Raw genomic sequence first — 53,393 nt, 5'->3', positions numbered from 1 at the left:
AGATGGCGGCGGTGGCCAACCATGTCAGGCAGCAGGCGATGCCGACGGGCCATGCCAGTGCCAGCAACAGGCCGAGGAAGGTGGCGACGCCCTTGCCGCCCTTGAACCGGAGCCAGATCGGGTAGCAGTGGCCGACAAAGGCCATGAGACCGGCGATCTGGGCGGCATCTTCGGAGGCGAGCGCGCGGGCGATCAGTACGGCGATGGCGCCTTTACCGCCGTCGAGGATCAGGGTGGCGGCGGCGGCGGGTTTGGAACCGGTGCGCAGCACGTTGGTGGCGCCGATGTTGCCCGATCCGATTTCGCGCAGGTTGCCGAGCCCGAGGAGTTTGGTGATGACCATGCCAAAGGGGATCGACCCCAGCAGATAGCCAAGCGCCGCCCAGACAAGAAGGGCGGTGGGGCTGAGGATGATCTCGGGCATCAGTCTCTCCGGTACACAGATTTGCCAGCAACGTAGGTCGCGAGCACCTTACCCTGCATGCGCTGGCCGTCAAACGGCGTGTTCTTGGACTTTGACTGCAGTGCGAAACGGTCCATCACGAAGGGCGCGTCGGGGTCGAACAGGACGAGGTCTGCGGGCGCGCCTTCGTCAAGGCGACCACCGGGCAAGCCAAGGCGCTGGGCCGGGTTGAGGGCCATGGCGCGGAACAGTTCGGGCAGGGTGAGCTGTTCGGCGTGATAGAGGCGCAGGGCGGCGGGCAGCAGGGTTTCCAGCGCCACGGCACCGGAGGCGGCCTCTTCGAAGGGCAGGCGTTTGGATTCTTCGTCCTGCGGGGTGTGCATCGAGGAAATGATGTCGATCAGGCCGGTTTTTACCGCTTCGATCACGGCGAGGCGGTCGTCTTCCGAGCGCAGCGGCGGCTTGATCTTGAAGAAGGTGCGGTAGTCGGCCACGTCGAGTTCGTTGAGGGTCAGGTGGTGGACCGAGGTGCCGGCGGTGATGTCGAGGCCGTTGTTCTTGGCGCGTTGCAGGGCGGGCAGGGCGCGGGCGGTGGTGATCTGGTCGGCGTGATATTTCACGCCGGTCATCTCGACCAGGGCGATGTCGCGATCAAGGCCCATGCGTTCGGCCATGGGCGAGACGGCGGGCAGGCCGCGCAGCGAGGCGAATTTGCCGGAGGTGGCGGCAGCGCCTTTGGACAGGCCCGGCTCTTGCGGGTGGGCGATGACCAGCGCGCCAAGGCTGCGGGCGTAGGTCAGGGCGCGCGAGAAGACCTTGGTGTTGGTGACCACGTGGTCACAATCGGTGAAAGCCACGGCACCGGCGTCGAGCAGGAAGCCGAACTCGGTCATTTCGCGGCCTTCGCGGCCCTTGGTTAGCGCCGCCATCGGCACCACGTTGACCGGCGCGGCCTCGTTGGCGCGGCGGGTGACGAACTCGAGGGTTTCGGGGCTGTCGATGGCCGGGGTGGTGTCGGGGCGGGTGACCATGGTGGTGACACCGCCCGCCGCCGCGGCAAGGCCCGCGGTCTTGTAGCTTTCCTTGTGGCGTTCGCCGGGTTCGCAGACCTTCACGCCGATGTCGACGATGCCGGGGGCAAGGCATTTGCCGCCACAGTCGATGACCTCCGCGTCTTCGGGAACGGCGACTTCGGCGCCGAGTGCCGCGATCGTCCCGTTCTGCACCAGCAGGCTGCCGAGGGTGTCTTCGCCGGTGGCGGGATTGATCAGGCGAGCGTTGGTGAAGAGCGTGGTCATGCGAGGGATCTTTCTATGGCGGTACGGAAGGCGCGTGCGTTCTGCATATTCCCTATTGTCATGCCGTCCGCAAGCTTTTGCCCTTCGAGAATGGTGGCAGAGAAACGGGTGCGGACTGAGGAAATCCGGGAGAGGGGCATGCTATGGCCGTCGGGGGCGATGACGCGGTGGGTTGTGAGTAATGCGGGGCGTGCTTTTTTGGGGGTGGGTCGTGTGCTTTGAAACAGGCGATTGAGAAAGCCCATGGCGGATATGCCCAAGAGAAAGAGGAGCAGCGCTATCTGCAGTTTACTGTCTGGTTCGAGCGCGGCCATAAATGGCCATTTGTCCAACAATCGCCAAAGAGTCGGAGCCATAATGAAGACCACTGCCCCCAAAATGGCGACTTCCCTCACTGGTTCTGGCGACGTAGGTCCGACAAAGACCACCTTTTCACCTGCTTCCAGATCGTGACCATAGAGATCGTCGTTCATTGTACCTGCTCGTGCTGTGCTTTCTGGATGTCGCGGATCAGGCGATAGACCTCGCGACCGTCGGGGATGCGTTCAAAGCCGATGGGGGAGAGGCGTTTCTTGCCGCCGCGATAGCGCATGCCTTCGGCGAAATGGATGTTCGACAGCCCGCCTTCTTCAAAGGAAATCCGTGTGTCCCTGGTGATCGGGTAGCTGTCGAGAGTCTTGCCCTTGATCGGCACGTCGGTGGCGACGAAGGCGCGTCGGTCGGTGAGGGTGTACCAGGTATGGCGTCGGATGAAGGCGCCGCCGACAATCGGGCCAAAGGCGATGCCGATGCCGACCGAGAAGTGCAGCAGGCCGAACATCCAGAAGACGCCACCCGCCTGCGAGGCCATGATCATCCAGAACAGGGCGAAGCCTGCGAAGAAAAGGCCAAAGGCACCGCTGGCGATATTTGCGACACTGATGACGATGCCGCCGTCGGGGCGGCCTTGCCAGAGGATGCGCTCTTCCGGATCGAGGATGCCCTCCCAGCCGTCTGTCACAAGCTGCCACCGAGTTTGGCCGCGTTGATCTGGCGGATGGTTTCGTTCGGGTCGGCCTGATACTTGACCAGATGCTTGTCGCCGGTGGTGGTGACGACCTGCACGACATTGCCGAGCTTGTTCAACTCTTTCACCTCGCCAAGGCGGATGGTGCGGGTCATCGGGCCAAGCAGGCGCTGGTTGGTGAGATCCCAGCGCACCGACATTTCTTCGCTCATCAGGTAGAAGGCGCGGATCGCCACCGCGAGCAGGCCACCGACGGCCCCTGTCCAGACGTGGGGATTTTCAAGGAACCAGAGGATCGCCATGCCGGCCGCCATCGCGATCACCGCCATCCACGTGTTGGTGCGGATATAGGTGGCGCGGTCGGCGCGGAAGGAGGTCAGAACCTCTTCGCCGTCACCGAGAGGTGTTGTCGGTGTCATCTCGGGCATCGGAGGGGTCCTTTGCGTCTTCTTCGGGTGTCAGGGGCGGCTCGTCGCGATCATCGTCCAGCGGGCGTGCCTCGGGGGCGGCGGGGCCGCGTTTTTCAGACAGGGTGTCGACGGCGGCGCTGGCGGTGCGCAGGAACGACGGCACGATGTCTTCCTCGGCGGCGGGTGTCGGGGTGGCCGTGGGTTCGATACGCTCGGGCGGGGTTTCCGGGGCTGTCTGCGTGTCTGGCGTTTCGCCGGCCTGCACCTGTTTCAGCAGGTCGAGAACCTCTTCACCGTCGGCAATGGCCCAGAACTGGAAGTAACGGTCGCCCGCCTTGCGCTTGGCAAATTGCAGGCCGGGGCGGCGCTGGGCGATCAGGATGTTGGAGCGTTTGCGGCCGATGCGGGCGCGGATGTGGGTTTGCGGCCCGATCTCTTCAAAGCGGGAATAGCGCCAGAGGCCGTTGCCGCCGGAATAGCGGATGAAGGCGCGTTGGCTGGTGACAGCGTAATAGGTGCGGCGGCGTTGCAGCATGATGAGCGCGGCCATGACCGCGACGATCACGGCGGGGATCGCCAGAAGGCCGATATGAAAGGCCGCATCCAGCCCGGTTTTGGGCGTCAGGAACAGGCCGATGCTGCCAAGGAGCACGAAACCGGGGATCAGCAGGAACATGACCGGAAAGACCAGCCATTCCATGGGACGGTTGGGCAGAAGCCCCTGTCGCGGGTGTCCTTCCCAGAGGATTTCCTCGTCCTTGCGCAGACGGCGTTTCAATGCTCGGCGTGACATGGCCTTCGCCCCGGTGGGCGCCCTTGTTTCACCGGACCCGCGTGTCCGGCCCGAAGATCAATGAGGGGTCGCGGCCAAAGTGGCAAGTCGCGCGGTGCGCGCCGCGTCAATTTTATCGCGCACTGTGGCGGAATTGGGAAGGAACAGCATGACGGTGGCGGTGCGGTTGGCAAACTGCAGTTTCACGCCCCACCACATCCAGCGGGTGACGCGGGTGATCTCTTCAAGCGGGGCGATGCCGGGATCGTCGGGCGCGTCACCGCGACAGAAGATCAGGCGCTGGTCGGTCAGGACCCATGTGTCCCCGCGCCGGTCCTGCCATTCGGCATAGTCGTCCAGCACGAGGATATAGACCAGCGACCCTAGGAGTGACGCGGCCAGCCATGCGATCACGCCGAAGAACACGATGACCGGCAACAGTGCGATTGTGGTGAGGGCGGCAACGAAGAGCAGCTTGCGCAGGAAGATGCGGAAGGCGGGGCGCCATGTCTCAAGCCGGGTTTCGTGGTCGAAGATCAGGTCGTCCTGCATCTGTCGCCCCTATGTCAGCAAGAGGAACAGGATAACGCCGATCAGCAGCGCGGCGACGGGCAGGGCGAGGATGGCCCACAACAGGGTAAGATGCGGGTTGGATTTGGCGGAGCCGGGCGTTTCGACCACACCCCTGGCGGCATCCGAGGGCAGCGGCGCAAAGGTGACGGGGGCGGTTTCTTCCTTGTAGGTCCCGATCCAGCGAAGCGGCGCGCGGGGGGCAAGGGTCTGGGCGAACCCGTCAAAGGCGTTCGACAGGATCACCAGCACCCAGCCATCAATCGCGTCGAGCCGCAGGGTGTCTTCAGTCACATCCGCCTCGGCGATGCCAAGGCCCTGCACCATGTAGCCGCGCAGGCCCAGCTCTTCGAGGTCCCTGACGGGGAAGAGTTCGATGAAGTCTTCGTCGAGATAGGAGGCGCCAAGTGCTGCCTTGAGAGGCCAGGCAACAAGATCGCCGTCTTCGTTGGTGTCGGGGGTGCGGAAGGTCTCGATCTCTTCGGCAGGAAGGTCCACCGCGAACAGGCGCACGAGGCCGCGTTCGGTGGCAGAGACCTCCATCCGGCTCACCCGCCGATCCAGACGATCAGACCAACCATCGCGAACATGACGATCAGGGCGACGGTGGCCACGCGGCCGCTCATTTTCGGGTCTTTGGGGTCTTCCATCGATCAGGCCTCGACCGGTTGTGCGGCGCGGCTGGCGCGCAGGTTGCGGGCCAGAAGGTCCATGGCGGCCATGCGTACGGCGACGCCCATTTCGACCTGCTCCTGGATCACCGAGCGGTTGATGTCATCGGCGATTTCGCCGTCGATCTCGACGCCGCGGTTCATCGGGCCGGGATGCATGACGATGGCGTCGTCCTTGGCATTCGCGAGTTTCGCGGCATCAAGGCCATAGCGGTGGTAGTATTCACGTTCGGACGGAATGAAGCCGCCGTCCATGCGTTCGCGTTGCAGGCGCAGCATCATCACCACGTCAACGTCTTTCAGGCCCTCGTTCATGTCCTCGTAGACCTCGACGCCGAACTCGCCGATCTGGCTCGGCATCAGGGTGGGCGGGCCGATCAGGCGGACACGGTTTTCCATCTTGCCCAGCAGGATCAGGTTCGAGCGCGCCACGCGGCTGTGGGCGATGTCGCCGCAGATCGCGATGTTGAGGCGATGCAGGCGGCCCTTGGCGCGGCGGATGGTCAGCGCATCCAGAAGCGCCTGCGTGGGGTGTTCGTGCTTGCCGTCACCGGCGTTCAGCACGGCGCAGTTCACCTTTTGCGCCAGCAGATCGACCGCGCCGGAATGCGGGTGTCGCACCACCAGAAGATCGGGGTGCATGGCATTGAGCGTCAGCGCGGTGTCGATCAGGGTTTCGCCCTTCTTGATCGACGAGGCCTGCATCGCCATGTTCATCACATCCGCCCCAAGGCGTTTGCCGGCCAGTTCGAAAGAGGCCTGCGTGCGGGTCGAGTTCTCGAAGAACATGTTGATCTGCGTGAGGCCGGTCAGCGCATCGGAATGCTTCATCTCGCGGCGGTTCAGATCGACATACTGATCGGCCAGATCAAGGATCGCGGTGATCTCTTCGGGACGCAGATGCTCGATCCCCAACAGGTGTTTTTGATGGAACCCCATGGCCCGCTCCTTATCCGGATGTTTGACTGCTTATAGAAAGGCCGCAGGTGCGGGGCAAGAAGACCCATGGGCTTCAATGCACCAAAAATACCTCCGGGGTGAATTGCCCCGGATGGGGCAAGAGGGGCAGCGCCCCTTTGTGCCCTTCCGGCCCCGTGACCAACGCGATAGGGTGGCGGCATGGAATCGGCCCTCGACTATTACACGGCGCGTGCCCTGCTGGAGTGGCAGGTAGACCTTGGGGTGACCGAGGCGATGCTGGATGCGCCGCTGAACCGTTACGAGGCGCCGAAGAAACAGCCCAAGCCGGTCAAGACACCCGAGGCGGAAGCGCCGATTGTGGCGGCCCCGAAGATCGATCCCGTGGTCGAGGCAAAGGCCGCGGTGGAGCGGGTCAAGACGTTGGACGAGCTGAAGGCGGCAATGGCGGCGTTTGATCACTGCGAGCTGAAGAAAGGCGCGCGCAACCTTGTGTTCTCGGACGGCAATCCGGCGGCGCGGGTGATGATCATCGGCGAGGCGCCGGGGCGGGACGAAGATCGTCAGGGCAAGCCGTTTGTCGGCCGTGCGGGGCAGTTGCTGGACCGGATGTTCGAGGCGATCGAGATGGGACGCGAGGCGCCCCTGTCGGCGCAGTCGATCTATATCACCAACGTCTTGCCGTGGCGGCCACCACAGAATCGCGATCCGCTGCCCGAGGAAATCGCCATGCTGGGGCCGTTCCTGCAACGGCATGTCGAGATCGTCGCGCCGGATGTGATTGTTCTGATGGGCAATATTTCCTGTCAGGCGGTGCTTGGTCGGCGCGGGATCACCCGTTTGCGCGGCAACTGGCAGGAGGCCTTTGGCAAGCCGGTGATGCCGATGTTCCATCCGGCCTATCTCTTGCGGCAGCCGGGGGCGAAACGCGAGGCCTGGGCGGATTTGCTGAGCTTGCAGGCCAAGTTGCGAGAGCTTGCATGAAGGTTCTGGCCTTTTCCGATCTGCATCTGGGGGCCGCCCATGCGGCGCGGCTGGTGGAGGCGAGCGGCGAGGTGGATCTGGTGCTGGCGGCGGGGGATTTCTGCAATGCGCGGCACGGGCTAAACAGCGCGATGGAGATGCTGGCGGATCTGAAGGCGCCGGTGGTTGCCGTGCCGGGAAACTGCGAGAGTTTTGAGGAACTGCAAAGTGCCGCGCCGGAAGGGTGGTATGTGCTGCATGGGTCGGGTGTCGAGATCGATGGGATTTCGGTGTTCGGGTTGGGCTATGGCGTGCCGGTGACTCCCTTTGGTAGCTGGTCCTGCGATCTGGACGAGGCGCAGGCGGCCGCGCTGCTGGATGGCTGCGCACAGGCCGATGTGGTGATGACCCATTCACCGCCCAAGGGGATCGCGGACCGGACCTCGACTGGGCTTTCGGTGGGCTCAACCGCCATTCGCGACGCCATTGCCCGGGTGCAGCCGCAGCTGGCGGTCTGTGGCCATGTACATGATTGCTGGGGCGAAGAGGGGCGGATCGGCGCGAGCCGCGTTGTGAACCTTGGCCCGGCTGGACGTGTGTTCGAGGTTGCCCCGGCTGGGGCGGCCTTGTGATTTCGTGGTCGGGGCAAGCCCGGCCTGCCTATTGACTGTCCCCGTCCTGTGGCGGGGTTATCTGGAGCAAGGTGATGCCCCGTTTCGATGAAAACAAAGAGTTTATCCCCGTGCGTATCGCGGTTCTGACCGTGTCGGACACGCGGGGGCTTGATCAGGACAAGTCTGGCGACACGCTGGTGGGGCGGATCGAAGGGGCGGGGCACCTGCTGGCGGATCGCAAGATCATCCGTGACGAACGTGACGAGATCGCGGCCCAGCTTTGGGAGTGGTGTGCCAATCCGGATGTGGATGTGATCATCTCGACCGGCGGCACGGGCCTGACCGGGCGCGATGTGACCGTCGAGGCGCACCGCGACGTCTATGAGAAGGAAATCGAGGCGTTCGGTACGGTCTTTACCATGGTGTCGATGCAGAAGATCGGCACCAGCGCGGTGCAGTCGCGGGCGACGGGCGGGGTGGCGAACGGCACCTATCTTTTCGCGCTGCCGGGATCTACCGGGGCCTGCAAGGACGCCTGGGACGAGATTTTGCAGTACCAGCTGGATTACCGGCATCTGCCCTGCAACTTCGTGGAAATATTTCCGCGTCTTGACGAACATTTGCGACGGAAGTGATCCGTTCCTACGTAAAGACACGTAATACTTGGCAAAACCGCCTGTAAGGCGGATGATGTCGTGCGACTGACGCCAGCGATGAAAGGCCAGCATGCGTTTCTTGAGACAAAGCCTTGTGGGGATGTTCCTTTTGGCCGTGACCATCGGCCTTCTCGTCTATGCCGGGCAGATGGTCTGGGGCGCGGTGTCCGAGCGGATGGCGCGGGAAAACCGGCCGCCGCAGGCGCGCGAGCGGCTGTTTGCGGTGAACGTGGTCGAGGCGCGCGCTGACCGGATTGCGCCGGAACTGGTGGCCTTTGGCGAGATCGAGAGCCGCCGCAGTCTTGAATTGCGGGCCAAGGCTTCGGGGACGATCGTGCGGCTGGATGATGCGGTGATCGAAGGCGGACAGGTTGCGCAGGGGCAGTTGCTTTTGCAGATCGACCCGACGGTTGCGCAGTTTGCGCTGGATCGGGTGAACAGCGACCTGCTGGATGCCGAGGCCGAGGGGCGTGAGGCCGCGCGTGCGCTGGAGCTGGCGCAGGCAGAACTTTTGGCGGCGCAGGAGCAGGCCCGCTTGCGCACGCAGGCGCTTGGCCGGCAACAGGATTTGCAGGCGCGTGACGTGGGCACGGCCGCGGCGGTCGAGGCGGCGGAACTGTCGCTTGCATCGGCCAATCAGGCGGTTGTGGCCCGGCGGCAGGCGGTGGCGCAGGCCGAAGCGCGCATTGATCAGGCGGCGACCCGTCTGGAACGCACCCGGATTGCGCAGGCCGAGGCCAAGCGGGTGTTGGCGGAAACAAGCCTGTTCGCGGAATTCAGCGGCACGCTATCGGATGTGTCGGTGGTGAAGGGTGGCTTGGTGACGCCCAACGAGCGGCTGGCGACATTGATTGATGCGACGGCGCTTGAGGTGTCGTTCCGGGTGTCGACGCCGCAGTACGTGCGGCTTTTGGATGAACGTGGTGCCCTGCATCCGGCGAAAGTGCGGGTGATGTTGGACGTGATGGGCGAAGACCTGACGGCGACCGGGGTGATCTCGCGCGAGGGGGCGATCGTGGGCGATGGCCAGACCGGCCGCCAGATCTTTGCCCGGCTGGATGCGCCGCGTGGCCTCAAACCGGGTGATTTCGTGACTGTGCGTGTGCGCGAGGCGGAAATTGACGGGATCATCGAACTGCCGGCAAGTGCGCTGGATGCGCGGGGCCGCGTGATGGTGGTGGGTGACCAGGATCGCCTTGAGGCGGTCGAGGTGGACCTGCTGCGCCGTCAGGCCGACATCATCCTGGTGCGCAACAGCGGGCTTGAGGGCAAGATGGTGGTGGCGCGTCTGACGCCGCTGCTTGGGCCGGGTATCCGGGTGAAGCCGCTTGTGGATGGGTTGCCTGTCGCCGAGGCTAAGCCGGATGTCGTGTCCCTAAGTGATGCGCGGCGGGCCGAGTTGATTGCCTTTGTCGAGGGCAACAAGCGCATACCTGCCGAGATGAAAGAGCGTTTGCTGGGCGCCTTGGCGCAGCCGCAGGTGCCGGCGCAGGTGATTGAACGGCTTGAAAGCCGGATGGGAGGCTAAGCTGATGCGCCGCCTGTCCCAGCCCACCAGCGGATTGCTGTCGTATTTCACACGCCACGGGACGGCGGCGAACCTGTTGCTTGTGGTGCTCGTGGTGGCCGGCCTGATGGCTTTTCCGAAGATGCGGGCGCAGTTCTTTCCCGATGTGGTTGTTGACTATGTACGCGTGAGTGTCGACTGGGAAGGAGCCGGGGCCTCGGACGTGGACAACGCCATCGTGCAGGTCATGGAGCCCGCGCTTTTGGCGGTGGAAGGCGTGGAAAGCACCGAGTCCCGCTCGGTTGAAGGCAACGCGCGGATCACGCTGAACTTTGAGCCGGGCTGGGACATGGCGCGGGCCGAGGATTCGGTTGAGGCGGTGGTGGATTCCATCGACACCCTGCCGGAAGAGGCCGAAGAGCCGACAGTGCGGCGCGGGGTCTGGCGGGATCGGGTGACGGATGTGGTGATCACCGGACCCTTGGACCCGGAGCAGCTTGGCCAGTACACCGATGAATTCGTGGCGCGGCTGTTTGCCGAAGGGGTGACGCGCACAACGATCCGTGGTTTCGCCTCGCCCGAGACGCTGATCGAAGTGTCGATGGTCGACCTGATGACTCATGATCTGAGCATTGCCCAGATCGCGGCGGCGATTGCGCAAGAGGTGAATGCCGATCCGGCGGGGGCGGTGGATGGAGCCAATGCGCGGGTACGTACGGGGATCGAGAAACGTGCACCGGACCAGATCGCGGAGATTGTGCTGCGCTCGAATTCGGATGGCAGCAAGTTGACGATTGGCGATGTGGCCACGGTGAGGGTCGAGGCGGCGACGCGCAAGCGGGCCTATTTCGTGGGCAATGATCCCGCGATCTCGATCCGGATCGACCGCAGCGACAAGGGCGATGCCATCGGCATTCAGGAGACCGTGGAAGAGGTGGCTGCCGAGATGCAGGCAACCCTGCCGCAGGGTACGACGATCGAGTTGATCCGCACCCGTGCCGAGGCGATCACGGGGCGTTTGAATATCCTGCTGGACAACGGGGCTATGGGGCTGGTGCTGGTATTGTGCCTGCTGTTCCTGTTCCTGAACGCGCGTATCGCCTTTTGGGTGGCAGCGGGTATTCCGACAGCGATGCTGGCCACTGTGGCGATGATGTTTGCCTTCGGGTTCACCATCAACATGATCTCGCTGTTTGCGCTGATCATCACGCTGGGCATCGTGGTGGATGATGCCATCGTGGTGGGCGAACATGCAGATGCGCGGGCGCGACGGTTGGGCGAGGCGCCCTTTGTCGCCGCCGAGAACGCGGCGCGGCGTATGGCGATGCCGGTGTTTTCATCGACCCTGACAACGGTGATCGCCTTCTTTGGCCTGACGGTGATCAGCGGGCGTTTCGGCGAGTTGATCGCGGATGTGCCCTTCACGGTGATCGTGGTTCTGCTGGCGTCGCTGGTGGAATGCTTCCTGATCCTGCCGAACCACATGGCGCATGCGTTGAAACATACGGTGAAGGACCATTGGTACGACTGGCCGTCGCGCAAGGTGAACCAGGGATTCCGTTGGGTTCGCGAAGTGTTGTTCCGCCCCTTCATCCGTTTCGTGATTTGGGCACGCTACCCCGTGCTTGGGTTGGCGATTGTGGCGCTGGCGTCACAGCTGGCGTTGTTCATCCAGGGGGACGTGAAGTGGCGGTTCTTCAACGCGCCGGAGCGGTCTTCGGTGACGGGCAACTTCATCATGCTGCCCAGTGCGACGCGTCAGGACGCCGAGGAAATGCGCCGCGAGATGCAGCGGGCGACCGAGGCGCTGGCCAGGGAATACGAAGAGAAATACGGCACCAACCCGCTTGATTACGTGCTGACCCAGCTGGGGGGCACGGCGGGCTATGTGGTTGGCGGCTCGGATACGCTGGACCCCGACCTGTTGGGCGGGATCGCGATCGAGCTGATTGATCCCGACCTGCGGCCCTATTCGAGTTTCAAGTTCGTGGCCGACCTGCAGGGGGCCGTGGTCAAGCATCCGCTGGTTGATACGCTGAGTTTCCGGGGCTTCCGCTCGGGGCCGGGCGGGGATTCACTGGACGTGCAGTTTTATGGCGCGGATGCCCAGACGCTCAAGCAGGCGTCGGAAACCCTCAAGACGGCGCTTCTGGAATACCCCGAGGTTTCGGCGGTGGAGGACAATCTTGCCTATGACAAGGAAGAGCTGATCCTTGAGCTGACGCCGCAGGGGCGGGCTCTGGGCTTTGCGATTGACGATCTGGGGCGGGTGTTGCGGCATCGGCTCAATGGGCGGGAGGCTGCGACCTATCCGGACGGGCCGCGCAGTGCGGCGATCCGGGTGGAACTGCCTGCGGGCGAGCTGACTGCCAACTTTATCGAAGCGACGCGGATGCGCACGCCAGGCGGTGAATACGTGCCGCTGGCTGATCTTGTGACGGTGGAGCGGCAGACCGGGTTTTCGACGGTGCGGCGTGAGAACGGCATTCGCCTGATTAACGTGACGGGCGACATCTCGCAGGATGATCCGGCGCGCGCGGTCGAGATCGAGCGGGTTCTGGAAGAGGTGATCCTGCCGGGCATTGCCTCGGAGCTTCAGGTCGACTGGGATCTGGCGGGTCTGTCCGAGCAGGAAGACACTTTTCTTCAGGATGCGCGGTTTGGCCTGATCATCTGTCTGATGGGGATCTACCTCGTGCTGGCCTGGGTGTTCTCGAGCTGGGTGCGGCCCGTGGTCGTGATGGCGATCATTCCCTTTGGCCTCGTCGGGACGATCTATGGCCACTATTACCACGAGGTGCCGCTGTCGATGTTCACGGTGGTGGGGCTGTTGGGGATGACGGGGATCATCATCAACGATTCCATCGTTCTGGTGTCGACGATTGACGAATATGCCGAGGAACGGGGGCTATTCCCCTCGATCATTGATGGCGCGGCAGACCGGTTGCGGCCGGTGTTCCTGACAACGGCGACGACGGTTCTTGGGCTGGCACCGCTGCTGAGTGAAAAGTCGCAGCAGGCGCAGTTCCTCAAGCCAACGGTGATCACGCTGGTTTACGGGCTTGGGTTCGGGATGGTGCTGGTGCTGCTGGTGGTACCGTCGCTCTTGGCGGTTCAGGCGGATATCCAGCGGCAGGTGACGGCCCTGCGCCGGGCGGCTGTCTCGAAGGCGCTGGGCGGTGGACTCTGGGCGCTGGGTGCGCTGTTGCTGGCCTGGGCCGGGGTGACCGTGGGTGCGCAGGCCGTGACCGGCGCGCCGTTGCCGTTTGTAAGCCAGCTTCTCCCGATGCTGGTCGGGGCGGAGGCTGTCGTGGTGCTTGGGGTCTTTATCCTTGGCGCGGCGCTAGCCTGTGTGCTGGCCTATTTCCTTGCGCGGATCACCTTTGAGCTGCGCCAGAGGATGAACGCGGGCTGAGAGAGGATCAGCCCGGTTTGCAGCCGGAAATGTCGACCGCGTGTTTTTGGCCCAAAACCGTGAAGCGCAGGGCGGAGCGATCCACCATGAAGGGCTCTGCGTTGCCGTGCAGCACTTCAGTCTGGGTGACCAGCGTGTTGCCTTCGCGGTGGGTCTTGCCCTCGGCCACCCAGAGACGCGGGTTGCCGGTTTCCATCACGGCGATTTCGGGCGCACCGGCGCTTGGCATCTTGATACGCGCAGTCACGCGCAGCCCGTCTTCGATGGGAGAAATGCGGCAGGTGACGTCCTTGACGCCGGCCTCCTCCGCCGAGAAGGGGCGATTGGCGATGGCGGCGGTGATCTTGGGATCGCGCTTGACGAGATCCGGTGTCAGCTTGGCCGAGACGCGCAGGCGCTGTGGCACGCAGATGTCGCGGCAGACACCGATGTCGAGCGTGGCCTTGAGGCGCACGGCCTTGCCATCGCGGCGCGGATCGATGCGCACCGGCAGGACCAGTTCTTCGGTATAGCCGATCGAGCGCATGCCGTTCTGCGAGAAGACCTCGGGGGTGGGCCATGTCACCTCGGCGCTTTCGAGGTTGCCTGACCCGCTCCAGTCCAGAAGCGGGGGGATGCCCGCATCGCCCGGCGCGCGCCAGTAGGTTTTCCACCCCGGATTGAGGGTGATGCGCAGGGCGGCCATGTGGTCTCCGCTTTCGGTGCGCCAGCCGGGCAGCACTTCGGCCTGCACGACGCGGTCGAAGGATTGCGCCTGAGCGGTGACGGCAGCAAGGGAGGTTCCCAGAGCGAGGAAAAGGGCAGGTAGTTTCATGACTCTTTACTTGGGGGATGACGGGGCGGTTGCCAACTCACATTCGGGCGAGGAAATACGTGATCTCTGTAACATCCGGGTGGATTTTATGCACGCGGGGCTTGCAGAGACGGGGGGAGAGGCGCATCTTGGAAGGGAAAGGGAGAGGCGCACCTTGAGCGAAAAACCTGAAGCACAGATGGACCTTACGGGAAAAATCCTGATCGCCATGCCGGGCATGGGAGATCCGCGTTTCATGAATTCTGTGGTTTTGTTATGCGCCTACAGTTCGGATGGGGCGATGGGCCTGATCGTCAACAAACCGCTGGCGCAGATGGGTCTCAAGGACCTGATGGAGCAGCTTTCGATCAAGATGGCGGCGGATGACGGGGATGCTGGGCTGTATTTTGGCGGTCCGGTCGAGACGGGCCGGGGATTCGTGCTGCATACACCGGACTATAATTCCGAGATTTCGACCTTGAAGGTGAATGACGCCTTTTCGATGACGGCCACGCTGGACGTGCTGGAGGATATTGCCAGCGGGGATGGTCCCGAAGCGGCGCTGGTGGCGCTGGGCTATAGCGGCTGGGGGCCGGGGCAGCTTGAGGGGGAGATCGCGGCCAATGGCTGGCTGATTGGTAATCCCTCGCAGCAGTTGATTTTCGGGGCCGCCGATGGCGAGATCTGGAGCGATGCGATGAAGGATCTCGGGATCGACCCGATGCTGTTGTCGGATACGGCGGGACACGCCTGAGATGGGCTTGGGGGGCGTTGCCCCCTCTCGGGCCTGCGGCCCGTTCACCCCCAGAGTATTTTTCGTGCGATGAAGATCAGGGACGTGGCGCAGCGGCGCGGCGCAGGCGATCGTTGATGGCGCGGCCGAGGCCGTGATCCGGGATTGGCGAGACGGCGATGGTCTCAGGGCCAAGCGCATCCATGGCATGCAGATGGTGGAACAGGTTGGCGGCGGCTTCGGTCAGGTCGCCCGCCGGGGAGAGGTTCATGGTGGCCTCGACTGGTTCGACTGGGCCGAAGCCGAGCAGCATTTCGCCTGCGTTCAACGTGGTGGCATTGAGACGTATCGAGGCGCCGGGCGCATAGTGCGAGGTCATCTGGCCGGGTGCGGTGAGGGGATCGCCGGACTGGTGGATCGCAAGCTCTGCGCCAAGGGCCTGTTCCAGGGCTTCGACCGGCAGGCCGCCGGGGCGCAGCAGGGCTGGGGTGCCGGCAAGGCCGAGGATGGTGGATTCGAGGCCAACGCCGCAGGCACCGCCATCAAGGATGGCGTCGATCCGGCCGGAGAGGCCCTTGTCGACATGTTCGGCCGTGGTCGGGCTGATCTTGCCGGAAGGGTTGGCCGACGGGGCGGCGACGGGGCCGTCGAATTCCGCGAGAAGGGCGCGGGCGACCGGGTGTTCGGGCACGCGGATGGCCAGCGTGGGCAATTCGGCGGTGACCAGCGGGGACAGGCCGGTGTCGTGGCGGATCGGCAGCACCATGGTGAGCGGGCCGGGCCAGAAGGCCGAGGCCACGCGATCGGCGGTTTCGCTCCATTCGACATAGCGTTTGGCGGTCTCCACCGAGTCGACATGTACGATTAGCGGGTTGAAACGGGGGCGTCCCTTGGCCTCGAAGATACGGGCGACGGCCATGTCGTTGCGGGCATCGCCGCCGAGGCCATAGACCGTCTCGGTCGGGAAGGCGACGAGGCCGCCCTCGGCGAGGATGGCGCTGGCGCGGATGTATCCGCCTGCATCGGGCAAGAGTTTTGCTGTTTCCAAGGCGGCCATCCCGTGACGCTGCGTTCTTCTTTGATAGGACAATTGGTACCCTGTACCGTAGGGCGCAAACCTGCATACAAGCGCCGAAACTTAAAGCCAAGCCGCAACTTTTGGAGAGTGCCATGCCCTATCGCGCCCCCGTCCCGGACTATCAATTCCTGTTCGAGCATGTCGTCGACCTTGGTCAGGTGACAGCCACCGAGCGTTTTGCCGAAGCTGACAGTGACGTGGTTGATGCGATCCTGATCGAAGCCGGGCGCATGTGTGAAGAGGTCATGCATCCGGTGCAGCGCAGCGGCGACGAACAGGGCGCGGTTCTGGAAAACGGTGTCGTGCGCACCTCGCCGGGCTTTGCTGAAGCCTATGGCCAGATCGCCGAAGGGGGCTGGATCTCGACCAGCGCGGACCCCGAGTACGGTGGCATGGGGCTGCCGCACACGATCACCACGGCGGTCAACGAGATGATGTCGGCGGCCTGCCTGTCGCTGCAGTTGAACCCGCTGATGACGCAGGGCCAGATCGAGGCGCTGGAGCACCATGCAAGCGACGAGATCAAGGCGATCTACCTGCCCAAGCTGGTGTCGGGGGAATGGTCGGGGACGATGAACCTGACCGAGCCGTCGGCCGGGTCTGACGTGGGGGCGTTGCGCTCGAAAGCCGAGCCGAATGGCGATGGCTCTTACGCGGTGACGGGTCAGAAGATTTTCATCTCCTGGGGCGACAACGACTTTACTGGCAATGTCTGCCACCTGGTTCTGGCGCGCCTGCCGGACGGGGTGCCGGGCACCAAGGGCATCAGCCTGTTCATCGTGCCGAAGTATATTCCGGACGAGAACGGTGAACCCGGTGTGGCCAACACTCTCAAGGTGGTGAGCCTCGAGGAGAAGATGGGCCTGCATGGTTCGCCGACTGCCGTGATGCAGTTCGACGGGGCGCAGGGCTGGTTGATTGGTGAGGCGCATGACGGGATGCGCGCCATGTTCACCATGATGAACAACGCGCGCCTTGGCGTTGGCTGTCAGGGCATCGGGGCCGCGGAAGGGGCGTTCCAGCACGCCTTGGCCTACGCCCAGGAGCGCAAGCAGGGCCGGTCGCCGATTGCTGATGGCACCGGCACGATCATGGATCATGCCGACGTGCGCCGGATGCTGACCACGATGAAAGCGGATATCTTCGCGGCGCGGGCGATTGCGCTGTCCTGTGCGGTTGCGATCGACATGGGTACGGCGACCGGTGACAAGGACTGGAAGGCGCGCGCGGCGTTCCTGACACCGATCACCAAGGCCTTTGGCACCGACACGGGCATTTCGGTTTCGGAGATGGGTGTTCAGGTGCATGGTGGCATGGGGTTCATCGAGGAAACCGGTGCGGCGCAGTATTCCAAGGACGTGCGCGTGACCGCGATCTACGAGGGCACCAACGGCATTCAGGCGATGGACCTTGTGGCGCGCAAGCTGATGGATGGCGGCGAAGCGGCCTATGCGATCCTCGAAGAGATCGAGGCCAATGCGGAAGCGGCGCGGTCGACATTGCCGGAGCTGGCCGAGCCGGTCTGGGAAGCCACTGAAACGCTGCGCGAGACCACCGAGTGGCTGGTTGCGCAGGAGAACCTGAATGACCGTTTTGCCGGTGCGGTGCCGTTCCTCAAGGGGTTTGCCCGCGTGCTGGGCGCACATTTCCATCTGAAGGCGGCCATGGGTGAGGGCGCATACGGCGCGCGCACCAAGCTGGCGCGGTTCTATATCACCCGCCTGCTGCCGGAACATGCGGGTCTGCTGGCACATGCTGTGCGTGGGGCGGAAGACCTTTATGCGCTGAGCGCTGACGAGCTGGTGGCGTGAAGGACGCCGTGGTGAACGGTATCCGCTATCCGTGGGAGACGCCCCCGGCAGAAGGTGAGGCCATCGAGGTGGCCGAGGGGGTGCTGTGGATGCGCCTCCCGCTGCCGCTGGCGCTGGATCATGTGAACATCTATGCGCTGGATGACGGCGATGGCTGGACCATCGTCGACACCGGTTTTGCCTCGAAACGCAGCAAGGCGATCTGGGGCAAGCTGTTGGCGGGGCCTTTGGCTGGCAAGCCGGTGACGCGGGTGATCGTGACGCATCACCACCCGGATCATGTGGGCCTTGCCGGGTGGTTCCAGACCGAACACGGCGCGTCGCTTTGGACATCGCGCACCGCGTGGCTGTTTGCGCGGATGTTGCAGTTGGACGAACAGGCGGTGCCGACGCAGGAAACCATGGCCTTTTACAGGGCCTGTGGCATGGACGAGGACTATTACCGGGAGCGTGCCAGCGAGCGGCCCTTTAACTTTGCGGATGTTGTCGACCCCATGCCGGTGGGGTTCAAGCGTCTCAAGGAAGGGGACGTTGTGCGAATCGGTGGCCGTGACTGGGACGTGCATGTCGGCAACGGCCATGCGCCCGAGCATCTCACGTTCTGGAGCCGGGATGACAATCTCGTGATGGCGGGTGATCAGATCCTGCCTTCGATCAGCTCGAATATCGGGGTTTATGCCACGGAACCGGATGCCGATCCGGTCGGCGACTGGATGGAATCCTGTGAGCGCCTCTCGCAATACGCGCGGAACGACCATCTTGTTCTGGGCGGTCACAAAGTACCTTTTACAGGGCTGCCGATGCGGATGCGCCAGTTGATCGAGAACCACCACGGTGCGCTGGACCGGCTGCGGGATCATCTTGAGACGCCGAAGACCGGGGGCGAGTGTTTCCTGCCGATCTTCAAGCGCAACATCGAGGGCGCGGCCTATGGGCTGGCGCTTGTCGAAGCGATTGCCCACCTTAATCATCTGTATCATGTTGGGGAGGTAACGCGCACCAAACGCGAAGACGGTGCGTGGCTCTGGCAACGAAAAGGGTGAGTGACCATGGGTGACGAGATCGAAACGTCGGCAGAAGCGGCCGAAGCTGCTGCGCTGCCGCGCCGCCATGAGGTACATGCAGATCCGAATGTGGAGCCCTGCAAGGATGTTCCCGAGGCGGTGGCCAAGACACCGGTGGCCCAGAAGAGCCCGGCGGAATGGGCCTATGAACGCCTGATCCTCTACATCCAGAACTTCGAAGAACAGCTCGACAACGAGCACGAGGTCGCGATGGGGTTCACCGGCGGGGATGCCGGTGTTCTGCGGATCGAGGGCATGGGCTTTTTCGATCCGGACATGGTGACGTTTTACGGCACTGATTCCTCGGGCATCAAAACCCAGCTGGTGCAGCACGTCAGCCAGCTTTCGGTGATGCTGCGCGCCCTGCCGAAACAGGTGGAACGGGACCAGCCGAACCGCATCGGGTTCCGTCTGGCGGCCGATTTGGGCAAGGTCGGGAACTAGGCCTTTCTGGCACAGGGGGGCGGGCGCCGCCCTGTGCTGCCTCGCGTTTCAAGGGGACAACAGCAATGGAAGAAGCAGCGATTGCGCGGGCCCTGCATGTTCTGGGTGTGGTGCTCTGGATCGGTGGTGTGGGATTCGTGACGACGGTTCTCTTGCCTTCGGTGCGGCGCATGAAAGATCCGGCTGAACGGGTGGCGTTCTTTGAGGCGATTGAGGGGCGGTTTGCCTGGCAGGCGCGGGGGACGACCCTGCTTGTGGGGCTTTCGGGGCTTTTCCTTGTGCATCACTGGGGGCTTTGGTACCGGTTCATTGATCTGGAGTATTTCTGGATGCACCTGATGGTGCTGGTCTGGCTGGTGTTTTCGGTGATGCTGTTCGTGGCCGAGCCCCTGTTCCTGCATCGCTGGTTTCACGAACGGTCCAAGTCCGATCCGGAAGGCACGTTCCGCATCATCCAGCGCATGCATTGGGTGCTTTTGACCCTGAGCCTCGTCACCGTGCTGGTTGCGACGGCAGGAAGTCACGGTGGGTTGGCGTTCTGACAGCCTGCGCCGCATTGACGTGGTGACAGGGCGGATCGAATCCGCTATCCAGCTAAAAAACACGATTTGCTGAGGAAACGCGAAATGGCTGATCACAAACACGGCTCGATGAACATCGACGTTCAGGAAAAAACCTTTGCCGGCTTCATCAAGGCTTCGACCTGGGTGGCAGGCGTGTCGATCGGGATCCTGATCTTCATGGCGCTGGTCAACGGCTGATCTGATCCGTTTTTTCCCTTTCCGGGGGTATCTCATGTTTCGAGTGGTTCGCCTTTGTATGGCGTTGGCGGCGGTCGGGTTTCTGGCCGCCTGCGCAGTTAACGAAGACTCCGGCGTGGATCTGAACGTGGCCGACGTGGCCTATGTACACGATGGCCCCACGCGCCTGACCCTTTACACCATGGTGTCGAATGACACCGGGGCGGGCGCACATACTTCTCTTCTCATCAACGCATCGCAGCGTGTTGCCTGGGACCCCGCGGGGAGCTTTCGGGCCGATACCATCGTGTCGCGCGGGGATGTGGTTTATGGCATGACGCCCGCGATGGTGGACGTCTACACGCGCTTTCATGCGCGAGAGACCTATCACGTGATCATTCAGGAACTGGATGTATCGCCCGAGGTGGCCGAGATCGCATTGCGCCGGGCGCAGGCGATGGGTGCGCAGCCGCAGGCGACCTGCGCCCTGAGCACGGCCGAGTTGTTGCGCGGCGTGCCGGGGTTCGAGGATATGCCTTCGTCCTACTATCCCCGCAAACTTGAGGAAGCCTTTGCCCGCAAGGGGCCGGTGACGCGCGAGTTGTTTGAATACGACGGCGACGACAAGTCGAAGGTGCTTGAGGCTTATAATGCGCAGCGCGTGGCCGAGACCCGCGCGCGTCGCAAGGCAGAGGCCGAAGCGGCCGAGTAATCAGCCCAGCAGGTAGAGCAGTCCGTAAAGCGTTGCCGCGCCGCCGGTGATGCTGAGGATGACGTTCTTTGTGAAGTATCCCAGACCCAGCGTGACAAAGGCCGCGGCCATGCGGGCGGGATCGGTTTCGCCGCCGGTGGCCGCGGGCCACATGACGGCGGGCGCCACAAGACCGGGCAGGACCGCGACTGCGGTATAGCGCAGGTGGCGCAGGATCCACGGCGGCATATCCCTGTCGCCGATGATGCCGGTAAAGACAAAGCGCAGCCCGAAGCTGCCGAGGCCAAGGCCGATGATCACGATCCAGAGGGTTGTGGAGTCGATCATTTCGCGGCCCTCCGTTCCGTCCAGAGTTCAACCTGTGCACCGGTGATCATGCCGCCGATGCCCGCGACCATGAGGCCGAGGTTGTAGGGCACCCATGCAAAGGCGATGGACAGGGCGACCGAAACAAAGGCAGCCGCGATATGGGCCGGTGTGCGCAGCATCGGGCCGATCATCGCGAGGAAGGTGATCGGGACCGCAAAGTCGATGGCGAATTCCGGCGGGATCGACTGGCCGACAAGGGCGCCGATCAGCGTGAAGAGATACCAGTTCGGGCAGATCGCCGTGACCACGCCAAAGAAGTAGGCGAGGCGGTCGGGCACTGTCATCTCGGGGCGGGTTTCATATTGGACGATCGACAGGGCGTAGGACTGATCGACGGTGAAATAGGCGGCGAAGGCGCGTTTCCAGAGAGGCGCGGCCCCGATGTAGGGCGTTAGAGACGCCGAATACATCGCCATGCGCAGGTTCACCGCCAGCGCCGAGGCGAGCACGATGATGGTGGGTGCGTTCTCGGACATCAGTTGCAAGGCGGTGAACTGGGCCGCGCCGGCGATCACCACGATCGAGAAGGCCATTGTCTCGTAGACATTTAGTCCCGCTTCGGTGGCGATCACCCCGAAAAGCAGGGCAAAAGGACCGACCACGATGGTGAACGGCAGCCCGTCGCGAAAACCTTTCCAATAGGCGGATTTGGTGCTGGAGGATGCCATCTCGGGACCATAGATTGATGAAGTGCGTCCGAACCGACGTAATACGATGGGAGCGGAGTTTCAATTGGCCACGCGTGATGATGTTTCCGACTATGTGATTGCCCCCGACCCAGAGCGGGCGGGGCTGACGCGCGCCGTTGAGGGCGTGGACCAGAACGGCGAGGCGATGGGCATCGCCGTGGTCGAGGAGCGGCCCCTGACGATCTACCTTAACAGTCAGGAGATCGTGACGGCGATGACCATCGGGGATTTCCCCGAGTACCTAGCGCTCGGGTTCCTGCGCAATCAGGGCATGTTGAGCGAGACCGACGTTGTGACTCGCGTGGATTTCGACGAAGAGCTGGAGACCGTCGTGGTGCGCACCGAGGTCGAGACCAGCCACGAAGAAAAGCTGAAGAAGAAGACGCGGACCTCGGGCTGTGCCGTGGGGACGGTGTTCGGCGACATGATGGAGGGGCTTGAGGGGGTGATCCTGCCGCAGACGCAGGTGAAGACCTCGGACCTTTACGCGCTGGCGCACCGGATCAACCGCACGCCGTCGCTTTATCTCGAGGCGGGTGCCATTCATGGCTCGGTCCTGTGCGAGGGGGCGCGGCCCCTGGTCTACATGGAGGACGTGGGCCGCCATAACGCGGTGGACAAGATCGCGGGCTGGATGTTCGACGAAGGTGTATCGGGCGTGGACAAGGTGCTTTACACCACCGGGCGGCTGACCTCGGAGATGGTGATCAAGACGGCACTGATGGGCATTCCGGTGCTGGCGTCCCGTTCGGGGTTTACCGCCTGGGGCGTAGACATCGCGCGGCAGGTGGGTCTGACCTGCATCGGCCGGATGCGCGGGCAGCGGTTTGTCTGCCTGTCGGGGAATGAGCGGCTGGTGCGGGATGTGGACCCGTCGACGGTTCCGGACGAGGGCAAGAAGCATCGCCGGAAGAGTGCTGAATGATCTGTTCAGGGCAGGGGACGTCCGCGGGCGGAAGCGAAGCGCCCGCCCATGGGGGCGGACGGGCGCTGCCCGGTCTGGCGACCGGGCTTGGTAAATTTGATGGAGACCTCACATGACTGACCCTCTTGGCGTTATCCTTGCGGGTGGTCTCTCGTCCCGGATGGGCGGGGGCGACAAGGGGCTGCTTGATCTGGACGGGCGGTCGATCCTTGGTCATGTGGTGGACCGGCTCGCGCCGCAGTGTGGGGCGATGGCGCTGAATGCCAATGGCGATCCGGCGCGGTTTGCGGAACTGGACCTGCCTGTATTGCCGGATAGTATTGATGGCTTTGTTGGGCCGTTGGCAGGCGTGCTGGCGGGTCTCGACTGGGCCGCGGGTGAAGGGGCCGAGATGATCGTGACCGCAGCCGCGGACACGCCGTTTTTCCCCGAGACGCTGGTGGCGGACTTGATGCAGGCCGCGGACGGGATGGCGGCACCGCTGGCGCTGGCGGCAACGCGGGACCCCGAAAGTGGCAAGTTGTGGCGGCAGCCGACCTTTGGCCTGTGGCCGGTGGCCTTGCGCGATGATCTGCGTGCCGCGCTTGAGGGGGGATTGCGCAAGGTGGTGATCTGGACCGACCAGCACGGGGCGAGGACCGTGGAATTCCCGATGGAACAGGTTGATCCCTTCTTCAACGTGAACACGCCGGAAGACCTCGACACGGCCCGGCAACTTGCCCAAGGTTGAGCGATGAAGATTTACGGAGTGACCGGCTGGAAGAACGCCGGAAAGACCGGGTTGATGGAACGTCTGGTGAGCGAGATCACCGGGCGCGGGTTCACCGTGTCGACGCTGAAGCACGCCCATCACGCCACCGACGCGGACCAGAAAGGCACCGACAGCTATCGCCACCGCGATGCCGGGGCGCAGGAGGTTCTTTTGGCTTCGGGCAAACGCTGGGCGCTGATGCACGAGTTGCGCGGTGCCGAGGAGCCTTCGCTGGAGGCGCTGTTGGCGCGGATGTCGCCGGTTGATCTTGTGCTGATCGAGGGGTTCAAGCGCGAACCGCATCCCAAGGTCGAAGCTTACCGCGAGGCCGCCGGAAACCCGTTGATCGCGCGTGAGAACGATACGGTGCGCGCCATTGCTACCGATACGCCGCTCGATATCGATCGGGTGCAGTTCGATCTGGATGACACCAGCGCAGTGGCCGATTTCATTTTGCAGGAGGTTGGCCTGTGACCCTGACACCCCCGCCACTCAAGAACGATTGTTTTGCCCTGCCGCCGGGCACACACTGGACGCCGGTGGATGAGGCGCTGGCAGAGTTGAAGGCGCGGTTGCATGCGGTGACGGGGGTGGAAACCGTGGCTCTGGATGCGGCGCTGGATCGGGTGCTGGCCGAAGATGTGGTGGCCGCGCGGTCGAACCCGCCGCAGCCAAACACGGCGGTGGATGGCTATGGGATGCGCCATGCCGATATCGTCGAGGGGCCGCAGGTGCTGCCGCTGGTCGACGGGCGGTCGGCGGCGGGTGCGCCGTTTGAGGGTGTCCTGCCCGAGGGCCATGCGGTGCGCGTGTTGACGGGGGCGACCCTGCCAGAGGGCGTGGATACGGTGATCCTTCAGGAGGATGTGACGACCAACGGGGCCGAGATTGCCTTTCACGGGCCGCTGAAGGCAGGCGCGAACACCCGCAAGGCGGGTGAGGATGTGGCGGCGGGGGATGTGATCCTGTCGGCAGGGCGGGTCCTGACACCGGCCGATCTGGCGCTTTTGTCGGCCACGGGCACGGCCGAGGTGCAGGTGCGCAGGCGGTTGCGGGTGGCGGTTGTCTCGACGGGCGATGAGCTGGCCGAGCCGGGCAGCGTGGCACGGGCGGACCAGATTTACGATGCCAACCGTCCAATGCTTTGTGCAATGATCCGGCGGTTCGGATTCGAGGCCGTGGACATGGGCCGCGCGCCGGATGATCGCGCGAAACTGTCGGCGTTTCTGGACGGGGCGGCGGCGCGGGCTGATGTGATCCTGACGTCGGGCGGCGCTTCGGCAGGGGACGAGGATCATCTCTCGGCGCTGCTGAACGAGACCGGATCAATGACCCTGTGGCGGATCGCGATCAAGCCGGGGCGGCCGCTGGCGCTTGGCCTCTGGCAGGGAACGCCGGTTTTCGGATTGCCGGGCAACCCCGTAGCGGCGATGGTCTGCACCTTGGTTTTTGCACGACCCGCAATGGGCCTTTTGGCGGGGCAGGGCTGGCAAGAGCCGATGCGTCTTTCGCTGCCGGCGGCGTTCTCGAAGAACAAGAAACCGGGGCGGCGCGAGTATCTGCGCGCACGTCTGGTGGATGGGGCGGTCGAGGTGTTCCAGTCGGAAGGGTCTGGCCGGATTTCGGGGCTGTCCTGGGCGACGGGATTGGTGGAATTGCCGGATGAGGCCGCGGTGATTGCGCCGGGCACGCCGGTCACGTTCATTCCCTACGAGGGGTTTGGTCTCTAGTCGAAAATCCCCGCGACCCGGCCCAGCAGCATGAAGGCGCGGGCGGTGCGGGTGTCGGAAAGGGCGACGATTTCGGCGTCCGAGGCGGCCTCTTCGAATTCCACGAAGGTCTTGTCGAAGCGGCGCATGAAGTGGTGCGCGGCGTCGCGGAAAATCGGGTCCTGTTTCATGCGGCCTGCGGTCAGGGCAAGGGACGAGCGATCCCGCACACCGCCCAGTTGGGCGATGATGCGACCGCGTTCGCCGCTGGCAAAGCGCCGCCAGATTTCCGGTCGGGCCGGATCGGGGCGCAGATCGTCCATGTAGATGCCATCCTGACTGAGGAGGGTCAGCACGTCCTGGCTTGCCTGGATCAGCTGCGAGGCCTGACGATCCTTGAGGGCGCGGCGCAGGGCGGCAAAGCCGTCCTTGTCCTCGGCGTTTTCGGGGAAGTTCAGGGCGCGGATGAAATCCTCGCGTTCCAGTGGAGGGGTCAGGTCTTCGGCGGGGGTGCCAAGGGCGAGAAGCCCCTGATCTTCGGCGATCTGCTCCACCACGGGCGTTTCCACCGGCTTGCGGATGCCGCGATCGCGGTCGTTGCTGCGCGAGGTGGTGAAGGTGGCCAGTGCGGTTTCGGTTTTGCGCTGCGCGGCGGCGATCTCGTCAAGCTTGCGCTGAACGGTGGGTTCGTGCGCCTGCGAGAACCCCTGTTGCTGGCTCACGTAGGTGCGGCGCATCCCGTCGATGGCGGCCTGAAGGCGCTGGCTTTCCTCGCGCATGACACGGCTTGAGCGGGCGGCGGTGGCCGCCACCCAGATCATCGCGACCGGCATGAAGATCGCAACCATGGTCATGACAAAACGCAGGGCATCGGGTTCTGCCGTGCCCGAGCCAAGGGTCAGAAAGAAGGCGGCGGACCCGCCAAGCCAGACAAGGCTGAGCACCAGCGCGATCACCTCGACACCGGTGACCGACTTGGGGGCCGGCTGCCGGTTGATGTCGAGATGTGTCTCGGTCTGTTTGCCGGTGCTGTCGCTCATGCCGGTTTCTGTCACCTCGCTTGTGCCGATCCCCTATTTATAGGCGATCTCAAGCACCTCGTAGCTTTTTTCTCCGCCGGGGGTACGGACCTCGACGCTGTCGCCTTCTTCCTTGCCAATCAGCGCGCGCGCGATGGGCGACTTGATGTTGAGGAGGCCCTTTTCAACGTTGGCTTCCATCTCGCCGACGATCTGCCATGTTTTTTCCTCGTCGGTGTCTTCGTCGACAAGGGTGACGGTGGCGCCGAACTTGATCGAGCCGGAGAGCGTGGTCGGGTCGATGACATCGGCCAGCGAAATCGCGCCTTCGAGTTCCTTGATGCGGCCCTCGATAAAGCCCTGCTTTTCGCGGGCAGAGTGATACTCGGCGTTTTCCTTGAGGTCGCCAAGTTCACGCGCCGAGGCGATGGCCTCGATGATGGCGGGGCGTTCGACCGACTTCAGATGTTTCAGTTCCGCTTCCAGCGCCGTGAAACCGGCGCGCGTCATCGGGAGTTTTTCCATGAGTTGCTATCACACTTTCTTGTTCTTGCGTCCGTGGCGCGCAGACCTCGGAATTCAGCGGTGCAAATACCTGACCCAAACGCGAATGTGAATGCAAGTAAAAGCGGACTTTCTGCGTCGCGGCATCCGGGTTTCGATGCGGGGCTGCTCAAAAGGCGGGAGACCGTAAAAATACGGTGATTCACGCAATTTGGGGCATTTTCACCTGCAGCAGGACCATCCCTGAGCCGGACGGAGGAAAAAACTGTCGAATTCCCCAGCGTTCTGTCCGTTAAACGGCACTTTCCTGTCGCGTTCCGATTGACGTTTTGTTCCCAGACGCGCTAGCAACTGCGAAACAATATTTCTCCAGCCACTCGAGGAAGGAAGCCGGATGTCCGAGATCGAACGCGAAGCAATGGAATATGACGTTGTCATCGTCGGTGCAGGCCCTGCGGGTCTGTCGGCGGCGATCCGTCTGAAGCAACTGGATGCCGACCTGAACGTCGTGGTCCTTGAAAAGGGCTCGGAAGTGGGCGCGCACATCCTGTCGGGTGCGGTTCTCGACACCTGCGGTCTCGACAAGCTGATTCCGGACTGGAAGGACAAGGGTGCCCCGATCACGGTGCCGGTGAAAGAAGACAACTTCTACATGCTGGGTGAAGCTGGCGAAGTGCGCATCCCGAACTTCCCGATGCCGCCGCTGATGAACAACCACGGCAACTATATCGTGTCGATGGGCAACGTCTGCCGCTGGATGGCAGAGCAGGCGGAAGAGCTGGGCGTGGAAATCTTCCCCGGCATGGCGTGTTCGGAACTGGTCTACGGTGACAACGGTGAAGTCAAAGGCGTTGTTGCCGGTGTCTTCGGTTTGGAAGAAGACGGCTCGATCGGCCCGAACACCGAACCGGGCATGGAGCTGCACGGCAAGTACGTGTTCATCTCGGAAGGTGTGCGCGGGTCGCTGGCCAAGGAAATCATCGGCAAATACGACCTTCAGGCGGGTAAAGAGCCGCAGAAGTTCGGCGTTGGCATGAAAGAGATCTGGGAGATCGACCCGGCCAAGCACAAGGAAGGCACCGTTACCCACACCATGGGCTGGCCGCTGGGTTCGAATGCTGGTGGTGGCTCGTTCATCTACCACCTCGACAACAACCAGGTTTACATCGGTTTCGTGGTTCACCTGAACTACAAGAACCCGCACCTCTTCCCCTACATGGAATTCCAGCGCCTCAAGCATCACCCGATGATTGCCGAGCTGCTGGAAGGCGGCAAGCGCGTGGCCTATGGCGCGCGTGCGATCTCGGAAGGTGGCTATCAGTCGATGCCGAAGATGGTGGCTCCGGGTGCGGCTCTGCTGGGCTGTTCGGTGGGCATGGTCAACGTGCCGCGCATCAAGGGCAACCACAACGCGATGCTGTCTGGTATCGCGGCGGCGGAAGCGGCTGTTGAAGCGATCAAGGCTGACCGTTCGGGTGATGAGCTGACCGCCTACGAAGAAGAAGTTCGTACCGGCGCCATCGGCAAAGACCTCAAGAAAGTGCGCAACGTGAAGCCGATCTGGTCGAAGTGGGGCCTGATGGCATCGCTGACGCTGGGTGGTCTGGACATGTGGACCAACACGCTTGGTTTCTCGCTGTTCGGCACGTTGGGTCACGGCAAGAACGACGCGGATTCGACCGAAGCCGCCGACAAGCACAAGCCGATCGATTATCCCAAGCCCGATGGCAAGCTGTCGTTTGACCGCCTGACCAACGTGTCCTTCGCGATGACCAACCACGAGGAAAGCCAGCCGTGCCACCTGCGCCTGGCGGATGCCTCGGTGCCGATCAACGTGAACCTTGCGAAATTCGACGAACCGGCGCAGCGCTATTGCCCGGCGGGCGTTTACGAGGTCGTCGAGAAAGACGGCCAGCCCGAGTTCGTGGTGAACTTCCAGAACTGTGTTCACTGCAAGACCTGTGACATCAAGGACCCGAGCCAGAACATCACCTGGGTCACCCCGCAGGGTGGCGACGGCCCGAACTATCCGAACATGTGATCCGATTTGGATCTTGGGGGAAGGGCTGCTTTTGGGCGGCCCTTTTTCTTTGCCCTGATGGCGGTGACATTCTGCTTGCGTCGACTCGGGGCGCGGGGCAACGCTTTGGCCGATGAACATGCGTGCCTTTCTTTTCGAGAATGCCCCCTATCTGACGGTCGGGGTGCTTCTGACCTTCCTGTCGAGTTTCGGGCAGACCTTCTTCATTTCGATCTTCGCCGGTGAAATCCGTGAGGCCTTTGATCTGAGCCACGGGGAGTGGGGTGGTCTTTACATGATCGGGACGTCGCTCTCGGCGCTGGTCATGGTCTGGGCCGGTAGCCTGACCGATGTGTTCCGGGTGCGCGGCCTTGGGCCGGTGATCCTTGTCGGGCTTGCGCTGGCCTGTGTGGCGATGGCCGTGAACCCCTATGCGGCGCTGTTGCCGGCGGTGATCTTTGCCCTGCGGTTCTTTGGGCAGGGCATGAGCAGCCATATCGCGGTGGTGGCGATGGCGCGCTGGTTCGTGGCGCAGAGGGGGCGGGCGCTGTCGATTGCCACCCTGGGGTTCTCGGTGGGTGAGGCGCTGTTGCCGCTGATCTTCGTGGCGCTGATGGTGTTGTTTGACTGGCGTCTTCTGTGGCTGATCGGGGCGGTGCTGTGCCTGATGGGCGGGCCGATCCTGTTCTGGCTTCTGGGTAAGGAACGCACGCCGCAGATGCTTGCCAACGGGGACAGCAATACCGGCATGGAGGGGCGGCATTGGCGGCGGCGTGAGGCGTTGCGCCATCCCCTGTTCTGGACCCTTGTGCCTTCGGTTCTCGGACCATCGGCCTTTGTTACGGCGTTCTTCTTTCACCAGGTGCATTTTGCCGAGATCAAGGGCTGGAGCCACGTGCAGCTGGTGGCCTTCTTTCCGCTTTATACGCTGGTGTCGATTGCGGCGATGATTGCCTCGGGCTGGGCGCTGGACAAGGTGGGGACGGGGCGGCTGATGCCGTATTTCCAACTGCCGATGGTCGCGGCCTTCCTCGTGTTTTCCGTGGCCTATGGGCCGGGTGCAATGGCGGTTGGGTTTGTTCTGTTCGCGATGACCACGGGCGCGAATGCCACATTGCCCGCGGCCTTCTGGGCCGAGTTCTATGGCACGGCGCATATCGGGGCGATCAAGGCGCTTGCGGCGGCTGTGATGGTGCTTGGGTCGGCCATCGGGCCGGGGCTGACGGGGTGGTTGATCGACATTGGCGTGGGGCTTGAGGTGCAGTTTTTCGGTGTCGCCGGGTATTTCCTTCTGGCCTCGGGGGTGATGGCCATGGGCATTGCCAGGGCGCGCATATCCCTGGGGTGAGCGTGGATGTGCCGAAACTGGCATCGCAAGAGGTGAAACCCGCGTGATCTGCAGCTTTGTGCCATTGCACAGCCTTGGTCGGGTGAGTACCTTTTGCGGGACGTGCCTTTGAAGGAGCCGCCCGTGTCCAGTTCCCTGATCCGCAAACTTACCCTTTCCCTGCTGTTGGCCACCACGGCCGTTCCGGTGGCTGCCGACGGGTTGTCGGGCAGTTACCTTGCAGCGCGGCAAGCGGCCTTTGCGAGCGACTACGAGGCGGCGGCGCGCTACTATGCGCGGGCTCTGGCGCGCGATCCGTCGAACCCGAAAATCCTTGAGAGTGCGGTTCTGGCGTACCTGTCGCTTGGGCGGCTGGACGGGGCGATGCCGATTGCGCGCAAGCTTGTGGCCGAAGAGCAGGAAAGCCAGTTGGCCAATCTTGTTCTGGCAACGGGGCAGGCACAGCGGGGCGAGTTTTCGAACCTTCTGGCGGACATCGAGGATGGCAAGAGCATCGGTCCGCTGGCGGATGGGTTGATCAAGGCCTGGGCGCATCTTGGGGACGGCGATGTTTCCAAGGCGCTGGCCGAGTTCGATCAGGTTGGTGAAGAGCCGGGTCTTGCGGGGTTCGCGGCCTACCAGAAGGCCCTCGCGCTGGCATCCGTCGGGGACTACGAGGGCGCGAACGAGATTTTTTCGAACGAAGGGCAGGGGGCGGTTCAATTGACGCGCCGCGCGGTGATGGCGATGGCGGAAGTCTTGAGCCAGCTTGACCGGAATGCCGACGCGATCCAATTGCTTGACGACATGTTCGGCGGCGATCTGGATCCGAGCCTGCGGGCGACACATGATGCGTTGACGTCGGGCAAGATGATCCCCTTTACCTATATCCGCAGTGCCACGGACGGGATTGCCGAGGTGTTCTACAGCATCGGCAACGCGCTCCAGCATGAGGCCTCGCCGGATTATACGCTGCTTTATGCGCGGGCCGCCGAGTACCTGCGCCCGGATCATTTCGAGGCGCTTTTGCTGACCGCAGGATTGCTTGAGGAACTGGGCCGGTATGAGCTGGCGACAGAGACCTACAAGAAAGTGCCTGCGGATCACCCATCGTATCACGCGGCGGAACTGGGGCGGGCGGATGCCTTGCGCCGGTCGGGCAAGGACGAGGCGGCGATCGAGGTGCTGGAGCAACTGGCCCGCAGCCACGGAGAGTTGTCGATCGTGCATTCCTCGCTGGGCGATTTGTTCCGTCAGCAGCGCGACTATGAGGCGGCAACCGAAGCCTATGACCGGGCGCTGGACCTTGCGGACGAGGCCGACAATTCAAAGTGGTTCCTGCTCTATGCCCGTGGCATCTGCCACGAGCGCACGGGCGCGTGGGACAAGGCCGAAGCAGATTTTCGCGCGGCGCTTGAGCTGCGCCCCGAGCAGCCGCAGGTTCTGAACTATCTTGGTTATTCGCTGGTCGAGAAGCAGATCAAGCTGGACGAGGCGCTGGACATGATCGAGCGTGCCGTCGCGGCACGGCCGGACAGCGGCTATATCGTCGACAGCCTTGGTTGGGTGCTGTACCGTCTTGGCCGCTATGAAGAGGCGGTTGAGCATATGGAGCGGGCGGCCGAGTTGATGCCGGTGGATCCGGTGGTGAACGATCACCTTGGCGATGTGTACTGGGCTGTTGGCCGGGTGTTGGAGGCCGAGTTCCAGTGGCGGCGTGCGCTGTCTTTCGTGGATGAAGAAACCGAGGAAGAGGCCAAGCCGGACCGCATCCGCCGCAAGCTGGAAGTGGGGCTTGATCTGGTGCTCGAGGAAGAGGGCGCAGCGCCCCTGAAGGTGGCCGATGGCGACTGAGGCATTTGCGCCCGCCAAGATCAACCTGACCCTGCATGTGACCGGCCAGCGCAAAGATGGCTATCACCTTCTGGATTCGCTGGTGGTGTTTGCCGTTGTCGGTGATCGGGTGACCTGTGCGCCCGGTGAGATGTCTTTGCAGGTGACCGGCCCCCTGTCCGAAGGGGTGCCAACCGATGGCCGCAACCTTGTCTGGCGCGCGGTGGAGGCGCTGGGGGCAGAGGCGCGTATCACGCTTGAAAAGCACCTGCCTGCGGCGGCGGGAATTGGTGGTGGGTCGTCTGATGCGGCTGCGGTGATGCGGGCGGTCTGCGAGATGCTTGGGGCGGAGATGCCCGAAGATCGCGGCCTTTCGCTTGGGGCGGATGTGCCGGTTTGTACGCTGGCGCGGGCTGCCACGATGCGCGGGATCGGAGAGGAGATTGCGCCGGTGGCCGATGTGCCGGAATTGCCTGCGGTTCTGGTCAATCCGCGCGTGGAGGTTCCCACGCCAGCCGTTTTCAAGACGCTGGCAACCAAGGACAATCCGCCGATGGGGGCGATCCCTGCCGGATTGGGTGTGGTGCCGTTCTGCGCGTGGTTGGCGACACAGCGCAATGACCTTGAGCCGCCCGCGCGGGTGGTAGAGCCGGTGATCGACAGGGTTCTGGAGGCTTTGGACGGCGCGCTGCTGGCGCGGATGTCGGGGTCGGGCGCGACGTGTTTCGGGATCTATGAAACGCAAAACGCCGCCCGTGAGGCGGCGCTGCGTATTGCCGAGGACAACCCCGACTGGTGGGTTGTGGCGACCAAGCTTAGTTGACGCGGGCCACTACGTAATCGGCCAGATCAATCAGCAGGGTGCGGATTTCATGGTCGGGCAGGGTGGCGATGGCGTCTTTTGCCTTGGCCGCCCAGGCCAGCGCGTCTTCGCGGGTGGCGGACAGGGTGTCGTGCTTGTTGAGCAGCGACAGGGCGTGTTCTAGATCGCCCTCGTCCTGTTTGCCCTTTTCGATGGTCTTGACCCAGAAGGCGCGCTCGGCGTCGTCCGCCTTGGCCACGGCCTTGATAACCGGCAGGGTCAGCTTGCGTTCGCGGAAATCGTCGCCGACGTTCTTGCCGGTGGCCTTGGTGTCGCCCTGATAGTCGAGCAGATCATCGACGATCTGGAAGGCAATGCCAAGCGCGTCGCCGTAATCGAACAGCGCCTGAACATGGGCCGGATCGGCATCGGCAATGACGCCGCCGACTTCGGTTGCGGCCGAGAACAGGGCGGCGGTCTTGCCGCGCACCACTTGCAGGTAGATGCTTTCGTCGGTGCGCAGGTCCTGTGCGGCGGTGAGTTGCAGCACTTCGCCTTCGGCAATGGTGGCCGAGGCGTTCGACAGGATGCGCAGCACGTCGATCGAGCCGGTTTCCGTCATCAGCTGGAACGAGCGCGAGAACAGGTAGTCACCGACCAGAACCGAGGACTTGTTGTCCCACAAGAGGTTGGCGGTGGGGCGGCCGCGGCGCTGCGCGCTTTCGTCGACCACGTCATCGTGCAGCAGGGTCGCGGTGTGGATGAATTCCACGGTGGCGGCGAGGTGGATGTGGTAGGGGCCGTCATAGCCGCAGAGGCGGGCGGCCGCGAGGGTCAGCATCGGGCGCAGGCGCTTGCCGCCAGCCCCGACAAGGTGGGCTGTCACTTCGGGAATTCGGGGGGCGTGTTCGCTGGCCATCCGTTCCGTGATGAGTGTGTTCACGGCCTCAAGTTCAGAGGCCAAAAGGGCGCTGAGCGCCTCATGCGGTTTTGTGGCAGCTTGATCCAAACCCATCACTTCCCTGTCACAGGTCTCGACATTGGGTCAGACCTGCCCTTACATCCCCAGATATGAAAGAGCTTCTGCGTAGCAACGACCCGACGATCATCGCCTTTGCCCAAGCACTCCTTCGAGGGGAGGGTATAGACTGCTTTGAAATGGACGTAAATATGAGCGTTCTGGAAGGCGGGATCGGGGTTTTCCAGCGTCGGTTGATGGTGCGGACGGACGATCTTGCCGCCGCTGAACGGGCGATGCGCGACAACGATATTCCCCTGGGGCGCTGAGGCGATGGAGACCACCGAAAATGCCTATCTTGATGGGCGGGTGACGATCCGCCAGCCGGCGCGGGGGTATCGGGCTGGCGTTGATCCGGTGTTGCTCGCGGCGTCGGTTCCTGCGCGGGCCGGACAATCGGTGCTTGAGCTGGGGTGCGGGGTTGGTACGGCCTCCTTATGTCTTGGATGGCGGGTGGCAGGCCTTTCGATTCTCGGTGTGGAAGTGCAGGCGGCTTATGCCGATCTGGCGCGTGATAACGCGGAGGTGAACGGGCAGCAGATGCAGGTGGTGACCTGTGACCTGTCCGAGATGCCAGCGGACTTGCGGCAGAGGCAGTTTGATCACGTGATTGCCAACCCGCCCTATTTCGACCGCACGGCCAGCACCGCAGCCACGGATGCCGGGCGCGAGGTGGCAATGGGAGAGGATACGCCGCTCGAGGTCTGGGTGGATGTGGCTGCGCGGCGGTTGGCGCCGAAGGGGTTTGCCACCTTCATCCATCGGGCCGAGCGGCTGCCCGATCTGCTTGGGGCCATGCAGGGGCGGTTGGGATCGCTTCAGGTACTGCCCATGCAGGCGCGCGCGGGACGAGAGGCCAACCTTGTTCTGGTGCGCGGGCGCAAGGGCGGGCGGGCGGCGTTTCGTCTGCATGCGGCGGTAATGTTGCACGAGGGCGCGGCGCATTTGCAGGATGGCGAGGACTATTCCAAACCCGTCCGGGCCGTTTTGCGTGATGGTGCGGCGCTGGCTTTCCCGCTTTGAGGGCAGGATTGCATTGATTGGAAAGCGGGTATTCCGTGGATTTATGGCATGGTTTCCGGTCGGGGAGGGTGCGCGAATCCCCAAGGAAACAAGGCTGTTCGCGGCAGGTTTCTACGAAAGATTCATGAAGGCGGCAGGTTTTTCGGCACAAATCCACTTAGTGTCGCCAAATTGATGCGCTTGCCGCGTGACAGACCGGAAAAAGTGTGCTGCACTGGTCTGGCTGATAAAAAACTCAATTGAGAGGAGGACTCCTATGAGCGTGAGCTCGCATCTGGAAGAATTGAAACGCAAACACGAAGCCCTCTCGGAACAAGTCGAAAATGAACAACGCTCGCCCGGTTCGAGCGATCTCGACATTGTTGAAATGAAGAAACAGAAACTCAAGCTCAAGGAAGAGATCGAGCGTCTTTCGGTCTCGGCTTAAGCCTTCAGGCTGGCGCGCGCGGCAATGACCGCGCCGCCAGTGATCAGGACAGTCGCCGCCAATAGCATCCAGGTTGGCTCGGCAATCCCAACCCCCACCAGAACCAGTGTCGACAAGAGCGGAGCCGCATAGGAGGCGGTGCCGAGCAGTTGAATGTCGCCACGTTTCACCCCGATATCCCAGACATAGAAGGCAAGGCCAACAGGGCCGAGGCCAAGGGCTATTGCAGAGGCCCAGCCAAGGGTTCCCGCAGGCCAGACGGTGACTTCCAGTGCGACGTGCATAAGGGCCGAGAGGATCGCGGTTGCCACGCAGAAGACGGCGACGGTGTCGGTGGGGGCGTCGCCGATACGGCGTGACAGGACGGAATAGCCGGACCATGTGAGGGCGCAGAGCAGGGCGAGCAGGTAACCGGGCAGGGCCTCGGCGTTGAAGCCGCCGCTGCCGCCTTGAATGATCAGGGCCGCGCCGAGAAAACCGCAGACCGCCCCGAGCAGGTGCCCTTTGCGCAGGCGTTCACCGGGTAGCAGACCCGAAAACAGCACGATCAGGAGCGGCCAGAGGTAGGCGATCAGCCCGGCTTCGGCGGCGGGGGCAAGGCGCAGCGCGCTGAAATAGAGGGCGTGGTAGCCGAACAGGCCCAGTGTTCCGAAGGCGTAGATTTTCCAGCTGACCTGCCGCAGTTTGGCGAATCCGCCGGTGCGCCATGTCCAGATCAGGCCAATGGTGCCGCCGATGCTGAAGCAGATCGCGTTTAGCAACAGCGCCGGGGTGGGTGCCGTGCCCACGGTGAACAGGGCCAGAAGCGACCAGAGAAGGACGGCAACGAAACCAATGGCAGTTGCGCGGGTGGGGGTCATGGCGGGGGGATGTCCTCGATCGGGGTGATGGTCAGTGCCTCGGTAACTGGCGTCAGCTTGGCGATTTCGTCAAGCATCCATTCGCGGAAGGCCGCGATATGTGGGCGGTTTTCCGTCCCCTCGCGGCAGAGGAAGCGGAAACGGGCCTGTAGGCCGATGGCATGGGGAAATGGCGCGACAAGGCGGCCTTCGTCGATGTCCTTGACCACGAGCGCACGACGACCGAGGGCCACTCCCGCGCCGGCAAGGGCCGCGTCGATGGAGTGATCTGCGCCGTTGAAGCGTGGGCCGTGTGCGGCGTCTATGTCGAGGTTCATCAAGCGGAACCAAGCTGCCCAATCCACCTGTGGGCGCAGGAAGGCGATGGATTCGTCGTGGATCAAGGTTGCGTTGCGCAGGGACTCGGGCGTCGGGAAACGCTCTGCCATGTCCGGTGTCATCACGGGCACCACCCATTCGCCAGCCAGCGGGTGCATCCAGAGGCCCGGGTCCTGTTGGTCGAGACCGAAGCGGATGGCCACATCAACTTCGTCACGGGCAAAGTCGAGATTGCGCAGCGTGGCCGAGAAACGCAGGTCGATGTCGGGATGAGCGCGGGCAAATTCATAGAAACGGGGTGCCAGCCATTTCGCGGTGAACGCAGGGCCGGCGGTGACCATCAGCGTGACCTCGTTGGTCAGGCGCTGGGCACTGCGCCAGGCGGTGTTGAGGGACTGGAACCCATCGGTGACGCCCGGGGCAAGAGCGCGGCCAGCCTCGGTCAGTTCCACGGCGCGGTTCAGGCGGTGGAAAACCGGCGCGCCAAGGTGATCCTCGAGTGACTTGATCTGGAAGGACAGCGCTGCCGGGGTGACGTGCAATTCCTCGGCGGCCTTGGCGAACGACATGTGACGCGCGGCGGCCTCGAAGGCGCGCAGGGCTGTCAGGGGAGGGAGACGATCAGACATATTCACTTAAGTACAGCTTAACTGAATGCCTGAAAAGTCTCGTTTGTAGGTTTTAATACACAGGCGCATATTGGTTTCAGTTCAATGATGCTTGCCCAAGGAGGCCTGGAAATGACTGAAGCGACCGCAAATCCCCGCATTCACGCTGCCATGCAGGCGGCCCATGAGGAACGTGCCAAGGTGTTTGGCCAGATCCTGGCCTGGGTGTTCCGATCCCGCAATGTTCCGCTGAACCAGCCGGTTCTTACGGAGCCGTGCCGCTGAGTTCGGTTTGCCGAACACTTACGGTGCAAAAGGAAAGGGCCGGTCGCAGGACCGGCCCTTTGCGTTTTCGTGTCTGATGCGGATCAGACGAAGAACTGGGCACCGTTGGCCGAAATTGTCGAGCCGTTGATGAAGCCCGCATCGTCAGAGGCGAGGAACGCCACGCAACGTGCGATTTCTTCCGGCTCGCCGAGGCGACCTGCCGGGATCTGCGGGATGATGTGCTCGTTCAGAACCTTCTCGGGAATGGCGCGAACCATCTCGGTGCCGATGTAGCCGGGGCAGACTGCGTTGGCGGTGATGCCTTTGCGCGCGCCTTCCTGGGCCAGCGATTTCACGATGCCGAGGTCACCCGCTTTGGTGGCGGCATAGTTGACCTGGCCGGCCTGGCCTTTCTGGCCGTTGATCGACGAGATCACGATGATGCGGCCAAAGCCACGCTCGCGCATGCCGGGCCATACGGGGTGAACGGTGTTGAACACGCCGGTCAGGTTGGTGTCGATCACCTGCTGCCACATTTCCGGGGTCATCTTGTGGAAGGCTGCGTCACGGGTGATGCCCGCGTTGGCGACGACAACGTCGATCGCGCCCAGCTCTTCTTCGACCTTGGCGATGCCTGCGGCCGAGCTTTCATAGTCGCCGACGTTCCACTTGTAGGTCTTGATACCGGTCTCTGCGGTGAACTTGGCCGCGGCCTCGTCGTTACCCGCGTAAGTGGCGGCAACAGTGTAACCGTCGGCTTGCAGTTTTTTCGAAATCGCTTCACCGATGCCGCGCGAACCGCCGGTTACGAGTGCTACTCTTGCCATGGTCTTCCTCCAGTCTGGCGTATGTCTTCAAGTAATTCTGTTACGCAGAAATTGCTGTGTGTGCAACATTGTTGCGTGCGCTTTTTGCCGCAACGCAGCTATTTCTGGCAATTGGATGCAATAAAAGGATGTCACTGGTACGAAAAAGGGCGCCTTTTTAGGCGCCCTTATGAGAATCATCGTTGCAGGGCGCGCAAATTAGGGGCGCTCAAGGCACATTGCCACGCCCATGCCGCCGCCGATGCAGAGGGTTGCGAGGCCTTTCTTGGCGTCGCGACGCTTCATTTCGAACAGCAGGGTGTTGAGGATACGTGCGCCCGATGCGCCGATCGGGTGACCGATGGCGATGGCGCCGCCGTTCACGTTCACGATGGCCGGATCCCAGCCCATGTCCTTGTTCACGGCGCAGGCCTGTGCGGCGAAGGCTTCGTTGGCTTCAACGAGGTCCAGATCGCCAACGGCCCAGCCGGCTTTGTCCAGTGCCTTGCGCGATGCGTAGATCGGGCCAACGCCCATGATCGACGGGTCGAGGCCGGCGGTGGCGTAAGAGGCGATGCGGGCCAGAGGTTCGATGCCGCGCTTCTCGGCTTCTTCGGCAGTCATCAGCAGGGCGCCAGCGGCGCCATCGTTGAGGCCCGATGCGTTCGCCGCGGTAACGGTGCCGTCCTTGGTGAAGGCCGGGCGCATCTTGGCCATGGCTTCGAGGTTGGCGCCGTGGCGGATGTATTCGTCGCTGTCGACCACGATGTCGCCCTTGCGGGTCTTGACGGTGTGGGCAACGATTTCGTCGGCGAACTTGCCGGCCTTCTGGGCGGCTTCGGCTTTGTTTTGCGAACCGACGGCGAATTCGTCCTGAGCGTCGCGGCTGATCTGCCACTGTTCGGCAACGTTTTCGGCGGTCTGGCCCATGTGGTAGCCGTTGAAGGCATCCCACAGACCGTCGCGGATCATCGAGTCGATGTATTTCACGTCACCCATCTTGGTGCCCGCGCGCAGGTGCGCAACGTGGGGCGAGAGGGTCATGTTTTCCTGACCACCGGCGGCTACGATCGATGCGTCACCCAACTGGATGTGCTGTGCTGCCAGAGCAACGGCGCGCAGGCCCGAGCCACAAACCTGGTTGATGCCCCAGGCGGCGCTTTCCTTGGCGAAGCCGGCGTTGATGTGGGCCTGACGGGCGGGGTTTTGACCCTGACCACCGGTCAGAACCTGACCGAGGATGGTTTCGGAAACCTCGGATGCGTCGACTCCGGCGCGTTCCACCAGAGCCTTGAGCATGGTGGCACCCAGATCGTGTGCGGGAGTGTTGGCGAACGAGCCGCCAAAGCTGCCGACAGCGGTACGGGCTGCCGAGGCGATAACTACGTTGGTCATGTGTTTGTCCTCTACCAAATGACAAGGTCAAAGGTGTTGGGTCGCGCCCATTAAAACAAGCGGTCTTCCGTGCCTTTGTCGCGTTCCATAGCGGATTCGCCGCATTGCGGCAACGGACACTCTGTCTCAGGCGCAAGAATGTTTCATCTTTTGACGCTTTTTGATCATTTCTTTGATTTCCAGGAGGGCGAAACAGTCGGTGCTCCAAAGAGAAATCCCTGGAGGCAGTCGAACCCGAGAGCCGCGAGCGTCTGTGCGTCCTCGGGGTGTTCAACCCGGCTGGCGACGGTGAACATGTCGAGCTTTCTGGCCATTGAGGCCAGTGCACCAGCAATGGCCTGATTCTCGGTATCCGCGTGGATGTTGCGGGTGAATTGGCCGTCGAGCTTGAGAATATCGAAAAAGAACTCGCGAAAATAGCGGAAATTGGTAAAGCCCGATGCGAAGTCGTCAAGCGCGAAGGAAATGCCTCTGGCCTTGAGGTCATCCATGAAGTCGACTACCAGTTCCGGTACCTGCATGGCGGAGGGTTCCGAGATTTCGAGGATCAGCCGCTCGGCAACATCCGGGCGGGTTTTCGTTTTTGAATTCAGTATCTTGAGCCATTGGCCATAGCCGATGGAGCGGGCGGACATGTTGATGGATAGCTTGAGATCGGGATGGGCGGCCAGCGTGTCGAGGCCGAATTCGAGAGACAGGCAATCCAGCTGGCGACCGAGTTCATTGTCTTCGACCGTACCCATGAATTCGCGGGCCGGGATGATGCGGCCGGTTTCGTCGAGGACGCGGAGGAGGGCCTCGTGAAAAACGGGGGTGCGCATGTCGGTGGCGCGAACGACGGGTTGATAGGCCAAAAGCACCTGTTTGTGGTGGATCGCCTCACGCACCATGTCGAGCGTGCGGGCGTCGCGGCGGGAGAGGGCGAAAGAGAGGGGATCTTCCTGTCCCGGAGGGATGTCGGAGGTTTTGCGCGGCTGTCCCATATGCCTTCCCATGTTGCGGTTTGCGCAAGAATGCCGCCTAATCCGTAAACAAGCGCCTAAAGGCGTGATTTGAGACGAATTGAGCGGGGATGCGGGATGAACGAAAGATGTGGCTGGGCCGGGCCGGAAGAAATCTACATCCACTATCACGACACGGATTGGGGCGTGCCGGAGTATGACAGCCGTGCGCTATGGGAAAAGCTGATCCTCGACGGGTTTCAGGCGGGGTTGAGCTGGATCACCATCCTGAAGAAGCGCGAGAACTTTCGCGAGGCTTTTCAGGGGTTTGATCCCAATGTGATTGCCGAATGGGGCGAGGGTGAGGTGCTGCGCCTGCTGGAGAATCCCGGCATCATCCGGCATAGGGGCAAGATCGAGGCCACCATCGCAAATGCCCGCGTCTGGCAGGAGATCGAGGCCGAGGAGGGCTTTGACCACTACCTCTGGAAACACGTCGATTTTGCCCCCCTTCAGAACCGCTGGGTGACGCAGGCGGATGTGCCGACGCAGACACCGCTTTCACAGGCGATATCCAAGGATCTCAAGAAGCGCGGGTTCAAGTTTTGCGGGCCGACGATTGTCTATGCCTTCATGGAAGCGGTGGGGATGGTGAATGACCACCTTGTGGGCTGTCCCTGCCATGAAAAAGTGGCGGCTTTTGCGCGGGAAAACCCCTTTCCGCGACTCAAAGGTTAAAGGCGAAAACAGGCAAAAACCGCGCGTCGGTGCCACGTCGGTATTACGTCGGTATTGCGACGGTGCAGCCTGCCACCCGGGTGACATTAAGGCGGCGCACGGCCGGACTTATTGAAAGCCCGGCGTGCCCGCGTCTTCGGGGTGGCGTTTGAGGTGGTTGGCTTTCATCTTTTCAGCGTTGATGCGCTTGCCGTCGTGGCTCCAGCCCGGAGGGGCGACGGCATAGAGCAGGCGTTCGCGCAGGGTGAGGCCCTTGCGGGACATGTCCTTGAAGATGGCGACCCATTCATGGAAGGCAACGCGCAGCGGGTTGAAGGTGCCGAGGTTGTGGACGAGGCCGTAATCGACTTTGTCGTGGTCCTGTTCGGGCACGAAGGTGCCGAAGATCTTGTCCCAGATGATGAAGACGCCGGCATAGTTGCAATCGAGGTAGCGCGGGTTGCGGCCGTGGTGCACGCGGTGGTGCGAGGGGGTGTTCATGATGGCTTCGAACCAGCGGGGCATTTTGTTAATTGCCTCGGTGTGAATCCAGAACTGGTAGATCAGGTTCAGGCCGCCGCAGAACAGCACCATGGCCGGATGGAAGCCGACAAGGATCAGCGGCGCGCGGACAACCATCATGAAGGTGAAGGTGTAGGTCCATGTCTGGCGCAGCGCGGTGGTCAGGTTGTAGTGCTGCGACGAATGGTGATTGACGTGGCTGGCCCAGACCCAGCGGACGCGGTGGCCAAAGCGATGCACCCAGTAGTAGCGCAGGTCGTCGAGAACGAAGCAGATCAGCACCACCCACCAGCTTGTTCCGAGGTCGAGGGGGGTGATTTCCCAAAGGACCATGAAGAAGCCCCAGGCGATGAAGCCCAGAAGGATGCCCGATGCCACGTTGCCCGCACCCATGATGAGCGAGGTGATGGCGTCGCGGGTCTCGTAGCGGCCGCCCTTGCCGGTGCTGCGAATCCAGATCAGTTCGAACAGGATGGCGGCGATGAAGAAGGGCACGGCGAGGCTGACGACATCGGGGTATGTGAGGGTATCTGTCATAGGCTGTTCATGGCCTCCTGCCATTTTGCGAGGTCTGCCGTGGTCAGGGTGATCTCTACCTGCGGCGCGCCGAAATCGGGAAGGTCTATGCGCAGGCCGGAGGGGGTAATGGTGGTCTCGTGATCCCGCAGCAGGCGCGAGACGGTATCGTCGCCAAAGCACCAGGTGAGGCCCGCGCGGTTGCCGAGAAGAATCAGCGCCGCCTTGGCGTCACTCGACATCAGGATGTCTTGCGGCGGGGTATTGGGAAATTCCCGCGCCCAGGCCCTGCGGACGTCGTCTTCGGAGCGGAAGTGGCGCGGGGCGGTGAGGCCCAGCCGGTGCAGGAGCAACGCGATTCCCGCGATGCCCAGAACAACCAGTGGTCCCAATATCTCCAATGGCATGTGTCTCTCTCCCTTGCCCAAGTAAGTGGCAGGCAGAGGGGGCTGTCAAAGGTGGCGTGGCGTCAACGCAGCGGCGTTTATCTGTCTGCCTTGCTGGCCCGGAACAGGATCAGGAAGACGAAGGCCGAGCCAAGCGAGGTGGTGACGATGCCGACGGGCAGTTCCTGTGGTGCAAGCAGGAGGCGGCTGAGGATATCGGAGCCGGTGAGCAGCATGGCGCCGATCAGGGCGGCGGCCGGAACAAGGTGGCGGTGCAGCGGGCCGACGATGCCGCGGGCGATGTGGGGCACCATTAGGCCGACAAACCCGATGACCCCGGCGACCGAGACAAAGACGGCGGTGGCGAGGGCGGCGACAAAGAACATGCGAAAGCGCAGGCCCTGAACGGGGACGCCGAGGGTTGCCGCGGTCAGGTCTCCGGTGAGCAGCGCATCAAGCCAGCGGTTGCGGTAGAGGGCATAGGCGAGGATAAGCGCAAGGCCGGTGCAGACAAGGGGGAAGGATTCCCAGCGGGCAAGGCCGAGGCCGCCCAGCATCCAGAAGATCACCGAATGCGCGGCGCGGCTGTCGCCGGCGAAGATCAGGTAGTTGGTGATGGCCGAGAACAGGAAGGAGACCGCAAGGCCTGCGAGGATGAGCTTTTCGGGGGCGCTCATGCGCAGGCCGTGGACAAGGGCGAGAACGATGCCGGAGGCGATCAGGCCACCGCAGAAGGCGGCAAGCGGCAGGGTCCAGAGGCCAAGGATGTCGCCTGTTACGGTGATGACAAAGACGGCCCCGGCGGCGGCACCGGAGGAGAGGCCGAAGAGAAATGGATCGGCAAGGTCATTGCGGGTCGTGGTTTGCAGGACAACGCCGACGATCCCGAGGCCCGCGCCGATGACGGCGGCAAACAGGGCACGCGGCAGGCGCAGGTCAAAGACGATGCGGTGCAGGGGCGACATGTCGCCTTCGGTGAGGCCGGTGCCAAGCGCGATTGCGGCGATGGTCTCGGACAGGGGAATGGATGTCGTGCCATAGGCGGCCGACAGCAGGACGAGGGCGATCAGGATGACCGCCCCCGCGAAGGTTATGAGGCCGAAGCGGCCCATATCAGTTCAGGCCCGGGTGCATGGCCTTGGCCATTTTCGAGATCGCGGCGATGTTTGCCGGCCCCGGGGTTAGCTCTTCGTAGCGCAGGCCGATCCATCGGGCGTTCTTGACGGCGTCGGTTTGCGACATCACCGGATGTTCCTGAAGGAACTTGAAGGTGTCCTCGGCGCCGTTGCCCGTCTGGTAGTCGAGCAGGACGAGGAATTCCGGATTGGCGGCGGCAACGGTTTCCCACGAAGTGCGGCCCCAGCTGGTGTCCATACCGTGGGTGATGTTCTCGCCACCGGCGGCGGCAATCATCGCGTCGGGGATGGCGAATTTGCCGGCGGTGAAGGGGGCATCGGCAGGACCATCTAGCAGGAAGACGCGCGGTTTGGCGAGGTCGGCGGTTTTCGCTTCGATCGCGGCCAACTCGTCTTGCCAGCCGGAGACCAGCGCGGCGGCTTTGTCCTCAACCTGCATCACCTTGCCGAGGCGCAGGACGTCGTTGAACAGGAGGTCCATGCTGGCCTGGGGGCGGTTCTTGTCGAGGTGGACGCAGCTTTCGGTCAGGATCATGGTCTTGATGCCGAAGGGGGCGAGGGTGTCAGGGGTGACTTCGCCGCCGGGTTTCATGCCATAGTACCAGCCCGCGAAGAACAGGTCGGGTTGGGCGGCCACGAGGTTTTCGACGGTGGGGTATTTCGGCGCGAGCTCGGGGATGTCGCCGCGCAGGGTGTCGAATTCCGGGCTGGTCTTGTACCAGCCGGTGATGCCGGTGAGGCCGACGATCTTGTCCTGAAGATCAAGCGCGAAGGCCATGTCGGTCATGTTCATGTCATGTACGACAAGACGTTCCGGTGCCTTCTCGAAGGTCAGCGGTTCGCCGCAGTTGTCGACGGTCATGCCGCCGGCGGTCGCGCTGGTGGCCAGAGCGGCGATAATTGCGGCAGGCCAGAGTTTGGGGATCATGGGGATTTCCTTTTAGGTTTTGGTGTTCGTTTTGCGGATGTCGAGGGCCGGAATGATGCGGCCCTGATGCGGGAGTTGCAGGTAATCGACGCCGAAGGTTGCGAGGACGTTGTCCGGTGTCAGAACGTCCCCTGTGGGGCCGAAGGCGGCGAGGCGGGTCGACTTCATCAACGCGACATGGGTGGCGAACTCGGGGATCAGCACGAGGTCGTGCAGGATCATCACCACGGTGATGCCGAGATCGGCCACGAGAGACAGCATTCGGCCCTTGGCATCGGGGTCGAGGTGGTTGGTGGGTTCATCCAGAAACAGCAGCGACGGGTTCTGGGCCAGAGCGCGGGCGATATGGGCGCGTTGCCGTTCGCCGCCGGACAGGCGACCCATCTTCTGCGAGGCGAGTCCCCTGAGGCGGGTCAGGTCGAGGATGCGGTCAAGGTCGTGTGCGTTGTCGTCCTGCGAGGCATCCGCGCGGATCGGGATTTGGCCCAGTGCCACATAGTCGCGCAAGGTAAGGCGACCGTCGGGGGCTTCTTGCTGGCTGACCACGGCGATGGTGCGGGCGCGTTCCATTGCGGACAGCTGTTTCAGGTTCTGCCCCTTGATCCAGATGTCACCGTCGGACGCGGGCTCGAGACCGCAGAGGAGTTTGAGCAGCGTCGTTTTTCCGGCACCGTTGGGGCCGGCGATGGCAAGGATCGCCCCTTCGTCGACGTCAAAAGAGACGTCGTGCAGCAGGGTGTTGCCGTTCGGGGTGCGGAAGCTGACGTTCTGGACCGAGAGAAAGGCGGTGTCTGTCATGAGGTGCCCCCCGACGGAAGGGCGGGCATGCGTGACAGGGTTTTCCTGAACAGGGCGCGTGGCCGGTTGGTGGCATTGGTCCAGCCGTCCGGCGTATCACGGTATTGGCGCGCGAACGCTGCCAAAGCGTCAAGATCTGCGCGGGTCTCAATCTCGCCGAACAGGTATTGCGCCTTGTCGGGGGCCTGAAACCCGACGGTCTGGCCGTGGTCACAGCCTGCCATGCAGGAGACCAGCCGAATGGCAAACCCGTCGGGCAGGGTGCCGGACAGACGGTCGGACAGTGCTTGTGCGTGGGCCTGGCTTTTGCAGGTGTCGCAGATCAGAAGAAAGTGGTCAGGATGATCGCTCATGTCCCGCTCCGCCTGTCGCCATGCGGGGAGGGAAGGTGCCAGTCATGTCAAAACGCAAGGAACGCGTCATCTTAGCCTCCTTCCAGGACACCCCGTCCCGGGTTGGTTGAACAGATGATGGCAGGTCTCCTGACTTGCGGGTCATGGCGCGGCCACCCTTCCCAGCCTGTCGGCCAGTGGATCGTGGCGTTGCTCACCGCTTACAGTTGCGGGGGCAGTTGCGGATTTGGCCGTGGTTGGCCGCACCGCATTCCCTTTTCATCCCCTTGGCGTACCTTGGGGAACCATCGTCGCAAACTGGTGCCTGAGAATGCGGATTGCGTCAATGAGAATTGTCGCAGGGCTTGCACGTTCGTTTGTGGCGCGCGCGGTGGACGACAGGGGGGGATGCTCTAAATTTTGGGAAGAGAGGGCGTGATTTGGCCCTGCCATCGGGAGAAATTTCCAAATGACACTTTTCAAGAACACGGTTTTCGCTGGTGCGGCCCTTGGTGTGGGGCTGACTGTTGGCATGGCGCGGGCCGAGACGCTGGATGCGCGGCAATCGGATCCGCGGGTGATGGGGTGGATGCAGGGGTTTCCACCGCCTGCGGACAAGATCATCACGCAGCCTGATTCGAACTATTTCAGTTTCCCCAAGCTGCGCTGGTCGGTGTGCCATCTTCGCGAGTTCCTGCCCACCGAAGAGATCAGCCGCGGGATCGGGGCGCCGGTGCCGCTTGATTACCCGTCGCCTGCGGCTTTTGCCGAGATGCGGGCCGAGATCGACGCGCTGACCTTTGTGCCGATGAACAGCGATGCCGAGATGACCTGGGACGAGTCGCTTTATGCCAATTACACCGACGGGATGCTGATCCTGCACAAGGGGCAGGTGGTCTACGAGCGGTATTTCGGCTGTCTGGAGGAAGACGGCAAACACGCGATCATGTCGATGACCAAGTCGATCACCGGCCTTCTGGGGGAAATCCTCGTGGCCGAGGGGGTGCTGGACGAGACCCCGCTTGTGCGTGATCTCATTCCCGAGATCGAAGGGAGCGCCTTTGCCAGCGCCACGGTGCGCGAGGTGATGGATATGACGACGGGGGTGAAATACTCGGAGGATTATTCGGACCCCGAGGCCGATATCTGGCTGTATTCCCGCGCGGCCAGCCCGCTGCCGAAACCCGAAGGCTACGAGGGGCCGGACGGGTATTGGCAATACCTGCAACAGGTGCAACCCGAGGGCGCGCATGGGGAGGCCTTTCATTACAAGACCATCAATTCCGACATGCTTGGCTGGATCATCAGCCGCGTCACGGGACAGTCGGTGACCGAGCTTGCATCCGAGCGTCTGTGGCGGCGCATGGGGGCCGAGCAGGACGCTTATCAGACGGTGGATGGCAAGGGGGTGCCCTTTGCCGGTGGCGGTGTGACGGCGGGGCTGCGGGATCTCGGCCGGTTGGGGATGCTGATGCTGAACCAGGGCGAGATCAACGGTACGCGGCTGTTCCCCGCCGAGGTGGTGCGCAGGATTGCGGCCGGGGGTGATCCGGCCAAGTTCGCGGGTTTTCCGACCCTTGAGGGCGGCAGCTACACAAGCCAGTGGTGGGTGTTCCACAATCCACACGGGGCCTTTGCGGCGCGGGGGGTGCACGGCCAGACGATCTATGTCGATCCCACGGCCGAGATGGTTCTGGTAAGGCTGGCCTCTTACCCGAAGGCGCAGAACGGGTTCATCGATCCGACCTCGCTGCCGGCCTATCAGGCGGTGGCCGAGTATCTGATGACCCGCTAGGGCGACAGGGTGATGCGGGGGGCCGCGATGCGGCTGAGGGCGAGGCCGGTATTGATCGGGCTGTAGAGCGGTCTTGGCGGGCGCGATGCGGTGCTGACGTCGCGCAGGACCCATTCGTGATCTTCCATGATCCTGAGCGATTGCGACAGGGCGCGGTCGGTGATGCGGCCGAGGTGCCTGCCGATCTCGTTGAAGTGGCGGGGGGCTTGCAGGGTGCTTAGGATGGGCAGAACCCATGTGCGGCGCAGGAGGGGGAGACCGGCAGGGGTGGTCGCCTGATGTACCGCATGGGCCAGGGCGGCGGCCTCAATTCCTTGAGCTGTCAGGCGGAACTCGGGGCGCAGCGGGTGGCCGTGGCCGGGGTTGCGCTCGATGAGGTCGATGTCGATCAGGTGTTGCAGGCTTTGGGCAAAGGCGGTGCGGCCTGCCCCCGTGGCCGCAAGCAGGGGCGCCTGTCTGGCCTGTGTCCCCTCGTGGAGCCTGGCAAGGATGGGCAGGGTCCAGGCGCGGGAGGTGATGTTGACAAGGGCTGCAATGTCCATAAAGTATAGTTAATACATTTTCAGACAGAGGAAAAGATGATGTCGCTGATTTCTTTGCAAGACACGATTACCATCGCCATGTCGGTGAAGGACCGCCATGCCAGTGCCAAGTGGTATGCCGACATGCTGGGGTTCGAGACGCTGTATCACGCGGATGAGGCGGGCTGGTCGGAGATTGCCACCCGCACGGCGGGGGTGACCATCGGCTTTGGTGAACAGATCGAACCTGCCCCGGGCAACTGTGTGCCGGTTTTCGGAATCGCCGACATCGACGCGGCGCGCAGCACGCTGGAAGGTGCGGGTGTGGGGTTTGACGGGCCGACCGAGGTGATCGAAGGCATGGTCAAGACGGCCACCTTCTATGACCCGGACGGCAACGCCCTGATGCTGGCGCAGGACCTGACCGACCAGTCGTGACGCTATCCAGAACTTCAGGGGCCGTCGGGTGAAGATGGCCCGTGATTTTCGAAATCATTTCATGTGATTTCAAAGTTTTGCCAAATTCTTGTGAAACCTAGGGTTGTGGTTGAGCGCCACGGTTCTACGGATGAGTTTGGTGTGATGCGGGTATTGTTCGGGGTTTTGTTGGCCGGTTTTCTGCTGGGCCTGTTCGCCGTTGGCTGGAGCGCTTTGAAGGTGCTGGAAAGGCGGATGGACGCGTCGGTTGAGGCTGGGGAGCGGGCCGAGCCGGCACGGGAGGATCGCAGGGGGCCTGTGAACCGGTTGCCGCAGTCGACGAACTGAGGCGGTTGCTGCGCCCCCGCGGGGGAGGCGCAGGCGCGTTTACTTGGAGGTTTCGATCACGCGGGCGAGGATGGCCTTGGCGTTGTCGCTGTTCCATTCGGCATCACCGATGAGGCGACCGATTTCCTGACCGTCGCGGTTGAGCAGGACCGTCACCGGCAGGCCGTGGACAGCCATTTCACGGGCCAGGTTGGCCTTGGGGTCGCGGTGCATGGGCAGGTTGTCGACGTTGATGCTGTCGAAGAATTTCTTGATGGCGGGCAGGGGGCCACGACCGGTGGAGAGGGTCACGACCTCGAAGTCATCGCCGCCCAGTTCGGTTTGCAGTTCCGACAGCATCGGCATTTCGTGACGGCAGGGGGCGCACCATGTGGCCCAGAAGTTCAAGAGCACGATCTTGCCCTGATAGTCGGCCAGGGTCATGGCATTGCCATTGGCATCTTCGAAGGCCTTGGACGAGACCGGACGTGGTTCCTTGTGGACGATCAGCTTGCGCATGTCGCCCTCGCGCATCTCGGTGATTTCGCTCATGTCGGCGGCAGATGCGCCGGGAGCGGTATTCACGATGAAAACTAAGGCAATCGCCGCAATTGCACAGAGGGCCTTGCCCATGTAAACCAGCGCGGACTTCGACATTCCATTTCCCTCCGAAGGGCAGACCATGACCAAAGATACCTCGAACCAGATGTGGGGCGGCCGTTTCGCCGCCGGACCGGACGCAATCATGGAGGCGATCAACGCCTCGATCGGGTTCGACCAGCGGATGGCGGCGCAGGACATTGCAGGCTCGCGGGCCCATGCGGCGATGTTGGCCGCGACAGGCATCGTGACAGATAGCGACGCCGAGGCGATGAGGGAAGGGCTTCTCACGGTCTTGTCAGAGATCGAGACCGGCAAGTTCGAATTCTCGACCGCGCTGGAAGACATCCACATGAACGTGGAAGCGCGTCTGAAAGAGATCATCGGCGAGCCGGCGGGACGTCTGCACACCGGACGGTCGCGCAACGACCAGGTGGCGACCGACTTCAAACTGTGGGTGCGCGACCAGATCGACGCGGCGATTTCCGGTGTCGAGGCGCTGATCCGGGCGCTTCTGGCGCAGGCCGAAGCCGGTGCGGATTGGGTGATGCCGGGCTTTACCCACCTGCAGACCGCGCAACCGGTGACATGGGGGCATCACATGATGGCCTATGTCGAGATGTTCGGCCGCGACAAGAGCCGCTTTGAAGACGCCCGCAAGCGGATGAACGAATCGCCCCTGGGTGCGGCGGCGCTGGCGGGGACGTCTTTCCCGATCGACCGCCACATGACCGCCGAGGCGCTGGGCTTTGACCGTCCGGCGGCGAACTCGCTCGATGCGGTTTCGGACCGTGACTTTGCGCTCGAGTTTCTGGCGGCGGCGTCGATCTGTGCCATGCACCTGAGCCGGTTTGCCGAAGAGCTGGTGATCTGGTCCTCGGCGCAGTTCCGTTTCGTGACCCTGTCGGACCGGTTCTCGACCGGATCGTCGATCATGCCGCAGAAGAAGAACCCCGATGCGGCCGAGCTGATCCGGGCCAAGATCGGCCGGATTTTTGGTGCCAATACCGCGTTGTTGATGGTGATGAAGGGGCTGCCGCTGGCCTATTCCAAGGACATGCAGGAAGACAAGGAACAGGTCTTTGATGCCGCCGACAACCTGATGCTGGCTTTGGCGGCGATGGAAGGCATGGTCAAGGACATGTCCGCCAACCGCGAGTCGCTCGAGGCGGCGGCGGGCAGCGGGTTCTCGACCGCGACCGATCTGGCGGACTGGCTGGTGCGGGCGCTGAACATGCCGTTCCGCGATGCGCACCACGTAACCGGAACCCTTGTGGCGATGGCCGAATCGCGCGGCTGTGACCTGCCTGATCTGTCGCTGGAGGATATGACCTCGGTTCACGGTGCGATCACCGAGGATGTCTTTGGCGTTCTGGGCGTGCATAACTCGGTGGCCTCGCGCACCTCTTATGGCGGCACGTCGCCGGTGCGGGTTCTGGAGCAGGTGGCCCGCTGGAAAGAGGCGCTTTGATGCGCGCGGCGATCCTTCTGGCGCTGGTCCTGGGCGTTGCCGCGTGCAGCGCCCCGCCGCTTGCCCCTTCGGCGACACCACCCGCGCCGAAACCGGAGACTGGTGTTACCGTGAGCGGACAGGCGCGGGTCGGGGTGACATTCTGAACTTTGGGCGTCAGGCCGCGCATGGCTTTGCGGCCAGGCGTGGGGCGCTGTAGACTTGGGGCAGCTCGATGAAAGGGAATCATGTGATGCGCGTTCTTGTTGCCTTGGGTGTGATGGCGTTGGTTGCGGCCTGCGGCGTGGATGGTGAACCCGTGCCGCCGACCATGAACACGACAATCGGAATCGGCACCAACGGGGTGCATGGTGGCGTGAGCGTCAATTCCGGTCCGGTGACCCTCTCGGTTGGCAACTGGTTCTGAGCGGGGTCCGCCTCCGGCGGGAGTATTTTCAGTACATTGAAGACTGATTGATTGATTGCCCTCGGCCTGCTGGCTATGAGGGGCGAAGGATTTCGCGTGGAAGGACGGGCTGATGGATCATTTTCTCTATCGTGACGGGGCGTTGTTTGCCGAAGACGTGCCGGTGGCCGAGATTGCCGCCGCGGTGGGCACGCCGTTCTATTGTTATTCCACGGCGACGCTGGAGCGCCATTTCCGCCTGTTCGACGAGGCGCTGGAGGGGATGGACCACCTTGTCTGTTACGCGATGAAGGCGGCGAGCAACCAGGCGATCCTGAAGACCCTTGCCGAGTTGGGCGCGGGTATGGATGTGGTGTCGGGCGGCGAATATGCCCGCGCGATTGCAGCCGGTGTGCCGGGGGAGCGGATCGTGTTTTCCGGTGTCGGCAAGACGGCCGAGGAAATTCGCGCGGCGCTGAGCGGGGGCATTCGCCAGTTCAACGTGGAATCCGAGCCGGAGATGGAAGTGATCAACGCTGTGGCGCTTGAGCTGGGTGTGGTGGCACCGATCACCGTGCGGGTGAACCCGGACGTGGATGCCAAGACCCATGCCAAGATCGCGACCGGCAAGAGCGAGAACAAGTTCGGCATCCCGATCAGCCGGGCGCGCGAGGTTTACGCCCATGCCGCCAGCCTTCCCGGCCTCAAGGTGGTCGGGATCGACGTGCATATCGGCAGCCAGCTGACCCAGCTTGAGCCTTTCAAGCTGGCCTATGAGAAGGTGGCGGCGCTGACCGAGGAGTTGCGGGCGGACGGGCACGAGATTATCCGGCTCGATCTTGGGGGCGGTCTGGGCATTCCCTATACCCGTTCCAACGATGCCCCGCCGCTGCCGGTGGAATACGGGGCGCTGATCCAGGAGACGCTGGGCCATCTTGGTTGCGAGATCGAAATCGAGCCGGGCCGCCTGATTGCGGGCAATGCCGGGATCATGGTGTCGAAGGTGATCTATGTGAAAGAGGGCGAGGATCGCGAATTCATGATCGTGGATGGCGCGATGAACGACCTGATCCGCCCGGCGATGTACGAGGCACATCATGATATCGTGCCGGTGATCGAGGCCGAGGCGGGTGTGGACAAGCACACCTATGACATCGTGGGTCCGGTCTGTGAAACCGGCGATACCTTTGCCAAGGAGCGGGTGATGGAACCGGTGGCGGCCGGTGACCTGATCGCCTTCCGCAGTGCGGGGGCCTATGGGGCGGTGATGGCGAGCGAATACAACTCGCGGCCGCTGATCCCCGAGGTTCTGGTCAAGGGGGATCAATTTGCGGTTATCCGCCGACGCCCGACCTTTGACGAAATGATAAATCGCGATACCATTCCTGAGTGGCTCTAGGACACTTATGTCCTGGGTCATTCGAGGAATCGTATGACCAACGCGAACAAGACGCCTGACAAAGTGATGAAACGGCTGGGCCGGGTTCTGGCCGTGACCCGTGTCGGTATGCTGGCCGAGCGGGTGACGCGCGGGTTCTGGCCGCTGTGGTCCTTGTGTTTCGTTGTGCTGGCCGCGTTGATGATGGGGCTGCACGAGCAGCTTTCCCTGGAATTCTTGTGGACTTCGGGTCTCGTGGTGGTGGCGGCCGGGCTGTGGTTCCTGTGGCGCGGTGCGCGCGGGTTTGCCGTGCCGAGCCGCGACGAGGCGATGGCGCGGCTGGATGCGACGCTGCCGGCGCGTCCCTTGCAGGCGCTGAACGATACCCCTGCCGTCGGGGCGGATGACCCGGCATCGCAGGCGGTGTGGCGCGCGCATCAGGCGCGGATGCTGAAGACGCTGGACGGGGTCGAGGCGGCGGAGCCTGACCTGAAGGTGTCGCGGCTTGATCCCTTCGGGCTGCGCTATGTGGCGGTTCTGGCCTTGTCGGTGGCCTTCCTGTTCGGCTCGTTTGCGCAGGTGCGCACCGTGGGCGAGATGGCGCAGGGCGGTGCGGCGGTTCTGACCGGGCCGTCGTGGGAAGGCTGGATCGAGCCGCCGGCCTATACCGGACGGCCTTCGCTTTATCTTGCCGATCAGCCGGAAGGGGAGCTGGAGGTGCCGGAAGGCAGCCGCGTGATCCTGCGGTTTTATGGCGAGGTCGGGGCGCTGACGCTGGCGGAAAGCGTGTCGGCGCGGGTCGAGGATGTTCCGAGTGCCGCCGACCCTGAGCAGGATTTCACCGTGGCGCGGTCAGGGCAGCTGGCGGTTGAGGGCGAAGGCGGGCGCGGCTGGGATATTGTCATGCTCGCGGATGGAGCGCCGCAGGTGGCGGTTGCCGGCGCGGCGGATGTGTCGGCGCGGGGGGAGATGAGC

62 protein-coding genes and 1 riboswitch (2 of these 63 running past the window's edge) are annotated in these 53,393 nt (G+C 63.0%); of the genes, 33 read left to right on the top strand and 29 right to left on the bottom strand.

Features of this window, described 5'->3' with window-relative positions; translation table 11 throughout:
* The 9 genes from plsY to NNA36_RS01625 form a co-directional block, all read right to left on the bottom strand.
* Positions 1-424, bottom strand: partial view of a glycerol-3-phosphate 1-O-acyltransferase PlsY gene (gene plsY, locus NNA36_RS01665; RefSeq protein WP_255103630.1) — the 5' portion only. It extends 182 nt beyond the left edge of the window; 424 of the gene's 606 nt are visible here — the first part of the coding sequence; it begins with the start codon at positions 422-424; its stop codon lies beyond the left edge, outside the window.
* Positions 424-1,701 (bottom strand): dihydroorotase, encoded by a 1,278-nt coding sequence (gene pyrC, locus NNA36_RS01660; RefSeq protein ID WP_255103628.1) that lies wholly within the window; start codon positions 1,699-1,701, stop codon positions 424-426. The genes plsY and pyrC overlap by 1 nt, the downstream gene beginning before the upstream one ends.
* Positions 1,698-2,174 (bottom strand): hypothetical protein, encoded by a 477-nt coding sequence (locus NNA36_RS01655; protein WP_255103626.1) that lies wholly within the window; start codon positions 2,172-2,174, stop codon positions 1,698-1,700. The genes pyrC and NNA36_RS01655 overlap by 4 nt, the downstream gene beginning before the upstream one ends.
* Positions 2,171-2,701, bottom strand: coding sequence for an aspartate carbamoyltransferase catalytic subunit (locus NNA36_RS01650; protein WP_255103624.1), 531 nt, complete (start codon positions 2,699-2,701; stop codon positions 2,171-2,173). The genes NNA36_RS01655 and NNA36_RS01650 overlap by 4 nt, the downstream gene beginning before the upstream one ends.
* Positions 2,698-3,135: a hypothetical protein gene (locus NNA36_RS01645; RefSeq protein WP_353339991.1), complete on the bottom strand. Its 438-nt coding sequence runs from the start codon at positions 3,133-3,135 to the stop codon at positions 2,698-2,700. The genes NNA36_RS01650 and NNA36_RS01645 overlap by 4 nt, the downstream gene beginning before the upstream one ends.
* Positions 3,101-3,910, bottom strand: a complete 810-nt coding sequence (locus tag NNA36_RS01640) for a stage II sporulation protein M (RefSeq protein ID WP_255103623.1) — start codon at positions 3,908-3,910, stop codon at positions 3,101-3,103. The genes NNA36_RS01645 and NNA36_RS01640 overlap by 35 nt, the downstream gene beginning before the upstream one ends.
* A 57-nt stretch (positions 3,911-3,967) precedes the next feature.
* Positions 3,968-4,441 (bottom strand): hypothetical protein, encoded by a 474-nt coding sequence (locus tag NNA36_RS01635; protein ID WP_255103621.1) that lies wholly within the window; start codon positions 4,439-4,441, stop codon positions 3,968-3,970.
* 9 nt (positions 4,442-4,450) lie between these two features.
* Complete coding sequence (locus NNA36_RS01630) at positions 4,451-5,002, bottom strand: hypothetical protein (protein WP_255103619.1); 552 nt, start codon at positions 5,000-5,002, stop codon at positions 4,451-4,453.
* 110 nt (positions 5,003-5,112) lie between these two features.
* Complete coding sequence (locus NNA36_RS01625) at positions 5,113-6,069, bottom strand: aspartate carbamoyltransferase catalytic subunit (RefSeq protein WP_255103617.1); 957 nt, start codon at positions 6,067-6,069, stop codon at positions 5,113-5,115.
* Between the two features lie 180 nt (positions 6,070-6,249).
* Here NNA36_RS01625 and NNA36_RS01620 point away from each other — a divergent pair, with 180 nt between their 5' ends.
* The 5 genes from NNA36_RS01620 (at position 6,250) to NNA36_RS01600 (ending at position 13,203) form a co-directional block, all read left to right on the top strand.
* Positions 6,250-7,032: a uracil-DNA glycosylase family protein gene (locus tag NNA36_RS01620; RefSeq protein ID WP_255103615.1), complete on the top strand. Its 783-nt coding sequence runs from the start codon at positions 6,250-6,252 to the stop codon at positions 7,030-7,032.
* Positions 7,029-7,643 (top strand): metallophosphoesterase, encoded by a 615-nt coding sequence (locus tag NNA36_RS01615; RefSeq protein WP_255103613.1) that lies wholly within the window; start codon positions 7,029-7,031, stop codon positions 7,641-7,643. The genes NNA36_RS01620 and NNA36_RS01615 overlap by 4 nt, the downstream gene beginning before the upstream one ends.
* A 74-nt stretch (positions 7,644-7,717) precedes the next feature.
* On the top strand, positions 7,718-8,260 hold the full coding sequence (gene moaB, locus NNA36_RS01610; protein ID WP_255103610.1) for a molybdenum cofactor biosynthesis protein B: 543 nt from the start codon (positions 7,718-7,720) through the stop codon (positions 8,258-8,260).
* Between the two features lie 91 nt (positions 8,261-8,351).
* Entirely contained in the window at positions 8,352-9,809 is a 1,458-nt protein-coding gene (locus NNA36_RS01605) for an efflux RND transporter periplasmic adaptor subunit (RefSeq protein ID WP_255103608.1), read from the top strand.
* Positions 9,810-9,813: 4 nt separating this feature from the next.
* The gene (locus NNA36_RS01600; protein WP_255103606.1) at positions 9,814-13,203 is read left to right on the top strand and encodes an efflux RND transporter permease subunit; all 3,390 of its coding nucleotides are present in this window, start codon (positions 9,814-9,816) and stop codon (positions 13,201-13,203) included.
* Between the two features lie 7 nt (positions 13,204-13,210).
* Here the strand turns inward: NNA36_RS01600 and NNA36_RS01595 are convergent, their stop codons facing one another.
* Positions 13,211-14,017 carry a protein-disulfide reductase DsbD domain-containing protein gene (locus NNA36_RS01595; RefSeq protein ID WP_255103604.1) on the bottom strand — a complete coding sequence of 269 codons (807 nt, stop codon included), beginning with the start codon at positions 14,015-14,017 and terminating at the stop codon, positions 13,211-13,213.
* Between the two features lie 178 nt (positions 14,018-14,195).
* Between NNA36_RS01595 and NNA36_RS01590 the strand changes: the two genes are divergently transcribed.
* On the top strand, positions 14,196-14,750 hold the full coding sequence (locus NNA36_RS01590; protein ID WP_255104382.1) for a YqgE/AlgH family protein: 555 nt from the start codon (positions 14,196-14,198) through the stop codon (positions 14,748-14,750).
* 76 nt (positions 14,751-14,826) lie between these two features.
* On the opposite strand, the gene NNA36_RS01585 is transcribed toward NNA36_RS01590, so the two are convergent.
* Positions 14,827-15,786: an L-threonylcarbamoyladenylate synthase gene (locus NNA36_RS01585; RefSeq protein WP_255103603.1), complete on the bottom strand. Its 960-nt coding sequence runs from the start codon at positions 15,784-15,786 to the stop codon at positions 14,827-14,829.
* Between the two features lie 113 nt (positions 15,787-15,899).
* Between NNA36_RS01585 and NNA36_RS01580 the strand changes: the two genes are divergently transcribed.
* The 6 genes from NNA36_RS01580 (at position 15,900) to NNA36_RS01555 (ending at position 20,578) form a co-directional block, all read left to right on the top strand.
* Entirely contained in the window at positions 15,900-17,618 is a 1,719-nt protein-coding gene (locus NNA36_RS01580; RefSeq protein WP_255103600.1) for an acyl-CoA dehydrogenase, read from the top strand.
* A gap of 20 nt (positions 17,619-17,638) precedes the next feature.
* Positions 17,639-18,661 (top strand): MBL fold metallo-hydrolase, encoded by a 1,023-nt coding sequence (locus tag NNA36_RS01575; RefSeq protein WP_255104380.1) that lies wholly within the window; start codon positions 17,639-17,641, stop codon positions 18,659-18,661.
* 6 nt (positions 18,662-18,667) lie between these two features.
* Entirely contained in the window at positions 18,668-19,126 is a 459-nt protein-coding gene (locus tag NNA36_RS01570) for a DUF6173 family protein (protein ID WP_255103598.1), read from the top strand.
* A gap of 65 nt (positions 19,127-19,191) precedes the next feature.
* Positions 19,192-19,668, top strand: coding sequence for a hypothetical protein (locus NNA36_RS01565; RefSeq protein WP_255103597.1), 477 nt, complete (start codon positions 19,192-19,194; stop codon positions 19,666-19,668).
* 84 nt (positions 19,669-19,752) lie between these two features.
* Positions 19,753-19,887, top strand: a complete 135-nt coding sequence (locus NNA36_RS01560) for an aa3-type cytochrome c oxidase subunit IV (protein WP_255103596.1) — start codon at positions 19,753-19,755, stop codon at positions 19,885-19,887.
* Positions 19,888-19,921: 34 nt separating this feature from the next.
* Positions 19,922-20,578: a hypothetical protein gene (locus tag NNA36_RS01555; RefSeq protein ID WP_255103595.1), complete on the top strand. Its 657-nt coding sequence runs from the start codon at positions 19,922-19,924 to the stop codon at positions 20,576-20,578.
* Here NNA36_RS01555 and NNA36_RS01550 read toward each other — a convergent pair whose 3' ends face one another.
* Positions 20,579-20,905 (bottom strand): AzlD domain-containing protein, encoded by a 327-nt coding sequence (locus NNA36_RS01550; protein WP_255103594.1) that lies wholly within the window; start codon positions 20,903-20,905, stop codon positions 20,579-20,581.
* Complete coding sequence (locus NNA36_RS01545) at positions 20,902-21,615, bottom strand: AzlC family ABC transporter permease (protein ID WP_255103593.1); 714 nt, start codon at positions 21,613-21,615, stop codon at positions 20,902-20,904. The genes NNA36_RS01550 and NNA36_RS01545 overlap by 4 nt, the downstream gene beginning before the upstream one ends.
* Positions 21,616-21,661: 46 nt before the next feature.
* Here NNA36_RS01545 and NNA36_RS01540 point away from each other — a divergent pair, with 46 nt between their 5' ends.
* The 4 genes from NNA36_RS01540 to glp all read left to right on the top strand — a co-directional run bounded on the left by NNA36_RS01540 (position 21,662) and on the right by glp (position 25,042).
* Positions 21,662-22,561, top strand: coding sequence for a formate dehydrogenase accessory sulfurtransferase FdhD (locus tag NNA36_RS01540; RefSeq protein ID WP_255103592.1), 900 nt, complete (start codon positions 21,662-21,664; stop codon positions 22,559-22,561).
* 112 nt (positions 22,562-22,673) lie between these two features.
* Positions 22,674-23,291 (top strand): molybdenum cofactor guanylyltransferase MobA, encoded by a 618-nt coding sequence (gene mobA / locus NNA36_RS01535; protein ID WP_255103591.1) that lies wholly within the window; start codon positions 22,674-22,676, stop codon positions 23,289-23,291.
* 3 nt (positions 23,292-23,294) lie between these two features.
* On the top strand, positions 23,295-23,786 hold the full coding sequence (gene mobB / locus NNA36_RS01530; RefSeq protein ID WP_255103589.1) for a molybdopterin-guanine dinucleotide biosynthesis protein B: 492 nt from the start codon (positions 23,295-23,297) through the stop codon (positions 23,784-23,786).
* Complete coding sequence (gene glp, locus NNA36_RS01525; protein WP_255103588.1) at positions 23,783-25,042, top strand: gephyrin-like molybdotransferase Glp; 1,260 nt, start codon at positions 23,783-23,785, stop codon at positions 25,040-25,042. Before mobB ends, glp begins: the two co-directional genes overlap by 4 nt.
* Here glp and NNA36_RS01520 read toward each other — a convergent pair.
* Both NNA36_RS01520 and greA read right to left on the bottom strand, forming a co-directional pair.
* Positions 25,039-26,061, bottom strand: a complete 1,023-nt coding sequence (locus NNA36_RS01520; RefSeq protein ID WP_255103587.1) for a hypothetical protein — start codon at positions 26,059-26,061, stop codon at positions 25,039-25,041. The two genes, glp and NNA36_RS01520, sit on opposite strands and share 4 nt — an antisense overlap.
* A gap of 33 nt (positions 26,062-26,094) precedes the next feature.
* Positions 26,095-26,565 (bottom strand): transcription elongation factor GreA, encoded by a 471-nt coding sequence (greA, locus tag NNA36_RS01515; RefSeq protein WP_255103585.1) that lies wholly within the window; start codon positions 26,563-26,565, stop codon positions 26,095-26,097.
* Between the two features lie 373 nt (positions 26,566-26,938).
* On the opposite strand from greA, the gene NNA36_RS01510 reads away from it, so the two are divergent.
* The 4 genes from NNA36_RS01510 to NNA36_RS01495 all read left to right on the top strand — a co-directional run bounded on the left by NNA36_RS01510 (position 26,939) and on the right by NNA36_RS01495 (position 32,547).
* Positions 26,939-28,585 carry an electron transfer flavoprotein-ubiquinone oxidoreductase gene (locus tag NNA36_RS01510; protein WP_255103582.1) on the top strand — a complete coding sequence of 549 codons (1,647 nt, stop codon included), beginning with the start codon at positions 26,939-26,941 and terminating at the stop codon, positions 28,583-28,585.
* 112 nt (positions 28,586-28,697) lie between these two features.
* A complete protein-coding gene (locus NNA36_RS01505; protein ID WP_255103580.1) occupies positions 28,698-29,912 on the top strand; it encodes an MFS transporter in 1,215 nt (404 codons plus the stop codon).
* A 123-nt stretch (positions 29,913-30,035) separates the two neighbouring features.
* A complete protein-coding gene (locus tag NNA36_RS01500; protein ID WP_255103578.1) occupies positions 30,036-31,745 on the top strand; it encodes a tetratricopeptide repeat protein in 1,710 nt (569 codons plus the stop codon).
* The gene (locus tag NNA36_RS01495; RefSeq protein ID WP_255103577.1) at positions 31,735-32,547 is read left to right on the top strand and encodes a 4-(cytidine 5'-diphospho)-2-C-methyl-D-erythritol kinase; all 813 of its coding nucleotides are present in this window, start codon (positions 31,735-31,737) and stop codon (positions 32,545-32,547) included. The genes NNA36_RS01500 and NNA36_RS01495 overlap by 11 nt, the downstream gene beginning before the upstream one ends.
* Here the strand turns inward: NNA36_RS01495 and NNA36_RS01490 are convergent.
* Positions 32,540-33,541, bottom strand: coding sequence for a polyprenyl synthetase family protein (locus NNA36_RS01490; RefSeq protein WP_255103575.1), 1,002 nt, complete (start codon positions 33,539-33,541; stop codon positions 32,540-32,542). The two genes, NNA36_RS01495 and NNA36_RS01490, sit on opposite strands and share 8 nt — an antisense overlap.
* Before the next feature lie 56 nt (positions 33,542-33,597).
* On the opposite strand from NNA36_RS01490, the gene NNA36_RS01485 reads away from it, so the two are divergent.
* The 3 genes from NNA36_RS01485 to NNA36_RS01475 all read left to right on the top strand — a co-directional run bounded on the left by NNA36_RS01485 (position 33,598) and on the right by NNA36_RS01475 (position 34,994).
* Positions 33,598-33,813, top strand: coding sequence for a DUF2007 domain-containing protein (locus NNA36_RS01485; protein ID WP_255103573.1), 216 nt, complete (start codon positions 33,598-33,600; stop codon positions 33,811-33,813).
* A 4-nt stretch (positions 33,814-33,817) separates the two neighbouring features.
* The gene (locus tag NNA36_RS01480) at positions 33,818-34,567 is read left to right on the top strand and encodes a tRNA1(Val) (adenine(37)-N6)-methyltransferase (RefSeq protein ID WP_255103570.1); all 750 of its coding nucleotides are present in this window, start codon (positions 33,818-33,820) and stop codon (positions 34,565-34,567) included.
* A 256-nt stretch (positions 34,568-34,823) separates the two neighbouring features.
* Complete coding sequence (locus NNA36_RS01475; RefSeq protein ID WP_255103568.1) at positions 34,824-34,994, top strand: YdcH family protein; 171 nt, start codon at positions 34,824-34,826, stop codon at positions 34,992-34,994.
* On the opposite strand, the gene NNA36_RS01470 is transcribed toward NNA36_RS01475, so the two are convergent.
* Both NNA36_RS01470 and gcvA read right to left on the bottom strand, forming a co-directional pair.
* On the bottom strand, positions 34,991-35,854 hold the full coding sequence (locus NNA36_RS01470) for a DMT family transporter (protein ID WP_255103566.1): 864 nt from the start codon (positions 35,852-35,854) through the stop codon (positions 34,991-34,993). The two genes, NNA36_RS01475 and NNA36_RS01470, sit on opposite strands and share 4 nt — an antisense overlap.
* Positions 35,851-36,801 (bottom strand): transcriptional regulator GcvA, encoded by a 951-nt coding sequence (gene gcvA, locus NNA36_RS01465; RefSeq protein ID WP_255103565.1) that lies wholly within the window; start codon positions 36,799-36,801, stop codon positions 35,851-35,853. Before gcvA ends, NNA36_RS01470 begins: the two co-directional genes overlap by 4 nt.
* 111 nt (positions 36,802-36,912) lie before the next feature.
* Between gcvA and NNA36_RS01460 the strand changes: the two genes are divergently transcribed.
* Positions 36,913-37,065: a hypothetical protein gene (locus NNA36_RS01460; protein WP_255103564.1), complete on the top strand. Its 153-nt coding sequence runs from the start codon at positions 36,913-36,915 to the stop codon at positions 37,063-37,065.
* 83 nt (positions 37,066-37,148) lie between these two features.
* On the opposite strand, the gene phbB is transcribed toward NNA36_RS01460, so the two are convergent.
* From phbB to NNA36_RS01445, 3 genes are all read right to left on the bottom strand, one after another.
* Positions 37,149-37,874 carry an acetoacetyl-CoA reductase gene (gene phbB, locus NNA36_RS01455; protein ID WP_255103563.1) on the bottom strand — a complete coding sequence of 242 codons (726 nt, stop codon included), beginning with the start codon at positions 37,872-37,874 and terminating at the stop codon, positions 37,149-37,151.
* 198 nt (positions 37,875-38,072) lie between these two features.
* Entirely contained in the window at positions 38,073-39,248 is a 1,176-nt protein-coding gene (locus NNA36_RS01450; protein ID WP_255103562.1) for an acetyl-CoA C-acetyltransferase, read from the bottom strand.
* 164 nt (positions 39,249-39,412) lie between these two features.
* Positions 39,413-40,231, bottom strand: coding sequence for an EAL domain-containing protein (locus NNA36_RS01445; protein ID WP_255103561.1), 819 nt, complete (start codon positions 40,229-40,231; stop codon positions 39,413-39,415).
* Between the two features lie 96 nt (positions 40,232-40,327).
* Here NNA36_RS01445 and NNA36_RS01440 point away from each other — a divergent pair, with 96 nt between their 5' ends.
* On the top strand, positions 40,328-40,927 hold the full coding sequence (locus NNA36_RS01440) for a DNA-3-methyladenine glycosylase I (RefSeq protein WP_255103560.1): 600 nt from the start codon (positions 40,328-40,330) through the stop codon (positions 40,925-40,927).
* 108 nt (positions 40,928-41,035) lie between these two features.
* Here NNA36_RS01440 and NNA36_RS01435 read toward each other — a convergent pair whose 3' ends face one another.
* The 6 genes from NNA36_RS01435 to NNA36_RS01410 form a co-directional block, all read right to left on the bottom strand.
* Entirely contained in the window at positions 41,036-41,965 is a 930-nt protein-coding gene (locus NNA36_RS01435; protein WP_255103559.1) for a sterol desaturase family protein, read from the bottom strand.
* Positions 41,962-42,351 carry a hypothetical protein gene (locus NNA36_RS01430; protein WP_255103558.1) on the bottom strand — a complete coding sequence of 130 codons (390 nt, stop codon included), beginning with the start codon at positions 42,349-42,351 and terminating at the stop codon, positions 41,962-41,964. The genes NNA36_RS01435 and NNA36_RS01430 overlap by 4 nt, the downstream gene beginning before the upstream one ends.
* A gap of 77 nt (positions 42,352-42,428) precedes the next feature.
* A complete protein-coding gene (locus tag NNA36_RS01425) occupies positions 42,429-43,442 on the bottom strand; it encodes an iron ABC transporter permease (protein WP_255103556.1) in 1,014 nt (337 codons plus the stop codon).
* A 1-nt stretch (position 43,443) separates the two neighbouring features.
* Positions 43,444-44,394: an ABC transporter substrate-binding protein gene (locus tag NNA36_RS01420; RefSeq protein ID WP_255103553.1), complete on the bottom strand. Its 951-nt coding sequence runs from the start codon at positions 44,392-44,394 to the stop codon at positions 43,444-43,446.
* Positions 44,395-44,406: 12 nt separating this feature from the next.
* Complete coding sequence (locus tag NNA36_RS01415; RefSeq protein ID WP_255103551.1) at positions 44,407-45,192, bottom strand: ABC transporter ATP-binding protein; 786 nt, start codon at positions 45,190-45,192, stop codon at positions 44,407-44,409.
* Positions 45,189-45,545 carry a DUF1636 family protein gene (locus NNA36_RS01410; RefSeq protein WP_255103549.1) on the bottom strand — a complete coding sequence of 119 codons (357 nt, stop codon included), beginning with the start codon at positions 45,543-45,545 and terminating at the stop codon, positions 45,189-45,191. The genes NNA36_RS01415 and NNA36_RS01410 overlap by 4 nt, the downstream gene beginning before the upstream one ends.
* Positions 45,546-45,646: 101 nt before the next feature.
* A riboswitch (cobalamin riboswitch) is annotated at positions 45,647-45,849 on the bottom strand.
* A 144-nt stretch (positions 45,850-45,993) separates the two neighbouring features.
* On the opposite strand from NNA36_RS01410, the gene NNA36_RS01405 reads away from it, so the two are divergent.
* A complete protein-coding gene (locus NNA36_RS01405) occupies positions 45,994-47,319 on the top strand; it encodes a serine hydrolase (protein WP_255103548.1) in 1,326 nt (441 codons plus the stop codon).
* On the opposite strand, the gene NNA36_RS01400 is transcribed toward NNA36_RS01405, so the two are convergent.
* Positions 47,316-47,861, bottom strand: a complete 546-nt coding sequence (locus NNA36_RS01400) for a helix-turn-helix domain-containing protein (protein WP_255103546.1) — start codon at positions 47,859-47,861, stop codon at positions 47,316-47,318. The two genes, NNA36_RS01405 and NNA36_RS01400, sit on opposite strands and share 4 nt — an antisense overlap.
* Before the next feature lie 39 nt (positions 47,862-47,900).
* Here NNA36_RS01400 and NNA36_RS01395 point away from each other — a divergent pair, with 39 nt between their 5' ends.
* On the top strand, positions 47,901-48,278 hold the full coding sequence (locus tag NNA36_RS01395) for a VOC family protein (protein ID WP_255103545.1): 378 nt from the start codon (positions 47,901-47,903) through the stop codon (positions 48,276-48,278).
* Between the two features lie 144 nt (positions 48,279-48,422).
* Positions 48,423-48,605, top strand: coding sequence for a hypothetical protein (locus NNA36_RS01390; RefSeq protein ID WP_255103544.1), 183 nt, complete (start codon positions 48,423-48,425; stop codon positions 48,603-48,605).
* A gap of 39 nt (positions 48,606-48,644) precedes the next feature.
* Here the strand turns inward: NNA36_RS01390 and NNA36_RS01385 are convergent, their stop codons facing one another.
* The gene (locus tag NNA36_RS01385) at positions 48,645-49,136 is read right to left on the bottom strand and encodes a TlpA disulfide reductase family protein (RefSeq protein ID WP_255104378.1); all 492 of its coding nucleotides are present in this window, start codon (positions 49,134-49,136) and stop codon (positions 48,645-48,647) included.
* 130 nt (positions 49,137-49,266) lie between these two features.
* Here NNA36_RS01385 and argH point away from each other — a divergent pair, with 130 nt between their 5' ends.
* From argH to NNA36_RS01360, 5 genes are all read left to right on the top strand, one after another.
* On the top strand, positions 49,267-50,655 hold the full coding sequence (gene argH / locus NNA36_RS01380) for an argininosuccinate lyase (protein ID WP_255103543.1): 1,389 nt from the start codon (positions 49,267-49,269) through the stop codon (positions 50,653-50,655).
* Positions 50,655-50,801, top strand: a complete 147-nt coding sequence (locus tag NNA36_RS01375; protein ID WP_255103541.1) for an argininosuccinate lyase — start codon at positions 50,655-50,657, stop codon at positions 50,799-50,801. The genes argH and NNA36_RS01375 overlap by 1 nt, the downstream gene beginning before the upstream one ends.
* A gap of 86 nt (positions 50,802-50,887) precedes the next feature.
* Positions 50,888-51,061, top strand: coding sequence for a hypothetical protein (locus NNA36_RS01370; protein WP_255104402.1), 174 nt, complete (start codon positions 50,888-50,890; stop codon positions 51,059-51,061).
* Positions 51,062-51,173: 112 nt separating this feature from the next.
* Positions 51,174-52,439, top strand: a complete 1,266-nt coding sequence (lysA, locus tag NNA36_RS01365) for a diaminopimelate decarboxylase (protein WP_255103539.1) — start codon at positions 51,174-51,176, stop codon at positions 52,437-52,439.
* 33 nt (positions 52,440-52,472) lie between these two features.
* A protein-coding gene (locus tag NNA36_RS01360) for a TIGR02302 family protein (RefSeq protein ID WP_255103538.1) crosses the window boundary here: on the top strand, positions 52,473-53,393 show its 5' end (the start). The gene runs 1,638 nt beyond the window's last position; 921 of the gene's 2,559 nt are visible here — the first part of the coding sequence; its start codon is at positions 52,473-52,475; its stop codon lies beyond the right edge, outside the window.

The organism is Shimia sp. CNT1-13L.2, from assembly GCF_024331145.1.
Taxonomy (GTDB): domain Bacteria; phylum Pseudomonadota; class Alphaproteobacteria; order Rhodobacterales; family Rhodobacteraceae; genus Shimia.
This window is presented reverse-complemented; position numbering and strand designations above follow the sequence as displayed.

Bases quoted from the DNA above. Each gene is read 5' to 3' on its own strand.
- pyrC (WP_255103628.1), bottom strand. From the start codon at position 1,701: ATGACCACGCTCTTCACCAACGCTCGCCTGATCAATCCCGCCACCGGC.
- NNA36_RS01655 (WP_255103626.1), bottom strand. From the start codon at position 2,174: ATGAACGACGATCTCTATGGTCACGATCTGGAAGCAGGTGAAAAGGTG.
- NNA36_RS01645 (WP_353339991.1), bottom strand. From the start codon at position 3,135: ATGCCCGAGATGACACCGACAACACCTCTCGGTGACGGCGAAGAGGTT.
- NNA36_RS01640 (WP_255103623.1), bottom strand. From the start codon at position 3,910: ATGTCACGCCGAGCATTGAAACGCCGTCTGCGCAAGGACGAGGAAATC.
- NNA36_RS01635 (WP_255103621.1), bottom strand. From the start codon at position 4,441: ATGCAGGACGACCTGATCTTCGACCACGAAACCCGGCTTGAGACATGG.
- NNA36_RS01630 (WP_255103619.1), bottom strand. From the start codon at position 5,002: ATGGAGGTCTCTGCCACCGAACGCGGCCTCGTGCGCCTGTTCGCGGTG.
- NNA36_RS01625 (WP_255103617.1), bottom strand. From the start codon at position 6,069: ATGGGGTTCCATCAAAAACACCTGTTGGGGATCGAGCATCTGCGTCCC.
- NNA36_RS01620 (WP_255103615.1), top strand. From the start codon at position 6,250: ATGGAATCGGCCCTCGACTATTACACGGCGCGTGCCCTGCTGGAGTGG.
- NNA36_RS01615 (WP_255103613.1), top strand. From the start codon at position 7,029: ATGAAGGTTCTGGCCTTTTCCGATCTGCATCTGGGGGCCGCCCATGCG.
- moaB (WP_255103610.1), top strand. From the start codon at position 7,718: ATGCCCCGTTTCGATGAAAACAAAGAGTTTATCCCCGTGCGTATCGCG.
- NNA36_RS01605 (WP_255103608.1), top strand. From the start codon at position 8,352: ATGCGTTTCTTGAGACAAAGCCTTGTGGGGATGTTCCTTTTGGCCGTG.
- NNA36_RS01600 (WP_255103606.1), top strand. From the start codon at position 9,814: ATGCGCCGCCTGTCCCAGCCCACCAGCGGATTGCTGTCGTATTTCACA.
- NNA36_RS01595 (WP_255103604.1), bottom strand. From the start codon at position 14,017: ATGAAACTACCTGCCCTTTTCCTCGCTCTGGGAACCTCCCTTGCTGCC.
- NNA36_RS01590 (WP_255104382.1), top strand. From the start codon at position 14,196: ATGGACCTTACGGGAAAAATCCTGATCGCCATGCCGGGCATGGGAGAT.
- NNA36_RS01585 (WP_255103603.1), bottom strand. From the start codon at position 15,786: ATGGCCGCCTTGGAAACAGCAAAACTCTTGCCCGATGCAGGCGGATAC.
- NNA36_RS01580 (WP_255103600.1), top strand. From the start codon at position 15,900: ATGCCCTATCGCGCCCCCGTCCCGGACTATCAATTCCTGTTCGAGCAT.
- NNA36_RS01570 (WP_255103598.1), top strand. From the start codon at position 18,668: ATGGGTGACGAGATCGAAACGTCGGCAGAAGCGGCCGAAGCTGCTGCG.
- NNA36_RS01565 (WP_255103597.1), top strand. From the start codon at position 19,192: ATGGAAGAAGCAGCGATTGCGCGGGCCCTGCATGTTCTGGGTGTGGTG.
- NNA36_RS01560 (WP_255103596.1), top strand. From the start codon at position 19,753: ATGGCTGATCACAAACACGGCTCGATGAACATCGACGTTCAGGAAAAA.
- NNA36_RS01555 (WP_255103595.1), top strand. From the start codon at position 19,922: ATGTTTCGAGTGGTTCGCCTTTGTATGGCGTTGGCGGCGGTCGGGTTT.
- NNA36_RS01550 (WP_255103594.1), bottom strand. From the start codon at position 20,905: ATGATCGACTCCACAACCCTCTGGATCGTGATCATCGGCCTTGGCCTC.
- NNA36_RS01545 (WP_255103593.1), bottom strand. From the start codon at position 21,615: ATGGCATCCTCCAGCACCAAATCCGCCTATTGGAAAGGTTTTCGCGAC.
- NNA36_RS01540 (WP_255103592.1), top strand. From the start codon at position 21,662: ATGGGAGCGGAGTTTCAATTGGCCACGCGTGATGATGTTTCCGACTAT.
- mobA (WP_255103591.1), top strand. From the start codon at position 22,674: ATGACTGACCCTCTTGGCGTTATCCTTGCGGGTGGTCTCTCGTCCCGG.
- mobB (WP_255103589.1), top strand. From the start codon at position 23,295: ATGAAGATTTACGGAGTGACCGGCTGGAAGAACGCCGGAAAGACCGGG.
- NNA36_RS01520 (WP_255103587.1), bottom strand. From the start codon at position 26,061: ATGAGCGACAGCACCGGCAAACAGACCGAGACACATCTCGACATCAAC.
- greA (WP_255103585.1), bottom strand. From the start codon at position 26,565: ATGGAAAAACTCCCGATGACGCGCGCCGGTTTCACGGCGCTGGAAGCG.
- NNA36_RS01510 (WP_255103582.1), top strand. From the start codon at position 26,939: ATGTCCGAGATCGAACGCGAAGCAATGGAATATGACGTTGTCATCGTC.
- NNA36_RS01505 (WP_255103580.1), top strand. From the start codon at position 28,698: ATGAACATGCGTGCCTTTCTTTTCGAGAATGCCCCCTATCTGACGGTC.
- NNA36_RS01495 (WP_255103577.1), top strand. From the start codon at position 31,735: ATGGCGACTGAGGCATTTGCGCCCGCCAAGATCAACCTGACCCTGCAT.
- NNA36_RS01490 (WP_255103575.1), bottom strand. From the start codon at position 33,541: ATGGGTTTGGATCAAGCTGCCACAAAACCGCATGAGGCGCTCAGCGCC.
- NNA36_RS01485 (WP_255103573.1), top strand. From the start codon at position 33,598: ATGAAAGAGCTTCTGCGTAGCAACGACCCGACGATCATCGCCTTTGCC.
- NNA36_RS01480 (WP_255103570.1), top strand. From the start codon at position 33,818: ATGGAGACCACCGAAAATGCCTATCTTGATGGGCGGGTGACGATCCGC.
- NNA36_RS01475 (WP_255103568.1), top strand. From the start codon at position 34,824: ATGAGCGTGAGCTCGCATCTGGAAGAATTGAAACGCAAACACGAAGCC.
- NNA36_RS01470 (WP_255103566.1), bottom strand. From the start codon at position 35,854: ATGACCCCCACCCGCGCAACTGCCATTGGTTTCGTTGCCGTCCTTCTC.
- gcvA (WP_255103565.1), bottom strand. From the start codon at position 36,801: ATGTCTGATCGTCTCCCTCCCCTGACAGCCCTGCGCGCCTTCGAGGCC.
- NNA36_RS01460 (WP_255103564.1), top strand. From the start codon at position 36,913: ATGACTGAAGCGACCGCAAATCCCCGCATTCACGCTGCCATGCAGGCG.
- phbB (WP_255103563.1), bottom strand. From the start codon at position 37,874: ATGGCAAGAGTAGCACTCGTAACCGGCGGTTCGCGCGGCATCGGTGAA.
- NNA36_RS01450 (WP_255103562.1), bottom strand. From the start codon at position 39,248: ATGACCAACGTAGTTATCGCCTCGGCAGCCCGTACCGCTGTCGGCAGC.
- NNA36_RS01445 (WP_255103561.1), bottom strand. From the start codon at position 40,231: ATGGGACAGCCGCGCAAAACCTCCGACATCCCTCCGGGACAGGAAGAT.
- NNA36_RS01440 (WP_255103560.1), top strand. From the start codon at position 40,328: ATGAACGAAAGATGTGGCTGGGCCGGGCCGGAAGAAATCTACATCCAC.
- NNA36_RS01435 (WP_255103559.1), bottom strand. From the start codon at position 41,965: ATGACAGATACCCTCACATACCCCGATGTCGTCAGCCTCGCCGTGCCC.
- NNA36_RS01430 (WP_255103558.1), bottom strand. From the start codon at position 42,351: ATGCCATTGGAGATATTGGGACCACTGGTTGTTCTGGGCATCGCGGGA.
- NNA36_RS01425 (WP_255103556.1), bottom strand. From the start codon at position 43,442: ATGGGCCGCTTCGGCCTCATAACCTTCGCGGGGGCGGTCATCCTGATC.
- NNA36_RS01420 (WP_255103553.1), bottom strand. From the start codon at position 44,394: ATGATCCCCAAACTCTGGCCTGCCGCAATTATCGCCGCTCTGGCCACC.
- NNA36_RS01415 (WP_255103551.1), bottom strand. From the start codon at position 45,192: ATGACAGACACCGCCTTTCTCTCGGTCCAGAACGTCAGCTTCCGCACC.
- NNA36_RS01410 (WP_255103549.1), bottom strand. From the start codon at position 45,545: ATGAGCGATCATCCTGACCACTTTCTTCTGATCTGCGACACCTGCAAA.
- NNA36_RS01405 (WP_255103548.1), top strand. From the start codon at position 45,994: ATGACACTTTTCAAGAACACGGTTTTCGCTGGTGCGGCCCTTGGTGTG.
- NNA36_RS01400 (WP_255103546.1), bottom strand. From the start codon at position 47,861: ATGGACATTGCAGCCCTTGTCAACATCACCTCCCGCGCCTGGACCCTG.
- NNA36_RS01395 (WP_255103545.1), top strand. From the start codon at position 47,901: ATGTCGCTGATTTCTTTGCAAGACACGATTACCATCGCCATGTCGGTG.
- NNA36_RS01390 (WP_255103544.1), top strand. From the start codon at position 48,423: ATGCGGGTATTGTTCGGGGTTTTGTTGGCCGGTTTTCTGCTGGGCCTG.
- NNA36_RS01385 (WP_255104378.1), bottom strand. From the start codon at position 49,136: ATGAGCGAAATCACCGAGATGCGCGAGGGCGACATGCGCAAGCTGATC.
- argH (WP_255103543.1), top strand. From the start codon at position 49,267: ATGACCAAAGATACCTCGAACCAGATGTGGGGCGGCCGTTTCGCCGCC.
- NNA36_RS01375 (WP_255103541.1), top strand. From the start codon at position 50,655: ATGCGCGCGGCGATCCTTCTGGCGCTGGTCCTGGGCGTTGCCGCGTGC.
- NNA36_RS01370 (WP_255104402.1), top strand. From the start codon at position 50,888: ATGCGCGTTCTTGTTGCCTTGGGTGTGATGGCGTTGGTTGCGGCCTGC.
- lysA (WP_255103539.1), top strand. From the start codon at position 51,174: ATGGATCATTTTCTCTATCGTGACGGGGCGTTGTTTGCCGAAGACGTG.